Raw genomic sequence first — 57,671 nt, 5'->3', positions numbered from 1 at the left:
GAGAGGCTTAAGATGAATAACCTTTTTTCTTAACAGCTACTCGGGCTGGATCAAGTTAAAGTGCTGATAGGCCCTGGCCGTCGCAATACGCCCTCTTGGGGTGCGCTGAATAAAGCCTTGCTGGATTAGGAAGGGTTCGAGCACGTCTTCGATGGTTTCGCGCTCCTCGCCGATGGCGGCTGCCAGGTTATCCAGGCCCACGGGGCCCCCCATAAACTTATCTATGATAGCGAGTAGCAACTTGCGGTCCATATAGTCGAAGCCTTCGACATCCACATCCAGCATATCCAAGGCACTCTCGGCAACCGTCTTATTGACTTCGCCGTCATGTTTCACCTCGGCGTAGTCCCTCACCCGTCTGAGCAGGCGGTTGGCGATACGCGGGGTGCCACGAGAACGCCTGGCCACTTCCACAGCCCCCTCTTGATCTATGGGCAACTCCAGCACCTTAGCCGAACGAGCCACGATACTGCTGAGATCTTTAACATTATAAAACTCGAGACGCAGCGGTATACCAAATCGGGCACGAAGTGGCGAGGTTAGCGCCCCTGCGCGGGTCGTTGCGCCGATCAGGGTAAAAGGCGGTAACTCTAACTTGATAGAGCGGGCCGCCGGCCCCTCACCTATCATGATATCCAGCTGATAGTCTTCCATCGCCGGATAGAGGATCTCCTCCACCACAGGGCTTAATCTGTGGATCTCATCGATAAAGAGTACATCGCCAGCCTCGAGGTTGGTCAGCAGCGCTGCCAGATCCCCGGCCTTTTCCAGCACAGGCCCTGAGGTGGACTTGATGTTAACCCCCATCTCGTTGGCCACGATCATGGCCAGCGTCGTCTTACCCAGACCCGGCGGCCCGTAGATCAACATGTGATCTAAGGCTTCGCCTCGCTTCTGCGCCGCCTCGATAAACACCTTAAGCTGAGCCCTGGTATCGTCCTGGCCCGTGTATTCATCCAGCAGCTTAGGCCGCATGGCCCTATCTATCTGCTCATCCCGTTCCTCGGTGCCCTGAGGCTGGGCGTGAACTAACCTATCGGCTTCAATCATCTATTTCTCACTCTGGGCGCTAGAGCATCGATTTCAGCGATGCCTTGATCAAGGTTTCTGAATCCATGCCCTCTTCGAAGACACTGGAGACCGCCTTACTGGCCTGTGCAGGCTTATATCCTAACGCCAAAAGCGCCGAGATGGCATCTTCTTCGGCGGTGTTGACCACAGGTGCTGGGGTATAGTTTGACTGCAGCACAAACTCACGCTCGTTGCCGTGGGACGCTTCCATCAGGCTCTTGAGCTTATCACGCATCTCAACCAGCAAGCGCTCGGCGGTCTTCTTGCCAACGCCCGGCAGCTTCACCAGAGTGGCGATGTCGTCGTGTTCGACGCACTTAACAAACTCGGCCGCCGTCATGCCTGAGAGTATGGTGAGCGCCAGCTTGGGGCCCACGCCATTGGTCTTGATTAGCAGCCTAAAGAGCGCCCTTTCCTGCTTGCTCATGAAACCATAAAGCAGCTGAGCATCTTCTCTCACCACAAAATGGGTGTAGATCACCGCTTCTTGGTTTAGCTCGGGCAGCTCGTAAAAACTGGTCAGCGGCATCTGTACCTCATAACCGACGCCAGCGGTTTCGATCAGCACCTCGGGCGCCTGTTTCTCGACCAGTAATCCCCTTAAACGACCTATCATCTATATCTTCCGTAAGTTCTCGCGCTCGCCTTACCGCCCATGGCGATCAGGCTCTGATATGTGTGGAAATGGCACAGGGCAACCCCCAAGGCATCGGCCGCATCGGCCTGTGGGGCAGCGGGCAGTTTCAGGATCTGTTGCACCATGTGCTGCACCTGGCTTTTCTGCGCCCGTCCCGTGCCGACCACGGCATTCTTGATCTGGGTCGCCGAATACTCGGCCACCGGCAGATCGGCATTGGTGGCGGCCACTATGGCGGCGCCGCGTGCCTGACCAAGTTTTAAGGCCGAATCGGCGTTCTTGGCCAGAAACACTCTCTCGATGGCAAATTCGTCCGGCTGGTATTGGCGGATGATCTCGCTGATCCCGTCGAATATCACCTTAAGACGGGAGGGCAGATCATCCGATTGGGTACGAATACAGCCGCTGCCCAGGTAGATCTGCTGCCGCCCCTGGCACTGGATCACACCATAACCTGTGATTCGCGAGCCGGGATCCACCCCCAAGATTATTGGCATCGCTTGCCTATTCGAGGCTGGCTAAGATCTCGTCAGAGATCTCGGCGTTATGATAGACCTCTTGCACATCGTCGTGATCTTCAAGGTTATCGATAAGGCGCAAGAATTTAGGCGCGGTGGCCGCGTCCAACTCTGCCTTGGTAGACGGCACCATGGTCACCTCGGCGTTGACCGCCTCTAGCCCTGCCGCGTCCAACGCATCTTTCACGGCACCAAAGGCTTCTGGCGTGGTGTAGACATCGATAGAGGTATCATCATTGGTCACGACATCTTCGGCGCCGGCGTCGAGCGCCGCATCCATGATGGTGTCTTCATCGCTGCCTTCGGCGTAAGAGATCACGCCACGCTTCTCAAACAGATAAGCCACAGAGCCATCTGTACCCAGGTTGCCACCCGACTTACTAAAGGCGTTACGCACACCTGAAACGGTGCGGTTACGGTTATCAGTCATGGTTTCGACCATCACTGCGGTGCCACCCGGACCATAGCCTTCATACATGATGGTTTCCAGCACCTGGCCGTCGAGTTCGCCGGCACCGCGCTTGATGGCACGTTCGACCGTATCACGGGTCATGTTATTTGACAGCGCCTTATCGATTGCCGCCCTGAGTCTCGGGTTCGAATCGGGATCCGAGCCGCCTTCTCTGGCCGCTACCGTAAGCTCGCGAATGAATTTGGTGAAGAGTTTACCGCGTTTAGCGTCTTGTGCCGCCTTGCGGTGCTTGATGTTGGCCCATTTACTGTGACCGGCCATAGGGACTCCTTATTCGAGTTTGCCTCGAAAAAGCCGAGCAAGATGCTCGGCTTATTGGTTCAATCTTGATTTATTCCTGCTCTTTCTTCGCTTCGACTACGCTCACCCCAAGCTCTTCGAGCTGTACTGGGTTAGCGAAACCTGGTGCGTTGGTGAGCGGACAGGCTGCCGTGGTGGTCTTAGGGAATGCCATCACGTCACGAATCGAACTCGCACCTGTCATCAGCATCACCATACGGTCAAGACCGAACGCTAGGCCTGCGTGTGGAGGTGTGCCGTACTTGAGGGCTTCAAGCAGGAAGCCAAACTTCTCTTGCGCTTCCTCGTCATCGATCCCCAGGATTCTAAATACGGCAGACTGCATCTCACCGTCGTAGATACGTACCGAGCCACCGCCCAGTTCACAACCGTTTAGCACCATGTCATAGGCGTCAGAGATGGCCGCCGTAGGGTTGGCTTCCAGCTCGGCCGGTGTGATACCACTTGGCGCGGTAAACGGATGGTGCATGGCATGCAGGCCGCCGTCAGATGTGCGCTCAAACATTGGGAAGTCAACCACCCATAGTGGCTTCCAGTCACCTTGGAGCAGGTCGAAGTCTTCGCCCACCTTCAGACGCAGCGCGCCCATGGCTTCTGCCACGATATTCGCCTTGTCGGCGCCAAACAGGATAAGGTCGCCGTTGGCAGCATTGGTACGATCCAGGATGCCCTTAACCACCTCTTCGCTGAGGAACTTAAGTACTGGCGACTGAATGCCTTCCAGCCCTTTCTCCAGCTCGTTTACCTTCATCCATGCCAACCCTTTGGCGCCATAGATGTTGACGTACTTGCCATACTCGTCAAGCTGTTTGCGCGACAGCGAGGCGCCGCCCGGTACACACAGCACGGCAACACGGCCTTCGCTGTCGTTTGCAGGCTCCTGGAATACCTTGAAGTCGACATCTTTAACTAGGTCTGCCACATCCACCAGTTCTAGCGGGTTACGCAGGTCCGGCTTATCTGAGCCGTAACGACGCATCGCCTCGGCGAAGGTCATCTTAGGAAACTCGCCTAAGTCGACATTCAGCAGCTCTTTAAATAGGCCACGTACCATCTCTTCGGTCTTATCCATCACCTCGGCAGAGGTCATGAATGAGGTTTCGATATCGATCTGGGTAAATTCTGGCTGACGGTCGGCGCGTAAGTCTTCGTCGCGGAAACACTTGACGATCTGATAGTAACGGTCGAAACCTGACATCATCAGCAGCTGCTTAAACAGCTGTGGCGACTGCGGCAGCGCGAAGAACTGGCCCTTATAAGTACGGCTAGGCACTAAATAGTCACGTGCACCTTCTGGCGTCGCCTTGGTCAGGATAGGCGTCTCGATATCGAGGAAACCGTTACCGTCGAGGAAACGACGCACGGCGCTGGTCACCTTAGAGCGGAAGATGATGCGCTCGGCCATCTCTGGGCGACGCAGATCCAGGTAGCGATACTTAAGACGCTGCTCTTCGGTGTTGTGTTGATTTTTGTCCATGTTGATCGGCAGTGCCGGTGCACTATTGAGAATGGTCAGCGCCTTACCCAGCACCTCAATCTCACCTGTGCGCATCTGATCGTTGATCTGGCTGTCAGGACGTGCGCGTACCAAGCCTTTCACCTGAACACAGAACTCACTGCGCAGTGTGCTGGCGACATCGAATACCTCTGGCAGATCAGGATCGTATACTACCTGAATCACGCCTTCACGGTCGCGCAAATCCAGAAAAACCACGCCACCGAGATCGCGACTGCGGTTTACCCAACCTACGAGAGTAACTTCTTCCCCAACATGAGACCGATTAACGTCTCCACAATAATGACTGCGCATCTAACACTTTCCTTTCATCCGTCAAGGCCGTGCTTGAGGATATTCAATACATGACAAAAGCGGCATTATAGTGAAATATTGCCGATTTCAAAACAACTTCATCCGCTTAAAATGAAGTAAACCTTTGGGTTGGATAAATATCCATCAAATCCTGAACTGGGGTCACAGATCAGGCACTTTGGTAACAACGCCCACCCTGTTTCACTGCCCGCGACATCAACTTGTCGGCGGTCTTGAGTAACTCGACGACAGTGTCGCCATCATTCGGGAACATGGCCACCCCTATGCTGACCGATAGTGCCACATCCAGGCCGTTGATGGCAAAGGGCGCACTAAAGCCGCCCACTATGCCATCGGCCACCTGACACACGGTATCGAGATCTTTACTGCGATTGAGCACCATCACAAATTCGTTGCCACCAAAGCGTGCCAGAGTATCTGACTTACGCACCGCCGACTTGAGTCGCTGAGCGCCCTCGGCCAGCACCTTGTCGCCCACCTGATGACCAAAGGTCTGATTGATTTGGCGCATATTATCGAAGCTGATAAAGAGCACGGCAAAGGGCTGCATCTCACGCCTGTGCAGCAGCACCGACTGCTGCAGCCTGTCATCGAGCAGGCTACGATTGGGCAGGCCGGTAAGCGTATCGAACTGCCCGGCCCGGGTCAGCTCATGGGCCAGCTCTTTGGCGGCCGCAAAGCGGCTACGCTGGGCACGCCAGATAAGATAAACGAACAGCACAAAACTCACCAGCGCCAGGAGATAGAAGGCGCTCCGATAGTTCAGCATCGCCTTCCAGCTGCTGACTTCCTCCTTGACCCAGTGCTGGTATATGGCCTCTTGACGCTCGGGAGTCAGCTGAGCGATGGCCTGATCCCACAGAGGCACCAATTCCTTGTACTTGGGATTTAGCGCAAAATGGCTCTGCTGCTGGGAAAAGTCCGCCAACACAGACATCTTGAGCGCCTTATAATCTGACTCCTTAAGCACCATGGCCATGTTGATCACCTTCTCGATGAAGGCGTCGGCCTTGCCCTGGGCCACTGCATCCACACCCGCGCGGCTATTGGGCACGATCACCAGCTCGATCCCCAGCGCCTTATTCATCAGGTTGGCAATCAGATGGTAGCCCTCGACAATAGCCAGGCGCTTGCCACTCATCTGACTCAGGTTAAACACAGTCACCTGACTTAGGTTGGTCACTAAGCCCCAAGGCGATGGCCAGTAGGGACTGGTAAAGACCATTTCCCGTTCACGCTCCGGAGTATGGGCGACACTGCCAACGATATCTATCTCGCCCTGTTTAAGCGCATCGAGCAGGCTGCTCCAGCGCTCGAACGGCACGCCCTCAAGCGTCAGGCCAAGTTGATCGGCGACCCAGTGGCTGATCTCGCTGTTGATCCCCATAAACTCGCCGGATGGCCCCTGAAACTCCATGGGCGCCCAGGCGGCAAGGTAGCCCACCTTAAGTGTGCGCAGGCCGTCTAAATAGCGCCGCTGGGTTTCTGTAATGGAGAGCGGATTAAGCAGCGACTGCACGCTCCTGTCGTCTCTGTCCAATATCCATTTATTCTCTATGCTGGCCAGCTCTGCGTTGCTGATCAGACGAAAGCCTGCTGCAATGCGCTGAGCCAGTCCCTTATCCTCGTTGCGAGTCAGGGCATAGATATCTGTCGTAAAGGCGAGATCACGGAACTGGTGAAAGTCGGACCAGGACTCGGCTCTCAGCAAATAGTGTTGGGTCCAGGCAGATGATGCCACGAAGGCGGCGATATGGCCTTGCTGTGCGGCCTGAATCATCTGCGTCACATCGGTATAGAGCTTAAGCTCCGAGTTCGGCAGCGCCTGCTTGAGCTTATCCAGATAAGGCGCAGTGGGCACGGCGCCGACGCGTTTTCCCTTTAGCTCATCTAAGCTGTTGATGGCTTTGCCATAACTGAAGAGACGGCTCTTCACCTGATAGGTGCGCCAGGCTCGGGTCAGGTTGGACTTCATGGTGTCGCTCTCGGGATAACCCACATGGATATCGGCGCGGTGAAACTTGAGCTCATCTAAACCATCTTCCATGGACGCCGGGCGGAACTCCACCTCTATCCCCGTCTTCTTAGACCACAGCTTCCAGATATCGATATAGAGACCGTGTGGCTCACCATCGCCCCCAGTATCGACAAAGGGTTGAATACCTGTGGTGGTCGCTATCACTAGGGTGTTGGCATCACGGCTAAAGCCGAGCCAGCGCTTGTCGATTTCGGCGCGGCTGGTTTGACTCAGGCTATCGAAGCCGCGGTTGATCTCTGTGATAAGATCCAGCCGCCCCTTGCTGACCGCAGGCACCAGTGCCGTCTTCTTGATCAGCAGACGATTATCCAATGGAAACTCTTCCAAAACGGCGCGGCTAACGGCGTTATCCTTTAGATAGCCTTCCATGCCGGCAAAGACATCTACCTCTCCGGCCACCACGGCGCGAAGCAGTTCGGCGCGGCTATTATAGTAACGGTAGCTCAGCCCATTAACCTGATGATTGAGTATCGATTCGTGTGATGAGCCCGCCACGACGCCGATGCGATAGGGCTGGAGATCGGTAAAATTTTTCTTGCCTTTAAGTGTGTTACGCACATAAAGATAGGTGCTGACATAGGCGATGGGCGCGGCAAAATCGAAATCCCGATCCCGCTCCTTGGTGATCCCAAGGCCGATATGGATGTCGGCATCTCCCAGGGCGAGCTGTTTAAGCGAGTCCTGCCAGTGACGGGCGACGAAGACCACAGGCACCTGAGTCTGCGACGACCATTCACGCCAAAGGTCCACCAATACGCCTTTAGCGTCACCGTTTTCATCGACAAACTGATAAGGATAACTGTCCTCCCCCATCACCAGCACCAGTGGAGCCTGACGCTCGTCGGCGGCCAGATGCCAACTGGAAAGTAGCGTGAGCACTATGGCTAAGGGGACGAAGGCCATGCGCGCCAGAGCGCCGCGAACCTTAGCTAAAAAAGCCGATGCCAAAAGATGTAGTGGTGTCAAAGATCTATCCCGGTCTCTATTATCATTTTATTAGCGCTAACCTAACACGCCTCGATGTTTTAACCATTACTATTGGGCTGTCTAAACCTAAAAACGATTCAAAACATTCACCTATAACCTGGCCTGCATATTGGCCATATTAAAAAGGCGTTTTAAAGGCAGCTTCATATTACAAGCCGGCTACAAAAATAACCTTGGCGCCTTCGCTTAAATCACAAAGTCACCGCGCTGTAAAATATATGTTGTTATTAGGATATTAGACAGAATTTTATGCCTAATTACCAGTACTAGACTTGCTGCGAACTGTTATCATTAGCTAGAATGGAATATTGAATTTACTCAAAAAACTCTGATGAACTCGAATCAAGATACAATTTACGCCCAAGCCTGTGAACATATCAGTGACTTTCAATTCGACGATAGAGTCGCAGGTGTCTTTAGCGATATGATACGTCGCTCTGTCCCCGGATATGGACAGATCATCAACACCCTTGGCGATTTCGCCGATAAATGTGTCACCCCTAATAGCAAGATATACGATTTAGGCTGTTCGCTGGGCGCCGCCACGTTGAGCGTGCGTCGCCGTATCGAAGGCAGGGGCTGCGAGATCATCGCCGTCGATAATAGCGAGTCGATGATTGAGCGCTGCAAACAGAACCTCAGTGCCTATGTGAGCGAGACCCCCGTCGATCTGATCTGTGCCGATATTCGCGACATAGATATCCAGGACGCTTCCATGGTCATCCTCAACTTCACCATGCAGTTTCTGGCGCCTGAAGACAGACAAACCCTGATCGCCAAGATCTATCAGGGACTCAAACCCGGCGGCATTCTCGTCCTGTCAGAGAAACTCGTCTTCGAAGATGAGCCGGTACAGCATCTGCTGGACGAGTTACATCTCGACTTTAAACGTGCCAACGGCTACAGCGAGCTTGAGATCAGCCAGAAGCGCAGCTCGCTGGAACATGTCATGAAGCCAGACACCCTGCCCCAGCATCAGCAACGCCTTGAGGCTCAAGGTTTTAGTCATTTTAGTGTCTGGTTCCAATGTTTTAATTTCGCATCAATGGTGGCCATCAAGTGATCAGCTTCAGCTCCTTTTATCAACAAATCGCCGACTCCAATCTTCAACATTGGTTAGAAGAACTCCCGGCGATCCTCGGCCAATGGCAACGTGAACATAAGCATGGCAATCTGCCCAAATGGGAAAAGGTACTCAATAAACTCCATTACCCTGCTCCAGACAGAATCGATTTCACCACTAAGGTAGAGGTGGGCAGCGGTGAGCAGCTCACCAAGGGCCAACAGGAAAAACTCAAGAACCTGCTGAAACTCTTCTGCCCCTGGCGCAAGGGTCCCTTCGATCTTCATGGCATTCATATCGACACCGAATGGCGTTCAGACTGGAAATGGGAGCGGGTTCAGCCCCACATCTCACCACTGAAGAATCGTACCGTGCTCGATGTCGGTTGCGGCAGCGGTTATCACATGTGGCGTATGCTGGGTGACGGCGCAAAACGTGTCGTCGGTATCGACCCTTCACCGCTATTTCTGTGTCAATTTGAGGCGGTAAAGCGCCTGGCGGGTAACGAACACCCTGTACATCTATTACCCCTAGGCATAGAGCAACTGCCGCCGCTGGATGCCTTCGACACAGTATTCTCCATGGGTGTGCTCTATCACAGACGCTCGCCTATCGATCACCTGCTGCAACTGAGGGACCAACTCAGGACCGGCGGCGAACTGGTTCTCGAGACATTGGTCGTCGATGGCGATGAAAACACAGTGCTGGTGCCAGGAGAGCGTTACGGTAAGATGAACAATGTCTGGTTCCTGCCGTCGGCCAAGGCCCTAGAAGCCTGGCTCAAGAAGGCAGATTTTGTCGATGTCCGCTGCGTCGATATTGATGTCACCTCATTGGCAGAACAGCGCAGCACAGATTGGATGCCTAATGAATCGTTAGTCGATTATCTGGATCCTAACGATGTCAGTCTGACGGTTGAGGGCTATCCGGCACCCAAACGCGCCACTTTTATTGCCGTGAAAAATCAACCCAACAAAGATTTGGTTTAAACGAAAATAGTAAACGGGAAGCACTATGTTAAAACAGATGACCACTCTCGCCCTGGTAACCAGCCTTGCAGGCTGCGCCGCAACTCAAGCGCCTGAGCAGCCCGCCCCGGTCGACATCGACACCTTTAATGCAAGCCTGAGTGAGCAAAAGAGCGAACTAGTCACCTTAATCAGCGCCAACCAAAGCGAGCAGCAGGCCGCGCTGACTTCCCTTTCGACCCAGCTGGAGCAGCTGTCCAAGCAGGTGGCCGACGTTAAGACCCAGCCCGAGAAGCAGGTGGTACAGGTCCCGGTGCAGTGCGACCCATCGCCCATCGGCGACAAGTTTATTCTGGGCGCGGTAGAACATGTCTATGTCGATGAGATCAAGGCAGGCTTCGAAACACGTATCGATACCGGTGCAGAGTCCTCATCGCTTGATGCTCACAACATCATATTGTTCGAGCGCAATGGTAAGCAGTGGGTACGCTTCGACGTCTTCACCCAAGGTGCCGACAAGCCATCGCAGACCTTCGAATCTAAGGTGGAGCGCTTCGTTCGCATCAAGCAGGATGCCGATGAGAAGAATGACAGACGCCCGGTGATCCATGCCCATCTGCAGATTGGCAATTACAAGGCGGAAACCGACCTTAACCTAGTGGATCGTAGCCATCTCGATTATCAGCTGCTGCTGGGACGTAAGTTTATGCAAGACATAGCAGTTGTCGATGTGGGTCAGAGTTTTGTGCACGGTAAGAAAAATCCGTCAAAAACAGCAAAATAATAGGATGTAGACTCGATGCACTCTAAAAAACCTTTTTATATCTTAGTCGCCCTGCTGTTTATCGCAGGCATAGCCGCCAGTGTCTATCGCGGCATCGAACATAATGTGCCCTTCCTTCCGGGCGAACAGGTACAGAGCTGGGCGGTAGATGCCAAGGTCAGTTTTCAGGGCACCGGCGAACCCGCCGAGGTCACCTTCTCGCTGCCTAACGATCCAGCCTTCGAGATCCTAGCGGAAAACGCCACCTCGCCGGGCTACGGCATGTCGGTTACTCAAACCGACAGCGGCCGCCAGGTCACCTGGTCGACCCGAGAGGCGATAGGTCAGCAAGATCTCTACTACAAGGTCACCTTAGTGCCGACCGGCAAGAATGAGATCCCAGCCGAACAAGCGCCCGAGACACCACAGGCCTATAACTGGTCTGCCACAGAGAAGGCCGCCGCCGAACAGGTGATGAGCGAGATCTGGTCACGCAGCGCGACCAACCTCTCGTTTGCCCAGCAGCTCAACAAGAGCTTCAACGCCACCGAGCGCAGCCAGAATCTGGAACTGCTTCTCACCAGCAATTCTCGTCCCGATCTCTTCATCCGCATGCTTAACAGCAAGGGGATCCCGGCCAAGAAGGTCAGCGGGCTATTTTTAGAAGATCAGCGTCGCCGTCAGCAACTATCCAACTATGTGGAGGTCTACCACCAGGGGCAGTGGATCATCTTTAACCCCAACGATGGTACTCAGGGACGTCCTGATAACCTGCTTATCTGGGACAGAACCGCAAAATCGACGTTGGATGTCGTTGGCGGCGTCAACTCCCAGGTGAACTTCTCCATGTTACAAGACACCCGCTCGGCGCTGGCGACCTCTATCGACATGCTGAAGAACAAGGATGCTCTGGACTTCTCCCTCTACCAATTGCCGTTGGAAGAGCAGAGCCTGTTTAAAGGCATCTTGCTGATCCCTATCGGCGTGCTGATGGTGGTGTTCCTCAGGGTCATCATAGGCATCAAGACCTCAGGTACCTTCATGCCGGTGCTGATCGCCCTGGCCTTTATTCAGACCACCCTGCTTACCGGCCTTATCGGCTTCCTGCTGATCGTCGCCTTCGGTTTGATGATCCGCTCCTATTTGTCGGATCTTAACCTGCTGCTTATTTCGCGGATCTCGGCGGTGATCATTGTGGTGATAGGCATCATAGGCCTGTTCACCCTACTCTCTTACAAGTTTGGCCTGAGCGAAGGGCTCACCATCACCTTCTTCCCAATGATCATCCTGGCATGGACCATCGAGCGTATGTCCATCCTCTGGGAGGAGGAAGGCGCCAAAGAAGTGATGGTACAGGGCGGTGGTAGCCTGTTTGTCGCCACCTTAGCCTACCTGGCCATGAGCGCAACCTGGGTACAACACTGGGTATTTAACTTCCTGGGGATCCATCTGGTGATTCTGGCAACCGTGCTGTTGATGGGCCAATACACAGGTTATAAGTTATTGGAACTTAGACGCTTTAGACCTTTAGCGGGAGAGTAACCATGCTATTTGCAAATCCGCTAAGACTAAGGGATAACGGCGTGCTTGGCATGAACAAGCGTAATATCGACTACATAGGTCGGTATAACCAACGCAAGTTCTACAAGCGCGTGGACGATAAGTTAACCACCAAGCAGTTGGCACTGGCGAACGACATCGCCGTGCCTGCGCTTATCGGTACCGTCTGCCAGCAACATGAGATCATGCATATCCCTGAGATGGTTAACAACCGCGACGGCTTCGTGATCAAACCCTCACAGGGCTCCGGCGGTAAAGGGATCTTGGTGATCACTAAGGTAGAGAATGGCCATTATTTTAAGCCTAATGGCCACGAGGTCACGCCCAGCGAAATCGACCGCCACATCTCTAACATACTCAGTGGCCTCTTCTCTCTCGGCGGTAAGCCTGATGTGGCCATCGTCGAGGGGCTCATCGAGTTCGATCCCGTTTTCGACGGCTACTCCTTCGAGGGTGTACCCGATATTCGCCTGATCGTCTTTAAGGGCTTTCCCGTCATGGGGATGCTGAGACTATCGACGGCCGCATCCGATGGTAAGGCCAACCTGCACCAGGGTGCAGTGGGCGTCGGCCTGGATATCGCCACCGGCAGAGGCCTGCATGCGGTACAGTTTGACCGCCCCCTAGACCTGCACCCGGATACCGACAAGAAACTCACCGAGATCCAGGTGCCTCACTGGGATACCCTTTTGCATACGGCCTCCAAGGCGTATGAGATGAGTGAACTGGGGTATCTGGGCACAGACATGGTACTGGACCAAAAGCTGGGGCCCTTGCTGCTTGAGCTGAATGCGCGCCCGGGTCTTGCAATTCAAATAGCCAATGCCCAGGGCTTGCTGCCGCGACTTAAGCATGTCGAGCAGATGAAAAACCAATCTATGTCAGTGGAAGAGCGCGTCGCCTATGCTAAAACGCATTTTAGCAGTCTCCCTGGCGCTTAACTACAGCGTGGCGGCCCAGGCCGCCTCTCCTATCACACTGCTGAGCAAGCAGTGCATCGACTACCAGGTATCACTGTCCCAGGCTCAGGCCAGCGAGACTCCTCAAGGCGCCAGCGTGAGGCTCGAGCGAGAGTTGCTAGGCCTGTTTAATCTCAAAGACAGCGTGCGCTTCTATCGTCACTATCCATTGAATGCCCAGGATAAAGAGGTCTTATTGCAGTGTCAGCTGCATCTCGCCGATGAGTTTGAGCGCCTAGCCAAAGACCCTTGGCTCAAAACACAGAGCCGACAATGGGCGCGCAGCCAAGTGTCAGATCTCCGCCAACTCGGCCGACGGCTTACGCAGCAGATAGCCGAGCAGATTGACCAGGTACAGAAGGCAAAGATCCATACCGCTCAGGCAAATATCGCCCACGGACTAAGACAGAAAGATCTGTCACTCATCATAGGTGAGAGTCGGTGTCGCCTCGACGATGAAGCCAAATCCGACGAAGCTAAATCCAAAGAGGCTAAATCCAAAGAGGCTCAGGCGCAGGCCTTCGATAACTCAATCGCCAGCTATCTGATCCATCAGCCAGATGAAACCTGTAAGCGCCAGGTATGGCAGGCCTACCAAACCCGGGCCAAGCAGAAAAACCTGGCCGCCATGTCCCTCATCCTCGAGACCAAACAGGCGATAGCAGAGGAACATGATGCTCTCGACTATGCCAGCTGGGCACTCAGCCATCAGCAACTTGCGAGCCCGGTGCAGGTCAAACAATATCTAGATAGTCAAACCCAGATAGCGCCGGCTCCCTGGCGCTTGGGCGCTGTGCTTGCAGACCATGCCAAAGTCGAGGTTAGGCCCCTATCGGTTCGACAGCTGCTGAGTGATATTCAGCAAGAGCTTGAGCCATTTGGCTTGCAGTTTGAGACCATCAACACCGACATGCTGCGTCTGTGGCACCAGGGGCGTTTACTGGGGGATATCTTTCTCAGCCAGGCGGCGACTCATCGAGGGGCAAAAACCCAGTTGAGTCCGCTAAGGCAAAGCGTAGTGGGCCAACAGTTTGGCCAGGTCACCCTCACGCTGCCGGATGAGCTCGATGACTATCGCGGTCAAGAGCAGCTGATCATCGCCGCCGCCGATATGGTCTCTCGCCTGCTCGCAGGCGGGCGTTACTATCTCAACAACACCTTAGGCGATGGCCAGGCGATCGCCAGCCTCTGGCTGAGTCAATACCTGTCGAAGCGGCTGCTTCCCCAGTTGCCCAGAGATAGCCGCGAGGCCCGGCTTAAGGAGTTTGCATCCCAGCTCAAGGTGTTTCGCAGCAAGCTAGCCTTGTGGGCATATCAGGCACCCGAACATCGCCTCTATCGCGACCTAAATCAGGAATTTGCCCTGAGTTTCGGCGAGCCTTGGCCTGAAGCCGATGATGCCCTGTTTAGCTTTACCGGCGCCGTCACTCAGGGCCCCCTCTACTATCTCACTCTGTGGCATCAGAGCCTTGCAGAGCAGATCCTGAGCGACACACACCAGGAAGATAAGGCCGTGTTCGAACTCCTCCTCATCAACGAGCAACAACTGTCTCTCGATGAGCAACTCAATTTGATTTTTGGCAGTGCACAGTCAGTCGCCACCATCCTAGAAAGGAGCCAACATGTTCAACTTAAGCCCGTACACTAGACTCATCGGGGCTCTCGCGCTCACATCAAGCCTGCTGCTACCCAGCCTAGGAGCGTCGGCAGAGACCGCCACTTCGCAGGATGCACAAGGGGTCAAGCAGGCGATTCAACAAAACCTTGAAGATCATCTCTATCAACTCCCTCCTAGAGTGCAGGGGCACTATGGTATCCGCCTCTATCGCATGACGGGAGATGATAAGTATGCCAATGCCGCTTTAGTCGACCTATACGCCGTCACCGAGTCTCAGGCGTTTTATGCCTGTCGGCTGGACCAGCCTGGTTTTATAGAGAATGAGGCTCAGGCGGCCATCGATGTATTGGGTAAGGGCCCCAGAGCCAAGGCGCGTAAGAAGGCGCTCGCCCCCTTCCCTGAGTTTCTCTTCTACACCGACGTGCTACTGAGGTTCTCCAGCCGCATCGACGAGTTTGGCCTGCAAGGGCCCTGTCACGACAAGTTGGTCAAGGCCCTAAAGGCGACCGACCTTAAACGCGGACTCACCGACAAGGCGATGATCGAAGCCTGGGCCGCGCAGCTCGTCAACTATGTTTACTGGGCCAAACAGCTCGGTGTGGGCGACTATGTGCAGGAGTACAAGGCGGGTTTCAATCGCGTCTATCCCCAGAGCCGCGACCCTAAGCTCGACAAGAAGCAGTTCCGCAATAAGATCTACGGCATGACCCACTTTATCTTTGCCGCCAGCGAGTATTATCAGCATCCGGTCGATAGCAAGGAATTTGCCTGGATCTTGGATTATTTCGAGGCCAACATAGACAGGATCCTGCGTGATGCCACCGACGATATCATCGCCGAAGTCGGCATAAGCTTCCATCTGGCAGGCATGTCGGACAACCCCGTAGTGAAGAAGACCCAGGCTCACATCATGACAGCCTTCGATCCTAAGGTGCAGACCATCCCTTCACCCCGAGGTAATCCCGATCTTGCCCTGGGCGAGCATCGCAACGTATTAGCCATGATGCTGCTGGACTGGCCCAAGACACTGCATCAGGGCCCCTATTTCCATCGACTCAAGGCGACCAAGAAGTATCTGCCTAAGTTGGTGAGCATCAAAACCGATGGCGATGGCGTAAAATCCGAGAAAACGAAGTCTCAGGGCGTTAAACAGTAGGAGTCCAGGATCAGCATGAGTCAGGCTAAATCGACCTTCGAACAATGGCGTATTCTACAGGCCGTCGTCGACTATGGTGGCTACGCCCAGGCGGCAGAAAAGCTCAATAAGAGCCAGTCATCTCTCAACCATGCGGTGGCCAAGCTTCAAACCCAGTTAGGAGTTGCCCTACTGGAAGTGAGAGGCCGAAAGGCTTATCTCACCGAGAGCGGCGAGGTACTGCTTAGACGTTCGCGTCACATCACCCGCTCGGTGAGCGAGCTAGAGCAGTTGGCCAGCAACCTGGAAAAAGGCTGGGAACCGAGTCTGTTGATCTCCAGGGAAATAATCTATCCCATGGAACACCTCATCGACGCCCTGGCCGAGTTCGAACCTCTGGGACGTGGCACCCGCATCACCGTCTTAGACTCGGTGATCAGCGGCAGCGCCGAACTGGTGGAGTCGGAAACCGTGGATCTCGCCATCATAGGCGGCACGCCGCCGAAAGGCCACCTGGCCCAGCCATTGTGCAACGTGGATTTTCAACTGGTCTGCCACCCTTCTCATCCTCTGGCAAGCATGGCGATGCCCCTGGACGATCAAACCCTGGCGGAGCAGTTGCAGATAGTGATCAAAGATACGGGTCAGATCGCCCGCGGTGAACTGGGTTGGCTCAAGGCCGAACGGCGCTGGACGGTAGCCAATTTTCATGAGGCCTTAGTCGTGTTGGCCAAGGGCCTGGGATTTTGCTGGATCCCCAGCCATCTGGTTTGCGACGCCATCAAGGAAGGTCGCCTGGCCCGCTTGACCCTGAGGGGATCGACTCATCGCCAGGTGCCCCTGAGCTTGGTTATTCCCAATCGCGACAAGCAAGGGCCCGCCTCACAACTGCTGGAACAGTTGATCCTTAAAAATCATTCGGTTTTAGAGGGTGAAAGTGAATGATGAAGATTGAGATTCGCCCGATTGATAACGCATCGACAGGGCTTCAGAGGTAAAAACAAGGCCATCGGATGCAAGGATATGACGGCTTATCCTCTCTATTGATTGCGAAGGTGAAATGTCATCATCGAGCGGCGACGGTGAGTCGACTCTCGCGCCTGAGATCTTGCCCTCATTATCCACACTACCACTCACCCTTGGGGTTACAGGTTCGGGCAACTGGCGCTGCTGCTCGCTCTTACCAGCATCGATAAGTGGCTGCGTCTGCTGTGGGGAAATGGTACTTTCCTGGCGCGCCTTTGCCAGCTCCGCCTTCGCCGTATTCATCTTACGCAGGGCTTCGCTCGCCACCCGAATATCGGCCATCGAAGGTGTCACTGGCGCCATCGCCGCCGCATAGACCTGTTTCATCTTATTCAGGGTCGCTAACGGATCGCCGGGAATGGAGGAGATATCGATCGACACCTCACCATCTACCGCATAACGCCTGCCATCGCTGCCCTGTTCATACTTAAAGCTTGGGCTGCGGGCAAAGGTGCCGCCGACGCTGGCATGGGCCTGCTCGTGGGCTCTGACCTCGGCGTCGCGTCGCGAAAGTTCTTTCAGCTCAGCCTCCTGACGGGCAAGCTCGGCATCTGGCCCTGGGCTAGACTCTTGCCTTAGGCCATTCTCTCGCCCCGCGGTATCTTGCTGCTCATCGGTAAAGGGATTGTACGCCTCACCAGATGTTTCATCCGCTCGGCCAAAAATATCGACTCGGGGCTTTTCCCCATCAACTGCGCTGGCCCCATTAGTGTCACGCCCTTCTCTACCTGGGCCTCTAGCGGGATCAGCGCTTGGCAAGCCATTACCCATACGTGAATCTTTAGCTTGCGTTCCTATGCCACTTGCTCCCGAAAATACGCTTTGATGGGAGCCTGCACCACCATCACCGAGTCCCGGGCTGGAGACTTGATTAAGCAATCCATCAATCCCAAGTGGGCCACGGGAGAGACTATACCCCCCTTGGCCGGATGAACTGCCTGAATTGGAAATGCTGGAAGTCACGCTGGAAGTGATAGCCGAAGATGCAGGCAAAGAACCTGCCGTGTTCGCCTTGAGGCTTGCGCTTGCCGCGCGATTAGCCGCAACTGACGCCGAATTGACCGTACCGGACCTTGAGCCTGATATTGCCCCTGAAATTGAGCCTGAAATTGAACCAGACTTTGAACCAGAAATAGAACCAGAGTTTAAGGCTGAAGAGGATGCTAAAACGGAAGTTGGAGCAGAAGAAGACGGCAACGCGCTCAGGCGCATTGCCGTTAAGGATGGCGTAGTCATGGCGCCGGCCACGGACTTACACCTCGATATCTATCACTGTACCTAGGGTCTCGTTTGCGGCCTCTAACACTTCTACCGCAGCTTCCCCTTGGTTTTTAGATTCGATAGCCGAGACCAGGGCCTGGGTTTTATCTGTGGCGTTAACTGGATTAGCCGTCTCTGTACCACCGGCTTCGCTCGCCTGCTGCGGGCTGGGTTTAGCAACATCCACAGTGGCCTGCGTCAAGCCAGACTGGGCACTTTGCAAACCGGCAAGACCGGATGAAAAACTTGATGGGATTTCCATAATCTAGGGCCCTTTCTCATGAATCACACTTACGGCTAATTATTAATCAAAACCCGGTCAAAGTACAGCCCGGCGGTGGGCCCGGCTATCTCCTTGAATTGGTTAGCTTGCGCCTATCCAACCAGCCTCCCAGTCCTTCCACACAGGGGTAAATCCTCGCCCGCGTAAAACGCTGGCAACCTCAGATGCGCTGCGCTCATCGCTGATCTCAAACTGATCCAGCTGAGCCGCCGGATTAACATAGCCACCGGGTTCGGTGCGACTACCTGCACTCATCTGGGTGATGCCAAGTCCGAGGAGGTTATCTCTCAGACTCGGGCTTTCCCGAGTGGACAGGCTGATCTCAAGCTGCTCATTGAACAGGCGAAAGGCGCAGATGAGCTGCACCAGGCCTCTGTCGGTTAACTGCACCTTAGGCGCGATCCCCCCGACACAGGGCCTGAGCCTGGGTAGCGAGATGCTGTAACGCGATCGCCAGAAGCGCCTCTCGAGATAATCTAGGTGATAGCCCATCAAGAGTGCGTCCATGCGCCAATCGTCTAGCCCTAATAGCACCCCAAGCCCTATCTTATCGACACCCGCCTCGGCTATCCGCTCCGGCGAGGCAAGCCGATAGCCATAATCCTGCTTGTTGCCCCTCAGGTGATGCTTACGATAGGTCGCCGGATCATAGGTTTCCTGATACAGCATCACGGCGTCCAGCCCCTTATCGACCAAGATACGGTAGTGCTCGCCGCTCAATGGCTGTACCTCTATGGCCACATGGCTAAACTCCGCCTTCACCAGGGGTAAGACCTCGGAGAAATAGTCGATGCCGACCTTAGTCTCGTGCTCGCCTGATACCAGCAAGATGGAGTCAAACCCCTGGGGCTTGATCACCGCCATCTCCGCCGCCAACTCATCGAGACTGAGCACCTTACGTTTAAGCTTGTTACTCATGGTAAAACCACAGTAGTCACACTCGTTGGCGCACAGATTAGAGAGATAGAGCGGCAGATACAGGCCGATGTTATGACCAAAGCGGCGCCGGGTTAAGGCGGCGGCTCGCTGCGCCATGGGTTCGAGGTAGGCCTCGGCTGCCGGCGACAGCAGCGCCAGAAGATGCCTTAAGTTGCCCTGCTCGCCCTCGATAGCCGCTTCAACCTCGGCAGCGGTGGTCGAATACAGCGCCATGCGCAGCTCTTCACGGGAAAGTCCGCTCAACGTTTGCAAGAAACTCATAGATCTACTCCGTCAAGAAGCCAGTAAGCGCCTGCTGGGGGCTGGTGGCCATCGCCCTTTGATGTACCTGAGCCAGGCCAGCCTCATAGGCCTTGCGACCCGTGGCGACGGCATCGGCAAAACAGAGCGCCATCTTGACCGGATCGCGACTGGCGGCAATGGCCGTATTAACCAGCACGGCACTTGCCCCCATCTCCATGGCCGCCATCGCCTGAGAAGGAGAGCCGATGCCGGCATCCACCACAACCGGCACACTGGCCTGCTCTATAATGATCTTTAAAAAGGTCGCCGTCTCCAGGCCACGGTTTGAGCCTATAGGGCTACCGAGTGGCATCACCGCCGCGCAGCCCACAGACTCCAAGTTGCGACACAGCACAGGATCGGCATGCACATAGGGCAAAACAGTAAAGCCGCGTTCACACAGCACCTTGGCGGCGTTAAAGGTCTCTATGGGATCCGGCATCAAATATTTGGGATCTGGATGGATCTCAAGCTTTATCCAGGAAGTACCCAGCACCTCTCTGGCAAGCTCTGCTGCAAAGATCGCCTCCTTGGCATTACGCGCCCCCGAGGTATTGGGCAGCAGCTTGACGCCACTCTGGCGTATGGGCGCCAAGATGTCGTCAAAGCCCGCCTTAAGATCGACTCGCTTCATGGCCAGGGTCACCAACTGGGAGCCACTAGCTGCCAGGGCTGCCAGCATCTGATCGGCACTGGCAAACTTTCCCGTGCCGGTAAACAAGCGGGAAGAGAACTGACTATCACCTATCGTTAACATATTAACCTCCTGCCACTACGCCAAATATTTCAATGACATCATCAGCCTGACACTCAACCTCAGACCAGGTCGACTTGGGAACCACCTCGCCACCGCGTACCAAGGCGACGCTGTCCAGTGCGACCGCCTGAGCTTCTAGCATGGCTTCTAGACTTGTACTGACGGGCACCTGAATTAGCTGTCCATTTAAACTTATGCTTATCTCATTCATCTTTTTCTCCTGACGCCGTCTCTTTCGCCGAACAGACGGCGCAATCTGGATCGCGGCGAAGCTTAAGCCGCTTCATCTCACCGGTTAACCCATCGAACCTGTTCAGCAGGCCTAAGCCAGGTAATCCCAGCAATAGCTTGATTGCCAGGAGTGACTGCATCGATGCCATGCTGCCCACCATAGGGCCTAGCACACCTATGGTGCTGCAACTTTCGCTCACCTTGAGATCTTGTGGAAACAGGCAGTGATAACAGCCATGTTGCGGCGCCTCATTGAGATCAAATGCCATCAACTGACCGGAAAAGTGCGCGGCCGAGGCCACCACATGGCGCTTCTTTAACGCCACGCAGGCGCGATTCACGCTATGACGGGTGGCGAAGTTGTCGCTACAATCGAGCACCAGATCGGCATTAAACAGCAGCGCCTGAGCATTGCTATCATCGAGCCGCACCCGTTTATCACGCACCTGGCAATCGCCCTTTTTAAGCCTGCCTGCCGCCACACTCGCCTTGTACTGACCACAATCAGCCTGGCCAAAGAGCATCTGGCGAGGCAGGTTACTGAGCTCGACTCTGTCATCATCGATGAGGATGAGTCTGCCGACACCGGCTGCGCTCAAGTACTGGGCGCAGAGCTGACCCAGGCCGCCGATACCGACGATGGCCACGCTCGCCTGCATCAACTTTTGCTGACCCTGTTCGCCGACCTCGGGCAACATGATCTGCCGCGAATATTGGATAAAGGCTTTATCATCGAGCGTCATGAGCCATCTCCCACATGCTGGCGAGCTGACGATAGGCCTCGCCCGGTGATTCAGCCTGAGTCACGGCCCGCACCACGGCAACAGCCTCTACGCCAGTCTGCTTAACTTGCCCCAGACGTGAAGCATCTATGCCGCCGATCGCCACTCGTGGGCAATTGGGCGCCCACAGCGCAACCATGTGCGCGAGATGTTTAAGCCCCTGGGGATTGGAAGGCATTGATTTGGTCGGCGTGGGAAAGATATGACCTAACGCCAGATAGGAAGGGTTAAGCTGACTTGCCAATGCCAGCTCGAATACCCCATGACTAGAGATCCCCAGCGCTATGCCCGCCTTGGCGATCGCCTCGAGATCTGCGCTACAGAGATCTTCCTGACCCAGATGGATACCGAACGCGCCATGCTTGAGCGCAAGCTGCCAGTGATCGTTGATAAACACCTGAGCATCATATGCTCGGCCCAGTGCGATAGCCTCTTTTATTACAGCCTCTAACGCCGATTCATCGGGGGCGCCAACAGGCTTGATATCAGCTAGCCCGTCATCGGCAAGTTTTATCCTCAGCTGAGCCGTACTGGCACCTGCTGCCAGTAGCTGCTCTAGGGTCTCTAGCCTATCGACCACTGGGTAGACGCCGATGGGGCGTTGTAGCTTGGGAAAGTTAAGCGACTGACGGGAAGTGGCCGGCATCTGTGCATCGACAATCAGAGGCAAGGATGTTAATCCGGCAGGCCAACCACAGCGTGCCAAGGGGCCGGCTCCTGCGCCAACGGCACTCGCGAACCTGATGCCTTGGCTCACATAGGCCTTAGCAATCAAGATGGCATCGTGGAGCACCAGCCCCTGGGCGAGAAAACTGGCGATCGCCGATGACAGGGTGCAGCCACTGCCATGATGATTTGGGTTGTCCAGTCGCTCGCTACTCAGGCAAAATCCTCTATGCTGATGTATCGCCGAGGTGTGCGCCACCTCGTTGCAGACGAAGAGATCTTCAGCCCATTCGCTTTGCCAGAGTGCGCCCTTATCGCCGCCGGTGATCAGCAGATGACAGGCTAACTGGTTTGACAGCCTCTTAGCCTGGGTGAGAATCTCATCCCTCGATGTCGTCTCTTCTCCCAGCAATCTGCCAAATTCGCTAAGGTTCGGGGTGATGAGGCTTAGCACTCCCCTGAAGGGTGTGAAATCCAGGCCGCCTTGCTTTGGCTGCGTTGAGGATTCTCCCTCTTCCCCTTGCGCTTTGCCTTGCATTTTCACTTGGGCCGCAAGCGCATCACCGCATGAGGCCACCATCACAGGATCGAGGATCACAGGGATAGGCTGACCCTCTTTCGTCCTGAGCGGCCTAATATGGGTCAACAGCCAGTCGGCCACCAGATGGATCTGCCGCTGATTGGCGAGCAGCCCTATCTTTATCGCCCTTGGTGGTAAGTCGGCCAGCAGGGTATCGAGCTGAGCGAGCAAGATGGCCTCACTCACCGGCTCGACACCATTCACCGCCACAGAGTTTTGCGCGGTCACGCTGGCTATCACGCTACAGGCGTGGCAACCAAGATCCGTCATGGTCGCCAGATCCGCCTGAATGCCTGCACCGCCGCCGCTGTCTGAACCGGCAATGGTCCAGACAATAGGTTTATCAGCTGACATGGCTATACCTCTTCAACGTCAGCCAATGCCGCACTGTGATAGAGCTCACCACCACTTTGCTTAAACTGGGCCGACATCTGCGCCATCCCCTGCTGGATATCCGCCTTGGGGTTATCACCATCGACATCCGAGGCTTCAATCTCTCTTACCTCGATGGCTTGAGCCGCCGCGTACTCGCGTACCTCTTGAGTGATCTTCATCGAGCAGAACTTGGGACCGCACATGGAGCAAAAATGAGCCACCTTGGCTGACTCCTGCGGCAGTGACTCGTCGTGAAACGCCCTGGCGGTGTCGGGATCCAGCCCCAGGTTGTATTGATCTTCCCAGCGAAACTCGAATCTGGCCTTAGACAAGGCATTGTCGCGGATCTGCGCGCCGGGATGGCCCTTGGCCACATCACCAGCATGGGCGGCGATCTTGTAGGCGATCAGCCCCTGTTTCACATCTTCCTTGTTGGGCAGGCCGAGATGTTCCTTAGGCGTCACGTAACAGAGCATGGCGCAGCCATACCAAGCGATCATCGCCGCGCCTATGCCAGAGGTAAAGTGATCATAGCCTGGGGCGATGTCTGTGGTTTGCGGCCCCAGAGTGTAAAACGGCGCCTCATCGCACAGCTCGAGCTGCTTATCGATGTTCTCCTTGATCAGCTGCATCGGGATATGGCCCGGCCCCTCGATAATGGTCTGCACATCATACTGCCAGGCCTTCTTCACCAGCTCGCCGAGGGTTTCCAACTCGGCAAACTGTGCCTCGTCGTTGGCATCGGCAATGGAGCCTGGGCGCATGCCATCACCCAGAGACAAAGAAACATCGTAGGCGGCGCAGAGTCTGCAGATCTCATCGAAATGTTCATAAAGGAAATTTTCCTTATGATGAGAGAGGCACCACTTGGCCATGATAGAACCGCCACGGGAGACGATACCCGTGAGGCGCTTGGCCGTCATAGGCACATAGCGCAGGAGCACGCCCGCATGTATGGTAAAGTAATCCACCCCCTGTTCGGCCTGCTCTATCAGGGTATCTCTGAAGATCTCCCAGGTAAGGTCTTCAGCGACGCCATTGACCTTCTCCAGCGCCTGATAGATGGGCACAGTGCCTATGGGCACGGGTGAGTTACGAATGATCCACTCGCGGGTCTCGTGAATGTAGCGGCCGGTGGAGAGATCCATCACTGTATCTGCCCCCCAGCGGGTGGCCCACACCAGCTTCTCCACCTCCTCTTCGATGGACGAAGTGACCGCCGAATTGCCTATGTTGGCATTGACCTTAACCAGAAAATTACGGCCGATGATCATAGGTTCGGCCTCGGGGTGGTTGATGTTCAGCGGCAAGATAGCCCGGCCAGCCGCCAGCTCCTGACGCACAAACTCGGGGGTAATGGGCTCGCCCACCTTGGCACCGAAACTCTCACCCGGTGCGCGCTGGTTAAGCACCTCTTGGGTCACACTCTCGCGGGCCATGTTTTCACGCAGGGCCACATACTCCATCTCGGGGGTGATGATGCCGCGCCTCGCATAGTGCATCTGAGTCACCACCTTGCCATCAAGGGCGCGTCTGGGCTTAGGCAGATGCTCGAATCTGAGATGATCTAAGCCTTCATCGGCCAGGCGCTGCTGGGTAAAACCTGAGCTGACCTGCTCGAGTTCCTGGGTATCGCCGCGCTCGGCGATCCACTGAGAACGCAGCTTTGCCAAGCCGTGACGCACATCGATATCGGCGTTAGGATCTGAATAGGGCCCGGCGCAATCATAGACGTTAATGGGCGGATTCTGCTCATAAACAGGCGCCTCGGCGGTGCCGCCGATCAGGGTATCGGACTGAAAAATCTGCCGATAGCGACCTTAAGATCTGGCCTGCTACCGCTTAAGTAAAACTTCTGAGAATTTGGGTGTTGTAGCGGCTTGAGGTTATCGATAAAGGCCTGGGCCTCTGCTCGCATTTCACGACGTGTTGACATAAGCAATCTCACTATAGGGTTAGATGAAGTTGCTTGTCTGGAGAAGTTGGCGTTGAGGGCATTGAGTCAGGCCAAATGGCCTAATTCAAAAATATGCTGGGTGTCGCTCGAATTAAGCTCGCTGTTCATTAGTGCGGGCTTTCGACAGGCCGATAAAAACGGCGGCGACACTAAGGTCATATAATGCTTGTTTCCTTCGCAGGGACTAACCTGATCAGGTTCAACGGATCCCGAATTAACGGTCTCAGCCTAATGGCACTCCGACAAGAGGGCCTCAGTATAGACCTAAGAGATTGAGGGTGACAACCCCCAAAACAACACAGTTAAAAACAAAATTATCGATAACAAAATAGAGTATAAAACAAACACTTAAAACACCGTAATAAGAAGAGTTATGTTTTAAGTGAAAATATATCACGCTAATTTTTCCCTTTTTGACTCACTCCCATCATGCTCAGATGCTTATCCAGCCCCTCTTTTATCGCCTGTTTCACCTCATCGATGCCACACTTGAAGGGAAAGCCCAGATTTTCCGCATGAGGGTTAATCGGCGTCGCCACACTCACCACCCGATAACAGGTATCCCCTATCTTGACGATACGATTGGGATCCAGCTTACTGTCTAAGGTGATTGCCGTCTCATACTCATTTTCCTTAGGCAGGGCCAACACCCTCATATCACCATCCATCTCACTCATGGACTTCTTCTGGGTGGCATTTGTGGCAGCACTCTGGACTAAGTTGTCCAGCTGTGCCTGCCTGTCTCTGGCCATGTAGTCACCCGTCATAGTGCTTACCGCCCCCGAATAGGCTGATGTCTGCTCACCTGCAGGGTCAAGAGCAGAGCTAAGATCTGAGTTAAGGTTAAGGCGCGGCGCATCTTCGAAAGAAAATGCCTTCTCCTCCCTATGATCATCATCAGAAGTCTCGGCTTTAGGCACAGCCTGAGATGCCGTTTTATCTGTGGTGTTGGGATTCGTGGATTGAGTAGTAATTGGCTCAATATCGGTTGCTCGACTAGCAGCAACCTCCTCTGCAGATAACGGCTTAATCAGCGCGGCATTGGCCTTAACGGCACCCTGCGGCGCCGGTTTCTCCTCAGTCGATAGGGCCTGGCTATTTGCACTGTCATCTAATTCGCTTTGTGTTGGGCTAGGAGGCGTTTGTGTAGAAGCATTGGCAGGCAGAGAACGAGGCTTAGACTTAGGTTGAGATTGAGCATGAGACTGAGGTTGAGCATGAGACCTAGCCCTCATGGCATCCAATTCTGCCTGAGTCAGCATATAGGCGCTTATGGCTTTCTTGTCCTTCGGCATACTGCGGTGCAAATATGGCCCTTCGAACTGCCAACTCAACAAGGTTAGCAGTGCAAGATGCGTGATAAGGACAGCCAAGAAGATAGCCAGATCCATCCGGCCGATTCTCGCAAGCAGGCCTTTAGCAAGGGGAGCTTCTGTCAGCTTAGCTTGCTGACTGTCGGCAGGCTCATTGACGAAATGACTGAAGGCTGACGGCGCAACATCGATATCAAGATCAACATCAAGATTAAAATTGAGGCACGGCCAGGGAGGCTGACTATCCTTAGGGAGCACTCGCAATACCAACTTATCCTTTCCTTAGGTCACTTAGCGCTTTAGAGGTGATGAGATGCGATAAGTTCCTCCAAGGATACATGGTGGACAGAGTGAGATTTAAAAGCCAATATATTCAAACACTAAAACATAGCTACACAATTTAAGCGTACATATGTACGCTAAACCATTTATTTTGTGAAAGCTTGCTGTTAGACTCGCACTAATGAGGTCTAACCAGTTTTAGAGAGTGTAATGCCACCACAAACCATGCGGACACAAACAATGCCCCCCCAAGAGATCACCTTGGATACCCATCCCAGCTTAAGGACAAACGTCGCCCCCTATAGTCGGGCCGAAGAGCTAGCCAATGCCCTCAGTCATGGCCTGGGGGTTATTGCAGGGATCCTGGCATTGGTGTTTTCGCTACTCAAGGGATGGGACAGGCTAACCGATTTACAGCTTGGTGGATTGGCGCTCTACTGTTGGAGCATCATACTCCTGTTTCTCTGCTCTACCCTCTATCACAGCGTCTCCGCGCCCAAATTAAAACATCGACTCAAGATAGCCGATCACTGCGCCATCTATCTGCTGATCGCTGGCACCTACACTCCCCTGATGCAGATCCTGCTCGATAGTATCGAAGCCGATGCCATTCTAGTCGCCATCTGGGCGCTGGCTCTTGGTGGTATCCTGTTCAAGACGCTGTTTATTCATCGCTTCAAGGCCTTTAGCCTGGTGCTCTATCTGGTGATGGGCTGGTTGTGTGTCATAGTGATGAAACAACTGCTGGCGGCCATGAGCCCACTGGGTTTTCAGCTACTCTTGGCGGGCGGGATCTTCTACAGTGTCGGGGTGATCTTCTACGTGGGTAAACGCATCCCTTATAATCACGCCATCTGGCATCTGTTTGTCCTAGCCGGCGCCCTCAGTCACTTTTTATGCGTCTATCTAACGGTGATTTAATTCAGATAAGCTAACTCAAATAATCTAACTCAGCTGCGCTAACTCAGGTGCGTTAACCTAGGCGCTCTAATCCTAGTGCTCCAACCCTAGTGCTCCGACATAAAGGCGTCAAAGGCCTCATCGAGCTGCTGCGCCGCTTGGCTCATTCCAAAGCGATTCATCAGGCTAATGATGCACTCTATGGTGCACAGCCCCTCGGACAACTGATTACGCCTCAGACGATAACGGGAGGGCTTGCACTCTGCTAGGGTCAACCGTCTTGCCGCTTGCAGATAGGGCGTTTGGCGCACCATCTTTCTCGCTTCCTGCCAGGTGGCATCGAGAATGATCACCTGTCCTACGCCCTGCATCCCACACTGGTTAGCCTGGTTCTGCTCATTCAGAAATGACTCTGCCAGAAGTTGCACGGACGAGTCAGCCTCATCCACACTCTCCCCATTATCTGCCTGATCAAGGTTAGGTTCCTTGGGAAACAGCAACAGGGCATCACCCGACTCGCAGGCTTGTTTCAGCGCCTCATCGGGCGCAATCCGAGACCAGCGCACGCGGCGACAAAGTTCGGGAAAAGCGGCTAACGCCAGCTGGCCAGTGTTACTGGGGCGATCGTATTCCCGCTCGTGTGTTAGTAAGACAAACTTCACCCTTTCTCCTTCACTCTGTTACTTTTCACCCAGTTTTCCCTTCACTCTGTTTCTCTTTTCCCGTCTTCCTTTCACCCAAGCTCTTCCCTGGCGTTTTTATCCATGGAGCATTCTCAGCTATCATTCGGTGAAAAGCCTTGATGAAAGACGCTCTACCCTTAGGTGAAAGCCCCCTACCTAAAAAATAAGATGACAGAATAATGAAAGTAAAATGCAAGCGGTGAGTATACCTCAAAGTACTATGACAAATGCCATAACAAGAACCATAACAAGTACCATGACAAGCACCATAACTGAGTAACGCCAAGGCGCTCGGTGGAAAGGCACTCAGTAGAGAGGAAAACAGTGGAGAGGCAAACTGAGCACAGCTCCAAAGGCACTCGGCACTAACGAAAATCTCGCGAGCTTGACTCAAAATCATTCACCATGCCAGATAGGTCATCCAGTCTACCGGCAATAACATGTGATACACCAGATTGCGTCTCAAGTACGCCGGTTACCTTTAAAATTTTTGATGTTAGAAATGGCTGACGCTGCGCCCTGGCCGTGGCGCTCCAGACGATCACATTGATGTTGCCCGTCTCATCTTCCAGCGTCACGAAGGTGACGCCCGAGGCGGTTCCCGGACGCTGACGTCCCACTACCACTCCGGCCACGCGAACCAGCTGCCCGTGACGACAACCTGATAGCTCCGCGGCGCGCAGACAGCCTTTAAATGGCATCTGCTTCCTGAGCTGTGCCATCACATGGCGCCCCAGGCTGAGTCCCAGGTGGCGATAATCACTCTGCATGGCCGCCATCTCGCTGGGAGGCGCCAACACCACCTGGCTAGAAGCTGGCGGCAGTTCATCAAACAGCGGCAGGCTCGGCTGATAGGCACTGAGTTGCCAGCGTGCCTGATACCTGTGTCCAGCCAGGCTCAACAGGGCATCGGCGCTGGCCAGTAGGGTCAGACAGCCCTGAGACAGACCTATCTCATAGAGCTGCTCGACTCGCTTAAAGCCCCCCTCTGGGCGCGCCTGGATAAGCACCTTGATATCCTCATGCCTCAGGCCTTTGACCTGACGAAATCCTAGGCGGATCGCCGGTTCCTCGCCTTCTTGCAGGCTCACCAGACTATTCTCCCAGTCGCTGTGATTGACGCATACCGGCAACACCATGACATGGTGACGTAACACATCCTGGATCAGCTGTGACGGGCTGTAAAACCCCATGGGTTGACTGTTGAGTAAGGCGCAGCAGAAGGCCGCCGGATAATGATGCTTAAGATAGGCCGACACATAGGCCAGCAGGGCGAAGCTGGCCGAATGGGACTCGGGAAAACCGTACTCGCCGAAGCCCTTGATCTGCCGGTAAATCTGCTCGGCAAATGTTTGGCTGTAGCCGCGCGCCGCCATCCCCTTGAGTAACTTAGCCTCAAACTTATCCAGCTCACCGGTGCGTTTCCAGCTTGCCATCGCTCGGCGCAGCTGATCCGCCTCACCGCCGCTAAAACCGGCAGCCACCATGGCCAGCTGGATCACCTGCTCCTGAAAGATAGGCACGCCCATGGTGCGAGATAACACGGACTCGACCGCCGGGCTAGGATACTCCACCGCTTCCAGGCCGTCCCTTCGTCTCAGGTAGGGATGCACCATATCCCCCTGGATTGGTCCTGGCCTGACGATGGCGATCTGCACCACGAGGTCGTAATAGCAGGCAGGCTTAAGCCTTGGCAGCATGGCACTCTGGGCCCGGGACTCGACCTGAAACACGCCTATGCTGTCGCCCTTCTGCAGCATACGATAGACCTCGGCCTCCTCCCAGACCACATCGGCCATGGAAAAGCCTTTCCCGGGCCGGCTCAGCAAGGCAAAGGTCTTGCGAATCGCCGTCAACATACCCAGCGCCAGGATATCCACCTTGAGCAGCCCCAGGGTCTCTAGATCATCTTTATCCCACTGGATCACGGTGCGCTCCGCCATGGCCGCATTTTCAATGGGCACCAGCTCAGACAAGGGGCCCGCCGAGATGATAAAACCGCCTACGTGCTGTGACAGGTGACGGGGAAAACCGATCAGCGTCTGCACCAGGGGCAGCAACATGCGTCCGCGCCCCGAGTCTGGCAGCATGGCGGCCAGCTGAGTCGTCCAGTGATGCTTGGGATCCCGGCGATCTATACGCTTAATCATCAGGGCGATCTGCTCGGCATCTATCCCCAACGCCTTGCCCACATCGCCCATGGCACTCTTGAAACGGTAGCAGATCACCGCCGCGGCAAGCGCGGTACGCTCACGGCCATATTTGCGGTAGATATACTGGATCACCTCCTCGCGCCGCTCATGCTCGAAGTCCACGTCGATATCCGGCGGCTCGTTACGCTCCTTAGAGATAAAGCGTTCGAACAACATGTTGATCTTAGTGGGATCCACCTCGGTGATCCCCAGGCAGTAACAGACCACAGAGTTCGCCGCCGAGCCTCGCCCCTGATAGAGGATCTGCTGGGATTTGGCGAAACAGACGATGTCATAGATGGTGAGAAAGAAATACTCATAGGCCATCGCCGCAATCAATTGCAGCTCCTTCTCATATTGCATCTTCACCTTAGCGGGCACCCCGGCCGGAAAACGCCGTTTGGCCCCTTCCCGCACCGCCTGCGCCAGATACTCACTGGCCTGCATGCCCGCTGGTACCACCTCCACCGGGTACTCATATTTGAGTTCATCCAGGGAAAAATGACAGCGACGGGCCAGCGCCAGGGCGTTATCGATCCACGCCTGAGGGTAGCGTTTACGCTGCGCCGCTATTGGCTTGAGGCTGGCTTCGGCGTTGATGGAGCATAGGGCCGCACCGCTGTCGAGATCCCGCCCATGGGCGATACAGGTCAAGATATCGAGCAGCGGCTGACGCTCCGCCTCATGCATGCGCACGCCTCCGGCCGCCACACAGGGGATCGCCTGGGCCTGACTCAGCCATTGCCATTGCTGTAGGTTAAGTGCCTCTCCCGGCAGCAAGAGTCGCTCCATCAAGAGATGCAGGCGTCCCGAAAAGGCCGAAACCAGCCGTGAGGCTATGCCTCCTATGTGCTCACGATAGCGAGATAACATATCGGGCTCTGCGCTCGCCCCCCCACTGCCTTGCCTAAACTGCGCCAGTGTCGGTGGCCGCCACAGCAGTAGGCTCTGTTGCTGTGCTAGGATAGCCTCTAGGCTCACCCTATACTCGCCCTTACCCTGACTCCGTCTGGCCTGGGTGATCAGGGCGCTGATCTCGCCATAGGCCAGACGACTGGGCGCCAGCAGCACAAACAGCCCCTCATCGAGATGAAACTCGGCGCCCAAGATCAACTTTAGATCGCAGCGCTTAGCCGCCTCATGGGCCTTGACCACTCCGGCGAAAGAACATTCGTCGGTCAACGCCAGCGCCTGATAGCCCAGGCGCTTGGCCTGCTCCACCAGCTCATGGGGGTGAGAGGCCCCCCGCAAAAAGCTGTAGTTGGAGAGAGCGTGTAATTCGGCGTACTGTGATTGGGTGCGCATTAACCAAACCATCCCTGCAGGAATAAGCCCTCAGGCGTGCGAAACACCCAGCAGAGTCCGCCATGATGTCGACGGGCAAGATAATAATCCCGCGGCGGACTCGCCGACCAGGGGCTATGCAGCCGCTCCGGCCCCTTGAGCAGGCTCACCGACTCCTGCGCAATTGGCTCAGGCTGACGCAGTAACCAATTGGGCCGAATGCGGCCGTCACACAGGCCATGAAACAGATCCGTAAACAAGGTCGCCTCCTCGCTCAGCGCACGGGTCTTCCCCTGATAGCTGGCCCTTGGCTCGGCGCACAGGTTGCTCCCTGAGACCATAGCATCCTGACTCGCCCCCTTGCGCCCTTGGGCATCCAGACGGTTTTGAGAAAGGCTGCGGCTCTGCCAGCTCTGCTCCGGCAGGTGATGACTGTGATTCTCAAGTCCCTTAACCTTGTCTGCCCCTAAACGCGCCTCAAGCAGGGATAACAGACGCATACTGGCATCGCTCTTCCCCTCACCCTGCCACCAATGGGGTGTCTGCACCGACAGTGCCACCAGCGTATCGGCCTGAATCGCCAGGCTAGTCACCGGCGACTCCAGGGTAAGACGCTCCAGTTGCACGCGGCAAAGCTTCAGCAGGGCGTCGGCCCTATGTTCGGCGAAGGGGTAACGGATCTCACAGCGCAGCGGGGCTAGATTCAGATCGCGAAACACTAAGGTTAATGACAGCGCCAGCACCGCCTGTTGACGCTGTACAAGATAGGCCGATAGCGTCCCTAGCATACGCCCAAGGGGAAAGGCCAAGCCTTCGAGGTGACTCACCTCATAGAGCAAGGCCAGCTTGTGGCGATAAGACTCAGGCACCTGATAAAACTCATGCACCTGGGGTAGCTGACCTTTGAGGCAAGCCAGTAGGGTCAGCACGGTCTCGCCAAAACGCTCACCAAGCTCCTTGAGCGGCAAGGTAAGCAGCGCCTTAACCTGGGTCAGCCCCATATTCTCAAGGGCCTGCAACACATGTTGCGGCAATGGCAAGACTGAAACCGGCAATGACGCGATTTGGGCGAGAGTGATCTGAACAAGCTCCTCTTGTGATAGCTCCTCCTGTGATAGCCCCTCCTGACCATAGGCCTGGTGTGCTAACACCTCGGGGGCTACTTCTTCAATCTCTGCGCCTTGGGGATAGGCAGACGCGACTGACATGCCCTGCGGCTCATTGTCTTGCAGTAATCGCGTATTCTCTTGTGACAACGGCTCATTCTCTTGTGACAGCGGCTTATAGTCATCTGATGGCTCACCGGCCTGCCAGAACATAGGCCGGTATCTGGCCCCCAGCTGAGCCAGCAGTGCATTCTCCCCCAGAGCAAACTGGCACTCGAGCCCATAACCCTGGGCTGTCTTATGATACTGGCTGATGAGTCTCTCCAGGCCGCCGAAAACCTTCGCCATCGAGCCGACCTCCAGCAGCAAGATGTCTGTCAGGCCCGGCGACTCATTCGGTTTCTTCTGCCTGACCTGCTGGAACGGGCAGACGGGCGGCACGACCCTGGCGCTGTAACCATAGCTCCACTGGCACAGCCAATGGCTGGCCTCCTGACTCAAAGAGGGCTCATAGGCTAATAACTGCAGCGATGGACTCAGCGCCTGGGCGGTCGCCAGACTCTGACCCGTTTCAACCCCCAGCTTAGCCGCGACGCTTGAGGCGATAAGGATCTGACTGGACTGACGCTCGAAGAGGGCCAGCTCGCTGTCGCGTGGCAAACCTTGATGGTAGCCTTGATACTGAAGTAACCAGTGAGGGAAATAGACCGCAAGCCACAGCATCTAAGCACTCCAGGGACCTTGCAAGACTTGGGCGCTCTCCTGAGGCTTATCCAGCTTCCTATCCAGCTCATCCTCCCATTTCTTCTGTCCCCTCTCTGTAGCCACATCGAGCATCAGGCTCTGAGCCAATAGCTCGGGCAGAAGCGATAAGGAAAAACGCGGCGCCGGCCAACCACCACGGCGCTTTAAAATATCTACCTGGGTCTCGAGCGGCCTATCTGTTCCTGCCTCGGTGTTAGCCTGCAAGGCGATACGCAGCGGCACGGGATGGGCCTGCTCCTTCATCTTATCTGGCAGATAACAGAGACACAGACTCTCGCCCTTCTCGCAGGCAAGCTGCAAGCGCCTGGCCTGACTGACACTGAGCTCCTTAAGCCAACATAAGACCAGAGGCGAGACGCCGCTAGTTAAGATCTGCTCGAGCGCCCATAGCTGCTCCTTCACCGTCTGGGTGTCGATCCACAAGAGGCGGCTGATATCTATCCCCTGCATCGCTAACGCTTGGGGATAAGGCACGTGAGGCGGCGCCACCAGGCTCACCAGCCCGGCAGCACTGCCTTCGGGCGATATGTTAGGGATCAGGCGGCGCATCAGCGGCAGTACAAGGCTCAGCTCGCCAATCCCCTCGCTGGCAGAGAAGATCTCGCATAGCCCCTGATTAGGCCAGCCTCCCTGCCCTAGATGGCGATTAAGCTCGGGATAACCGCTATCCTGCCCCTCTTGCTGGGGATGATAGGCGTCGCCACGCCAAAGATCGGCGCGTTGGAGTAAACGTTCAAGTTGAAGATCTGCCAAGGCCATGATGCACCCGCTCTCATTCGATTCGCTTAAGGGATGGCTGAGTTGTGAGCCCTGAGTTGTTAACACTAAGATGCCAAGAGCTAATCGTGACTCAATCATGATCTAGTCACGACTGAACCGCGACTTAAGCGCAACTTTACCGCGTCTGAGTGACAGAGCCACGACATAAATCTGGCATCTTTCCCAGGCAGCCCTAACCCTGCTTACCTTAAACATGGAAATCGAAATAATACTGTATATAAATACAGTATATTTATAAATGGGCAGATCGCAAGCCCGAAAACGGGTGCTCGTTCGAGATCCTTCCACTGCTTGACGGCGCCAGCCGCACTCTCTGCCCTAGCCTCTGTCTCTTCCTCAACCTTAAGCAAGAGGGTAAGCTAGGCACTGATTTTTATCGGTGGATAAAGATAGCTGTTTAACGACAATCCGTTGCAGTAGCTCATTGAAGCCAAGGAGCGGGACTCACACCGTGCAGGCACAAAAAAACCACCCTAAGGTGGCTTTATCGGTTATCGGCGTCGATCAACGGTATTTCTTGACCTTCTTGAGCGCGATCTGCTGCTTCAGCGGCGACAGATGCTCGATAAAGACCTTACCGTCGAGATGATCCATCTCGTGTTGCAGCACGATGGCCAGGAAATCATCGCTCTCTATTTCAAAGGCCTCACCCTGACGGTTGAGCGCCTTGACCTTTACCTTCTCGAAACGGGTCACCTTGGCACGGTAACCTGGAATAGAGAGACAGCCCTCTTCGCCGACAATCTCACCCGAACGCTCGACGAACTCTGGATTGATCACCACCATGGGCTGATCGCGATCCTCAGACAGATCGATCACTAAGATAGCGTGTTCACTGCCCACCTGGGTGGCGGCTAGCCCTATGCCGTCGTCTGTGTGGTACATGGTTTCGATCAGATCATCGATAAAACCTTGCACGGCGGCAATGTCTTCTACGGGCTTGGCCTTACGTTTCAGGCGCTCATCAGGAATGGTCAATATATCGAGTACAGGCATAGTCTCAGGTTCTGGTTAATCAAATTTGGCATATAAAGTGGCGCCATTATGACCTAAATCACATTAAAGGCAACCGCAATCGATGCTTCCTCGCCACCTCAACAACCCGCCGACTTGTATTTCATTACCCAAGCCGATAGCATGAAAAGACAAATGTATACAATATACGAGAATAATAATGTCGAACCCTACACGTACCCCCTTGCCCAGCACCTTCTATGTGGCCAATACCATGGAGATCTTCGAGCGACTCGCCTGGTATGGCTTCTTTACCCTCTCCTCCCTCTACATGACCTCTCCCGCCCACCAAGGCGGACTGGGCTTTAGCGAGCAGGAGCGTGGCCTGTTGCAGGGAATGATCCCCTTCTTTCTCTATCTGTTTCCTGTGCTGACCGGCGCTCTCGCCGACCGTTACGGTTACCGCAAGATGTTTCTCATCGCCTACGCCATCATGTGCCCCAGTTATTTTCTGCTGGGTCAGGTAAGTAGCTTTAGCGGCTTCTTCATTGCCTTCATGGGGGTCGCCATCGGCGCAGCCTGCTTTAAACCTGTGGTGACAGGCACTGTGGCGCGTACCACAGATCATACCAACCGCGGCCTGGGTTTTGGCATCTTCTATATGATGGTGAACGTGGGTGGTTTCCTCGGCCCTTTCATCGCCGGCTATGTACGCGCCATCAGCTGGGACTGGGTCTTCATCATGTCGGCAATCTGGATCGGCATAAATTTCATTCCGGCGCTCTTCTTCTATCACGAGCCGACCGATCCTCACCAGCAGCGGGGCAAGTCACTGTCTCAGGTATTCAGGGACATTCAAGAGGTGCTGGGCAACGCTCGTTTCGCCCTGCTGTTTTTCGGCACCTTAGTGATCTTGCTCTCCTACGGCGCCAAGTGGATCAGCGGCGAGCAGTGCCTGACCATCTACCTGGTGTGGTTTAGCCTGCATATGATCTGGAATGCCCTCGCCAAATCTGACAAGCAACAGCCCTGGTATAGACAGAAGATCGCCCTTGGCAACAAGCCCTTCGTGATCTACCTGCTTATCCTCTCCGGCTTCTGGATGGTCTACCAACAGATCTTCATCACCCTGCCCATCTATATTCGCGATTTTGTCGATACCTCGGACCTAGTCGCCATGCTCGCCCCCTGGCCCGGACTGCTCGACTTCTTCGCCCCCGTGGATATCACTCTGCTCGGTGACGAACTGCTTGGCGCGGCAAAGGCCTATGGCGCCGGTAGCCTGAGCCTATCAGACGCCTATTTCGATCTGGTGCATGCCAAGGTGATGATCCCAAGAGAAGAACTCGGGGCAGCCTTAGGGACTATCGCGCAAGCGCCAGAGCTCGTCAGTCAATATGCCCAGCAGTTTGCCCTGCAGTATCGCCAGATAAACCCCGAGTACCTTATCGGGCTCAATTTTCTCTCTATCGTGCTGATGCAGGTGATGGTGAGCCGCATCGCCGAACGATTCAGTCCGCTGCCGGTTTTGGTGGCTGGCACCCTGATTCTAGGGCTAGGCACGGCGCTGGGGGGCCTCGCCCACGGCATACTCATGGGCGGCGCCATGGTACTCACCTCCATCTTGGTATTCTCCATCGGCGAGATGGTGGCCTCACCTAAGAGCCAGGAATATGTAGCCAGCTTTGCCCCGCAGGATAAGAAGGCGATGTTTATGGGTTACTACTTTGTCTCATCGGCCATCGGCTTCTTGCTGGCCGGCCCGCTATCTGGCTACCTCTACGCCGAGGTCGCCAAGGGCGCAAACCAGCCCCCCTTAATGTGGTACATCATAGGCGGATTCGGTCTGCTGGCCGCCATAGGGCTGGTGCTGTTTCATCGTATCGGTGCCAAACAGGCGTTATCGCCGGCGCAGCCTAATGCCTTAGGCGCACACAGCTAGTCGACAGATGCCAGTTAAAAAAGCTAGTCGAAAACGCTTATCAAAAAAGGTGAGATTTATCTCGGTATTAGCACACAGGCAATAAACCGATGATCAAGCAACAGACAGGTCAAAGCCCCATCGACCTGTCTGTCATCCCACTCCATCCATGCTCAAGCTAATACCTGCGACGGTTATACCTTCAAGCCTTCACTTCACTCACCCCGTTACCCTTAGAAATTATCTAGAAACTGGTTTACTATCAGAACATAGCCATTGCATCTGCAAACACCTGGCAAGACACATTCAACTCAGGCTAATACCAATCACAGTAAGTATTTGATCAGAAATGGCGCAGGAAAAGCGCTTGAGAACAAAGCAAGATTTTTAGATAAGTAGTTATTCTACAATTAAAAATATTAATGCAGTTATCGAGCGTTTTAACAAGCTAGAATGATCCATTATTTATTACGATTGGTATAACTAGCATTACCGTGACGATAAGATGCCTTAGGGCCAGAACGGAGGCAGCGTGAATCAGACACAGTTATCGCCCATGGCCAAGATATGGCACGTGGTTGCCCTGATCCCCGAGGGGCAAGTCAGCTCCTATGGCAAGATAGCCGATCTCGCCGGCCTCCCCGGGCGAGCACGCTATGTCTCTCGCGCCCTCAAGATGGCGCCCGATACGCTAGCGCTCCCCTGGCATAGAGTGATCAACAGCCAGGGCAAGATCGCCTTTCCCGAGACCAGCCCCCATTTTATCGAGCAGATGCAGAGATTAAGAAGTGAAGCGATAGAAGTGAACCGAGGTCGGGTAAAGCTGTCCAAGTATGAGTGGCAGCCGGATCTGGCGACCCTAGTGTTTGCATTACCCTTTTAACTTATCGTGACCGGGAGAAGGCCTTGTCGATATTCAAATCCGCACTCATGATTTCATCTTTCTGTGCCATTGCCTTAAGCGCGCAGGCCGATGAATCCCCCTTGACCCCGCACACGGCGGAGTATCAGGTGAACTATGGCAGCATAGAACTGGGCAAGGCACGCTATCAACTGCCCCCCCCCCAGGATAACTTGTACCAATACCGCTTCGACAGCGATGTCAGCCTGCTGATGCTATGGGATAAGCGCACCGTCATCAGCACCTTCAGCGAGGAGGGAGGACAGCTGGTGCCCATGCGTTATATCCATAACCGCAGCGGTACCGGCTCAGACTATCAGGAGCAGTCGGCCTATGTGCTCGATCAGCAACTGGTGCACAGTCGCTACAAGGATGAAAGGGCTAAGTTTCCCTATGCGCAGGATCTCTTCGATCCCCTGATGGTACAACTGCAGTTTAGGCTCGATATCATGAAAGGCAGCGACAAGCTGCACTACAAGATGCTCAAGAGCGGCGAGATCGATGAATATGACTTCAAGGTGGTCAGTAAGGAGCGCATGGTGCTCCCGAGCGGCACCTATGAGACAGTCAAGATAGAAGTGGTGCGTGACAACGATAAGCGCCAAACCTTTTTCTGGATGTCCCCCAAACTCGGCTACCTGCCCGTCAGACTCACCCACTTCGAGAAAGGCAGCAAACAGCTGGATATCCAGCTGCTAAATTATCACTACAGCGAGCCGATCATGGCGCAAACCGATAAACAAACCACGGAGCAGCCAAAAGTCGCGGCCGATACGCCGCCCCAGACTCCGCCAAAGTCATAACTAGGGTCATAACCAAAGTCATAGCAAGAGTCATAGCAAGAGTCAATTGCGGCAAAGCTTACGCGAGCAGCATTAAAAAAGGGGCCTTAGGCCCCTTCTTTTATTAAACGCTTAGCCGACTAGTCGTCGGTCTCTTGGCTTAAGACAATCTCGCCCCGGGCAAACAGCTTCCACTCTCCCGGCTTTAAAATGTACCAATCTTCATTATCGGTCAGCGGCCTAGTGGCGATAACGGTTACGATATCGTTAGGCGTGGTCTCCTTATCGAAATCGATCACCACATCGGTATCGATAAGCTTGGCCTTGCCAAAGGGGGCTCGGCGGGTAATGTGGCACAGATTGTTACTGCAATAACTCATCAGATGCTCACCATCGCTTAAGATCATGTTAAACACCCCGAGGGCACGGATCTCATCGGCCAAGGTGGCGATAAACCGATACACGGGCAGCAGATCCGCTGGCGCCTCATCACCAAAGCGCTCGACCACCTTCTCTAAAATCCAGCAAAACGCCTGCTCGCTATCGGTATCGCCGACTGGCTGATAGCGTTTCACGGCAAATTTTTGCTGATAATCGCTCAGCTGACCATTATGGGCATAGGTCCAATAACGTCCCCACAATTCGCGGGTAAAGGGATGGGTATTTTCCAGCGACACACAACCGCGGTTCGCCTGACGAATATGACTCACCACCACTTCACTTTTAATGGGGTAGGACTTGATCAACTGCGCCACATGAGACTGACTGCTGGGGGTAGCATCCTTAAAGGTGCGACTGCCCTTACCCTCATAGAAGGTGATCCCCCAACCATCGACGTGTGGCCCGGTGACGCCACCACGCTCTGCCAGCCCGGTAAAACTAAATACGATATCAGTGGGCACATTGGCACTCATGGCCAGCAACTCACACATAAAAAGACACCTTCACTCTAAAATTGCTTATCTTGATTAATTCTAACGACTTGACCCAATTTGTGGAATCCTCGCCTCAACAAAAAAGTTAAACAATTGTTTGAAAAATGCTTGTATAAAACCCGCCATAGGGTTAGATTTTATGCGACACAGGTCTGACCAGCATCTATAATTGTGATAATGGTCATATAAAAAATGCTGACATCGAGCAGCTTTCGGTCGCTATTTAAGGAGAATTACCGTGACTAGCTTACTTTGGATTTTTGTGATGCTCTTTGCATTAGGCGCCTTAGCCTACCTTAGAGTATCCCTGCTGACCTCGACCATCATCGCGGCTATCGTGATGGCGCTGGGTACAGCAACCGCAAGCATTTCCCCTCTTGCCTGGCTGGTCTTTTTGGCCATCGCCCTTCCCATCAATATAGGTGCCTTCAGAAAAAGCGTGATCACCCGTCCGCTACTGAAACTCTATAAAGGGATCATGCCGGAGATGTCTTCCACCGAGAAAGAAGCGATCGAAGCCGGTACCACATGGTGGGAAGCGGATCTCTTTGCCGGTAAACCCAACTGGAAGAAGCTTCACAACTACCCTGTCGCCCGCCTAACTGCCGAAGAGCAGGCGTTTATAGAAGGCCCGGTAGAGGAAGTGTGTAAGATGCTCAACCAGCATCAGGTTTCTCACCAACTCGGCGATCTGCCAGAGTCTATCTGGCAATACCTCAAAGACAACGGCTTCTTCGCCATGATCATCAAGAAGAAATATGGTGGTCTGGAATTCTCTGCCTATGCCCAGTCTCGCGTACTACAAAAGCTGGCGGGCGTTAGCAGCGAGCTGGCATCTACCGTGGGCGTACCCAACTCACTAGGCCCTGGCGAGCTGCTACAACACTACGGTACCCCGGCGCAGCAAGATCATTATCTGCCTCGTCTGGCTAAAGGCCTGGAAGTCCCCTGTTTTGCCCTTACCAGCCCGGAAGCGGGCTCGGATGCAGGCGCAATTCCCGACTTCGGTATCGTCTGTAAAGGCCAATGGCAAGGCGAAGAAGTGCTGGGCATGAAGCTTACCTGGAACAAGCGTTATATCACCCTGGCGCCGATCGCTACCGTGCTGGGTCTGGCCTTTAAGCTGCAAGATCCCGACAAGCTACTGGGCGACAAGGAAGAGCTCGGCATCACCTGCGCCCTGATCCCAACGGATGTGCCAGGTGTCGAAACCGGTCGTCGTCACTTCCCGCTGAACTGTATGTTCCAAAATGGTCCGACGCGCGGTAACGAAGTATTTGTGCCACTGGATTTCATCATAGGTGGTCCAGAGATGGCCGGTCAGGGCTGGCGCATGCTGGTCGAGTGCCTCTCGGTTGGTCGCGGCATCACCCTGCCCTCTAACTCTGCAGGCGGTATCAAGACCGCAGCCGTGGCCACTGGTGCCTACGCCCGTATTCGTCGTCAATTCAAGCTGCCTATCGGTAAGCTGGAGGGGATCGAAGAGCCGATGGCTCGTATCGGCGGTAACGCCTACCTGATGGACGCGGTCACCACGCTGACGACCACAGGTATCGATCTCGGCGAGAAGCCTTCGGTGATCTCAGCCATCGTCAAATATCACCTGACTGACAGAATGCAGAAATGCGTCATCGACGCCATGGACATTCACGGCGGTAAGGGTGTGTGTCTGGGTGAAAACAACTACCTGGGACGCGGCTATCAGGCGGCACCTATCGCCATTACCGTTGAAGGCGCGAACATCCTGACCCGCTCGATGATCATCTATGGTCAAGGGGCCATTCGTTGCCATCCTTATGTCTTAGCCGAGATGGAAGCGGCGTTTGATCCGGACCTTAATAAGTCGCTGAACGATTTTGACTCTGCCCTCTTTGGTCATATCGGCTTCACCACCAGCAACCTGGTGCGCAGCTTCTGGCTAGGCCTGACCTCGAGCTACTTCTCAAATAGCCCATACAAGGACAAGACCAAGCGTTACTATCAGCACATGAACCGTTTCAGCGCCAACCTGGCACTGCTATCGGATCTGGCCATGGCGACCCTTGGCGGTGGACTCAAGCGTAAAGAGCGTGTCTCGGCGCGTCTGGGTGATCTGCTAAGTCAGCTCTATCTGGCTTCTGCCACCCTGAAGCGTTATCAGGACGAAGGCCGCCAGAGTGAAGATCTCGCGCTGGTTCAGTGGGCGGTTGAAGATGCCCTCTACAAGCTGCAAGACTCGCTAGACGATCTGCTTAACAACTTCCCTATGGGACTGGGCCGTGTACTGAGAGTCATACTCTTCCCATTTGGCCGTCCAATTAAGCGTCCAAGCGACGTGCTGGACCATAAGGTGGCTAAGATCATGCAAACCCCTTGTGCCAGCCGTGATCGCCTGGGTAAGGGCCAATTCTGGACCCCATCGCCTTTCAATGCTGTGGGTATTCAGGAGCAGACCTTTAAAGATATTCTCGCCTGTGAGCCATTGCACGATAAGATCTGCAAGGCGACCGGTAAGCGTCACCCCTTCATGTGGCTGGATAAACTCGCTGCCGAAGGTAAGGCGCTGGGGATCTTAAGCGATGAGGAAGTGGTACTGCTCGAGCGCGCCGAAATAGGCCGCATGAAGTCAATCAACGTCGATGACTTCGCCCCAGAAGAACTTAGAGCCCAGACCCTGAGCGATGAGACGCAAAATCAGGCGGCCTGAACTAAAGCCGATTAGATAGGCATCATCAAACCACAAAAAAGGAGGCTAATGCCTCCTTTTTTATTTTCCGCTCGTGAGCTTTAAAACATTATACCAATCACAGTAAATATGTGATCAGGAGTAGCGCAGGAAAAACCCTTGAAAAAAAGCAGAATTTTTAGATAAGTCGTTATTCTACAATTAAAAACACTAATACTGTTATCGAGCGTTTTAACAAGCTAGCATGATCAATTATTTATTACGACTGGTATTAGCCAGTCGCTTTCTCATTGGCCGTCTGCGATGCCTTTTGGCTTTCCTCACTCATGCCGGCCTCCCTTGCCTTCGCCTTACCGGCAATAGCATCGCTGTTCGGTTCGCCCTCACTACTGCCTCGTTCATCGCCACTTTGTTCACTGGAGCGTTGTTCACTGCAGCTTTGATCGATTATCGCCTTCTTCTCGTCGGCCAGCTGCGCCTCATTCAAGGCCTCTTCCGATAACAGGCTGATCAGCTCGATCCCCCCAGGCAAGTCATTAACCGCCTCTGTGATTAATTTTACCTTACCCTCTTGCAGATAAATCAGTGGCAAGGCGCCTTCACCATAACGCAGCTTAAAATCGGCGAAGGTGAAGTTCTCCGTCAGGCTGGTGCTCTTGATCTTACCGCCCTTTGCCATGGTGCTGGCGAGCCTAGCGTAGGTAACATTGTCGCCAAACAGGCACAAACGTTTAAGGTAGGCCTCTGACAGCTGATGGCGGGCGCTGTTGCCCTCACCACTCCCCAGGCCAAACACCTTATTCTTGCCGAGAATATCCTGAAAATGAAAGGTCACCAAGGGGTTAAGTTGACGATAGGGAGACAACACAAGTAGTCGGCCAACTCCCGTCATATCGAGCGCGTTATCGGCATGTTCAGAGGCGGGGTTACCAAAATAGACGGGGATATTGTCCATGCGCGACAAACGTATGTTGTCCCAGTTATTATCCGCCAGTACTACCTGCACATTCTTCTGCAGCAGCACCTTAGCCAGCTCTCTGGCAAACTGGGAGGCGCCGAAAATAAGCAGCCCCTGGGCAGACCCGGCCTTTACCCCGAGAAACCTCGCCCAGGCTCCTGCCGTGAGACTCTGGGTAACGACCGTCCCTATGATGATCAGAAACACCAGGGGGACAATTTTATCGGCACCGGCCACCCCGAGACGTTCAAGCTTGATGGCAAACAGAGACGATACCGCCGCGGCGACGATCCCCCTCGGCGCCACCCAGCTTAAAAACCATTTATCGGCTCTGGGCAGCGAGGTACCAAAGGCGCAGCACCAGACGCTCAGGGGCCTGGCAATAAACATCACCACCAGCAAAAGCGCCAAACCCTGCCAGCCCAACTGCATCAGGGCGGCAGAATCTAACCTGGCTGCCAACAAGATGAAGAGGCCCGAGATGAAGAGTACCGTCAGCGTCTCTTTAAACTCCACTATCTCACCAATATCTACGCCGCGCATGTTCGCCAGCCAGATCCCCATCACGGTAACGGTCAGCAGGCCCGACTCCTCCTGTAGCAGGTTTGAAGCCACAAAGGCGCCCAACATGATGGTGAGTACCGCCGTATTCTTAAGATAATGAGGCACCCAGGCACGACGCAGCATCACGCCTATACCGTAGCCAAACAGCGCCCCGAGCCCCAGGCCAACCCCAAGCATGAAAAACAGCGATAACAGCACATGACTCGCAGGCTCGGCCGCGACCGTAAGGTACTCAAACACCAAGACCGCGAGCAAGGCACCGATGGGATCGATCACTATCCCCTCCCAGCGCAATATGCTCGCCAGTTGCGACTTGGGCTTGATGCTGCGCAGCATAGGCACTATCACCGTCGGCCCAGTCACCACCACCAAGGCACCAAACAACATGGCCAGCTGCCAGGAGAAATCCATGATGAAATGGGTCGCAACACCGATACACAACCAGGTGACTATGGTGCCGAGCGACACTAGGTGGGTCACCATGCGACCATGTTCGCGGATCTCGGAGAAGTTAAGTGTCAGCGCTCCCTCAAACAGGATCACCGCCACCCCGAGTGAGATGACAGGAAACAGCAGATCGCCGAATATGGCATCGGGATCCAGAAAATTAAATACAGGCCCCACTAGCAGACCACATAACAACAGTGGGAGTATCGCCGGTAATCGCAGTCGCCAACCAAGCCACTGACACACAATTGACAAGATCCCCACTAGCCCTAACATGGCCGTGATCTGTTCTACCATTCTCGTTATCCCTTACATGTCTATGATAAAGAAGCGCCTGCAATTAGCATGAGTATAATCAATTCACTCTATGACACCCCATGATTTGCAAGATAACACTGTCAGCTCAAATGTATAGCGCAAGCGTTATGTGAGAATAGCGACAAGAAGACAGTACTGATGAGTTAGCGCGCGATTTGAGAAACAAAAGCCCCATCATTGCTGACGAGGCTTAGATGGTGTTGGCACAGCGGACGGGACTCGCCCCCCCCCGGCGCAACAGGCCGCCATTCTCTCAAAAGAGGTAACCAACTTAACTTAGATACAAGCGGCACAAGCCACACGAACCCTGCGACAGGCACAACTCGTCCTAAATATGGTTCGTACTATAAAAAACATACAAAAAAGCCCCGTCATTGCTGACGAGGCTTCAATGTAGTTGGCGGAGCGGACGGGACTCGAACCCGCGACCCCCGGCGTGACAGGCCGGTATTCTAACCAACTGAACTACCGCTCCTAAACTCGGATAAAACGCCTTGGCATTTCATCAAAATTAGGTACTTGATTGGCGGAGCGGACGGGACTCGAACCCGCGACCCCCGGCGTGACAGGCCGGTATTCTAACCAACTGAACTACCGCTCCACATCAAGTTGCGATGGATAATACTTAGGCCACCTAGTCCCGTCAATAACTTTTTTCCTGAAACAAACTAATCAGTTAAAAATTCACCAACCAAACGAGCAGATTCAACGAGAACGGCTAGCTTTTATCCGCTTCGGTGGCTTTTTGCTCGCCCTCTTCCGGCATAGTCAGATCGATCTCATCCAGAGTCGGTCCCATCTCCTTGGCCCGCTCCTCTTCTAGACGCGCGGCGGTTACCGCCAGTGCCTGCTTAAGGTTCTGCCGCTTTCGCCATACTAGGAGTGCCAGGGTCCCTAAGATCAGCAGTGTTAGATTGACTGTGATTATCCAGAACATGGCATCATCTTTCGCCTTGGCCTCGGCGATGGCCGCCTTCTTGGCCGCAATGGCCGCCAGCTCTTCCGCCGTCGGTGGCGGCTCGGGCGGCGGCACCAGGTTAAAGAACTTTTCAGGCAGGGTCAGCAATACTTCGCGCCCAGAGACTGAGGTCGCCGCGGCAATGCCTTTAATGCGATAACTGCCAAACTCAGACACCTGTGGCAGGGTCAGCTGCATTTTTTTATCTGTAACCTTCTGCACCGGCAGCGTCAACTGCAGACCGGCAGGGCCGACTAACTCAAACTCGAAATGGGTGTTGGCCAGCTGTAGCTGCTCATCATCGACATTGACCTCCACCTGCCAGCGACCTTTTAATGGATCTTCGGGGGCGATGACAGATAGGGAAACCGGCATGGGCAGTAGTACGATATCGCCGCCAGCCTCGCGACTGAAGGTACTGTTTTTTGCGCTGACCAAGAAACGATAATGACCCCAGGGTTGGTTGAGGTTGATATCGGCAGTAAAGATGCCATCGTCCGGCGCGCCGTCTAAGCCCTCACCATTGTCCTTATAGCTGCCGACAATCAGGGTACCGGCGGCAAAGTTCTCGTCTCCGGGTCTGTGCTCACTGATAAATTTCGCCGTCCAGTCCACCAGGTAATCCAACCCCGGCATACGCATGCGCTGCTCGTCACCCAACAACTTAGCGGTGATCCTGATACGCTCGCCCTGATAGAGAGGCTGTGGCATGGGATCGACCTCTATGCCCAGTTTGGACACCTTATCGATTTTAGAGCCCTTGGCGACTTTACCCAGCAGTTGCCAAGGCCCCGGCATGGGGGATTTGATGGTAATGATGTCGCCGCTAAGGCCGTCGACCCACTGCACCGACTCGGGATGACGGGAGACATACCACTTGCTACCGTCGGGCTGCACTATGATCACTGGCGCGCTGCCATACTCCCGTTGCACAAACAGGGTCAGTTCATCGACCATATGATCGATTCTGAAACGATTTTTAAGCTCGCTCGCCTGGGAAGAAGGCACCACCTGGGCGGTGGCGTTCAAACAGAGCAGCATTAATCCTGAGGTAAGAATCGCGCGCAGCAGCCAATTTTTCATAAAATGACGTTTATCCTCGCCAAATACATTGTCCTGATTTTTCGACCAAATCTAATCTTTGCTCATGCATATTCAGTTCATCGGCCGTTGCGCCGATCACTTTAAGGTTTGCGCGATTTTGAGCCAGACGTATGATGCCGCCACTCTCCTGCCCCGGCTTTTCATTTGAAAGTTCAAACTTGGTTTGTCCCCCGGTCATGATGAGGTAAACATCGGCCAGGATCTCGGCATCCAACAAAGCCCCGTGGAGTTCACGGCGCGAGTTATCTATGCCGTAACGCTTACACAGGGCGTCGAGGTTGTTCTTCTGACCGGGGTGGAGAAACTTGGCGATCTCCAGGGAATCCAGCACCTGACAGATATCTGTCGTCTTGGGTCCCTTAGGCGTAAGCAGCGAAAACTCATGATCCATAAAGCTCACGTCGAAGTTCGCGTTGTGTGCCACAATCTCGGCGCCGTCGATAAATTCGAGGAAGGCTGGGGCGACCTGAGCAAAGGTCGGCTTATCGGCCACAAACTCGTTGGTGATGCCGTGGACGGTGATCGCCTCTTCGTCGATCGCCTGCATCGGATTGATATATTCGTGAAAATGGCGGCCGGTCAGCTTACGGTTAATCACTTCGACACAGCCTATCTCGATAATACGATGGCCAAAATAGACGGCACCGGCCCCCTGGTTCATACCCGTGGTTTCGGTATCGAGAATCACTTGGCGCTTAGCATTGGAGATAATATTCATATAATTACACGCTTTTACAAAAAAATATTGGGTATACTGCAGTCCGAATTCGCTATGGTAGCAACTTGATGCACGGACTGAAACAACTGTTAATCTTTACCGATGGTTCTTGCCTGGGCAACCCAGGCCCCGGCGGCTATGGGGTCGTGATGAAATATAGGGCCCATGTGAAAGAACTCAGTGGTGGCTTTGCCCTGACCACCAATAATCGCATGGAGCTTCTGGCTCCCATCATGGCCCTTGAGGCCCTTAAGGAGCCCTGTGAGATCATTCTCACCAGCGACAGCCAATATATGCGGCAGGGGATCACTCAATGGATCCATGGCTGGAAGAAGCGCGGCTGGCTCACCGCCGCCAAGGAGCCGGTAAAAAACGTCGACCTCTGGCAGCGCCTCGATGCCGCCACTAACCAACACAAGATAGACTGGCGCTGGGTGAAGGGTCACGCGGGCCATATCGAAAATGAGCGCTGCGATACCCTGGCGCGAGAGGCCGCCGAGGCCAGTCCGAGCGCAGTCGATACCGGCTATCAACCCAAGGACTAACAGTTAACGGCTAATGACTTAAGCCTGATTGCTTAAACCTGATTACTTAGACCTAACTACTTAGACCTAAACTGCTTGACCCGCCCCGCCGTCGGCGCGGTCGACCACTTAGGCTGACGCACCTTCTGCCTATCCATGATAGGCGTCAAGGGCGAATCGAGTTTACGGGCCACCAAGATATAGACGCTGCCACTACCAGGCAGCCAGGCCTGCAGCGCATGCTGCCAGATTGAGTCGCCGCGGATCTCGCTCAGCAGATGATGGTAAACCAGACGCTCATCGCCCACCACCTGATAACCCAACAGCCCCAGCCAGTCCTTCACCCTTGCAGGGGTGAAAAAACGGCCACTCCAGGGTAATTTTTCCTGACGACTGGGCAACATCTTGCCTAAGAAAGCAGGACTCAACGGATTAAAGCCTATGATAAACAGGTAGCCCCCCGAGATAAGCACTCGGTCACTTTCCCGTAGCACGCTATAGGGATTGGCCTCGAAATCGAGCAACATGGAGCAGACCACGGCGTCGATCACCCCATTTTGAATCGGCAGACGGGAATACTCCCCCTGCAGGCAGCACAGGGCAGACTCACACAGGGAAAACTCCCGGCCGATAGGCAGGTTCGGCTTCTCTAAGGCATGGCTTAGGGGCCCCATGCAGAGCATATGATAGCCAAACACCTTGGGCCACCAGGGCATCAGCTTATCCTCTATGGCCTCTTGCAGCCACAAGCCGTTGGGCAACTCCTGCCAAGTCTGGGGTTTTATCACATTAAAGGACACTGGCCACTCCGCAACTCACTTTTCCGGTTTCCCTAATGATTTGACTATTTTAGTATTAAATCCCTAAAGCGCTATACACGCAATAGCTTTGCTCAGTAAACTAAATCCGTGTCACCCAATCCCAGTAAGAGACGAGTATGCATACTGTTACCCCTATCCCCGCCTTCAACGATAACTATATCTGGCTCATTCATGCAAAAGAGAGCCGAGGCTATTATGTGGTCGATCCCGGTGATGCCAGTGCTGTATTAGACTATCTCCAGCAGCATCAAATTGTGCTCGATGGCATCTTAATTACCCACCACCACAGCGATCACACAGGTGGCATCGCTGAGCTTCAGGCGCAGCACGACCATAAGCTCACCGTGTACGGGCCAGATAACGAAAATATCAAGGGGATCAACCATCCTATCTCGGGTCAGACACGTGTGGTTAAACCCGAAAAACTCGACAGTGAGGCCAAGATTTTTCACCTTCCCGGCCACACCCTGGGGCATATCGCCTACCTGATTGACGATCATCTCTTCTGCGGCGACACCCTGTTTAGCGCAGGCTGTGGTCGCCTGTTTGAGGGGACACCCGCCCAGATGCGACAATCGCTGCTGACCTTGGCTCAGCTCGATGATGACACCCTAGTCTATCCCGCTCACGAATATACCCAAGCCAACCTGGCCTTTGCCTTGACGGTCGAGGATGACAATGAAGCGCTCATAGCCCACACCAACAAGGTTAAACAGCTTCGAGAACGAAACGAGCCGAGTCTCCCTACCAGCATAGGTGTAGAGAAACAGATCAACCCCTTCCTTCGCCCCGAGCAACCAAGCATCAAGCAGAACCTCAGTCGTCATTTCGCTCAAGATGTGACAGATAACGACACCAGTTTCACGCTTCTACGTCAATGGAAGGACAACTTCTGATAATTCCTATACAATGGCGCGCTAATTAAGTCCCCGCAGAGCGAGCCTGAGGGTTTTCGCATTCCGAGAGGGACCCAAAAGTAAGGAATTATTGTCGATGCGCTTACCCATTGTCCTGGTTGCAGGGGGACTCTCCCTGCTTGCAGGCTGTCAAAGCTTTACCCAGCCGGAACCGGCCACGCCGACGCCCGCCACAGCGCCCGTGGTCGTCGAGCCTCAAGTCACAGCCCCTGTCGAGCCTGAACCGATTCAGATCACCGACGTATGGCAACGCATCCGCCTTGGCCTCAGCTTGCCAGTGCCGGATCAAAAACTGGTTAATCAGTACCGTAACTGGTATCTGAAGCATCCTCAGCACCTAGCCAGGGTATCGGAGCGCGCCGAGCCCTTCATGTATCTTATTGTCGAAGAGATTGAGAAGCGTAAACTGCCCATAGAACTGGCGCTGCTGCCGATTGTCGAAAGCGCCTTCGATCCTTTCGCCTACTCCCATGGCGCGGCCTCTGGCCTGTGGCAGTTTACCGCCCCCATGGCCAAGCACTTCGGTCTGGAGATGAACTGGTGGTACGACGGTCGCCGCGATGTACCCGCCGCCACCGTTGCCGCACTGGACATGATGGAGTATCTCTATCAGAAGACCCACAACAACTGGCTGTACGCCATCGCCGCCTATAACACGGGCGAAGGGCGGGTGCTCAATGCGGTCAAACGCAATCAGGCCAAGGGGCTGGCAACCGACTTCTGGGCACTGGATCTGCCACGAGAGACAGAGCGCTACGTGCCTCAGCTACTGGCGCTTGCCGATGTCATAGCCAACGCCGATGACTATGGGATCTCCCTCTACCCCATCCCGAACCAGCCACAGCTCAAGGTTGTCGATGTGGGCAGCCAGATCGATCTGGCCCTGGCCGCCGACATGGCCGGAATGAAGCTCAATGAACTGCATTCGCTCAACCCAGGTTTTAATCAGTGGGCCACGGCGCCGGAAGGCCCACATCGTCTGGTGGTGCCGCTGGAGCACGCGGAACTGTTTGAAACCAAGTTGGCCGCCAGCGATAAGGACCAACGCCTCAAGTGGCAGCGTTACAAGATTAAGTCCGGCGATAGCCTCGGGCTGATCGCTAAGCGCTTCAATACCACGCCATCGGCCCTTCGCGCGGTGAACGATATCAAGAACAACCGCATCATCGCCGGTAAGCACCTGTTGATCCCTGTATCATCCAAGGATCCGGCTAAATATCTGCTATCGGCCGAGCAGCGCCTGCAGAAGCGTCAGTCAGGCGGTAGCGGCTATAAGCTGACTTACAAGGTAAAATCTGGCGATTCACTCTGGCTGATAGCCAAGCAGCACAAGGTGAGCGTCGCTAAGCTGGCCAAGTGGAATGGCATGGCGCCAAAGGATCCCCTCTCTATCGGACAGAAACTGGTGATCTGGCAAAAAGGTAACGGCAAGGCAGTTACCCGCACGGTGAACTATACGGTACGCTCGGGCGACTCCCTGGCAAAGATCGCCAGTAAGTTTAATGTCAGCGTAAACCAATTGGTGAAATGGAACAGCCTATCGACCAAGAAATACCTGCAACCGGGGCAGAAGCTGACCCTGTATGTGGATGTGACCAAGTCTCGGGTTTAATACCAATCGTAATAAATAATTGATCATTCTAGCTTGTTAAAACGCTCGATAACTGTATTAGTATTTTTAATTGTAGAATAACTACTTATCTAAAAATCCTGCTTTGTTCTCAAGCGTTTTTCCTGCGCTATTTCTGATCACATGTTTACTGTGATTGGTATAATAATCCGGTTTTAATCTTACCGATTGATAGATGATCGCCTTTAGGGGCGATGAATGAAAACAAAAAAGCGATGCCTAGGCATCGCTTTTTTATTGTTAGGCCCATCCTATCGTTAAGCCAATCTTTTTGTTGAGCCAATCAATGCTGGCTTTCTACTGGCCTTTAGGCTCAGCCAATCACAGCCGTTACAAGCCACCTAGCTTCTTAAACAGCTTGTCTTTTAGCTCGTCGGTCGCCTTCTCGGTTTCCTTCTTGAGCTTGGCATCAAACAGGGCTGCCGTATCCAGTGAGAACTTAGGCTCGCCTATGGTACCGCCTATGGCAAATGGAATGTCGACGCCATAGAGCACATCTTTCTCCGCACCGCCCTGGCCCTCTAGCGAACCGACAACCGAGGTCTTAAGGGCATAATCGATCGCCTCAGAGAGTAGATTTACATTGCCCTTACCCTGCAGGCGGATCAATGGCGATGCCATGTTGAGATCCGGGTTGGTCACTATCCCCTTAGCCATGGTAAAGCTGCCGGTCAGGCTGGTGAAGTCGGTTTTCTTTTCACCGCTTGAGGCGGCATTTAAGTTACCGCCGAGTTTCGCCTTGGCATCGCGCAGCATCTGAGGGATGTTCACCCCGTACAGCGCGCCATCGGCGACCTCGAACTGCCCCTTGGCGTTAAGATTGCGTTTGATGTTGTCGGGGATCAGACTGAAGCCTGTTCCTGCCACCTCGAAGTTAGTGGTACCGGCCAACATGTCGACCTCGGCGGCATCGGTTAACAGTGGACGCACCTTGATGCCGGAGATCTTCTTGTTAAAGCGATAGCTGGCAACAGGTTTACGGCCATCTAACTGAGCGCTGGCAAGCAACTTACCCTGATAGAGATCTGCGCTGAGCTGACTAACGTCCAATACCCCGTTCTTAAGGGTAAGCTTCATCAGCCAGTTTTCTGTCTTGATCTTATCGGCAATCACCGACTTGGCGTCGAGATCCAGCTTGAGGTTGACCGCCTTCATGCCGGTAAGATCTGGCTCCTTAGCTGGCCCACTGGCCTTACCTTCAGCCGTCTTGTCCTCACCTTTTGCGGCCTCATCTTTTGCCATAAAGGGGGTCACGTCGATATCACCAAAGCTCATGGCAGCCACCACATCGGGCACCTTGCCGCCGTAATTAACCGACAATTTGCCCTGAGCCTTAATCTGCTCGATATTCAGGCTAGAAATCACCAGCGCCATGGTCTTGGCATTATTATCCAGCTCTAGGCCTGTGGTGAGATTAATGTTCATGCGCTTATTGGGAATGGCATCCCCTTCGAGGGTATTTTCAATCTCAAAATCCTTGATGGCAATTTTGGCCAGGCTGGTATCGACCTTAATCTGACCTTTACCTTGGCTACTCACCTTCATATCGGGCTGCGTCATGGAGAACTTGTAACCCAGATCGGCAAATTGCCCCAGAGTGAACTCGCCTAAGGTTAACGACTCTAGGCTCAGCGCCTGAACCTGGCCTGTCGCCTCGTCATAGAGATTAACCTGAGTGTTAGTGATCGCGATGCCGCCGATATTCAGGCTGCTAAGTTGCACACTCCCCTGGGCAGCGCCTGATGTATCAGCCTTGCCCTCTGCTTTATCGCTGCCTTTCTCGCTACCTGAGGTCAGGCCGTCCATGCTGCTGCGGCCATTCTTGTAGCTGTCGAAGTTTAGTGTCAGGCCATCTAAGTTAAGCTGAGCGATCTCCACTTCTTTACTCAAAAGCGGTAACAGTGCTACCTCGGCCACTATGCCATCGACCTTGAGCATGGTGTCATGTTTAAAGCCTTTGGGGTTCGAGAGGCTGATGTCACCAAGGGTGATGCCTATGCTGGGGAAAAAGGTCCAGCTGAGATCTTGATTGATGAGCAGATCGCGTCCCGTCTGCTTCTTTACCGCCTCGACAATTTGCGGCTTAAAGTCATTAGGGTCGAAGATGAGTGTGAGATAGGCGATCAGTAATATAAAAAGCGAGGCAAAAACGATCACTAGCCATTTTACAAATTTCATAACAGGTTCCGTCTGGTAAGGGTGAGCAATGACCCATTAGGCCAATTGCGAAAGATCCAACTGCTCTGACGATAGGGCAACGCCATTATCGTCGGCATATAGCATCATACCTGGCTTAATTATAACGCGATCTATCTCTAGCGTAACGTTGACATCGCCAATATCCCGCTTATCCGTCTTGATGGGGTTCGCGCCAAGTGCCTGAATTCCAATGGGCATCTGTGCTAACGCGCCCACGTCACGCACATAGCCATTGATCACTATGCCACTCCAACCATTGTCCACTGCACTCTGCGCTATCATGTCGCCAAGCAGCGCACGACGGTTAGAGCCACCGCCATCCACCACCAGCACCCTGCCTTCACCAGGCTGTGCCAGCAGTTGCTTGACCTTAGAGTTGTCTTCGAAACACTTCACCGTAACCACCTCGCCCCAGAAGATACGCTTCTGGCCAAACTGTCGATAATGGGGCGCCAACAGCGACAATTGTGTCTCATATTGGTCAAAGAGATCGGGCAGTAAATCTTGCATTGCAGCCTCCCTGCAGGACAAAGAAAAGTTAAGTTACTATAACAAGGCACATATAAAATGAAAATTAGATGAATTTAAATTCAATCGGTTTTAGAATGTGCCTTCGCTAATATAGATTGGCGATTTAATCATCAAGATAATACAACAATATCCTGACTAACAGACCCGTCGATATTAGCCAATATCGACCAAGCAATAGTGGAAAATAATGACAGATCATATCGATTTACATGATGCAATGGCTGCGCTCGACAAATATGGTTACGAGCAAAAAAATAGCAGCGAACTGAGTCAGGCGCGAACCCATGCGCAGATGGATAAATATCTTAGAACATTAGACTTTAACCTACGCAGACTGCTGATCTTGCAAGAAGTCGTGGGCAATTTGGTTGACGAAGAGCAGGCCAACCTCGCCCGTCAGGAAAACATTCAAACCTATAAGACTAAGGTCATTAATCTGTCCCGCGAATATGGCATCTCCTACGACCGCGTACTGGAGATCATGCAACAAACGTCGACGCAAACTAAATAACCTGCCGCCGGGCAGGTTATTTTTTCACTACAGCTTAAAAGTCGAGATAAGCGACTCGAGATCCGCCGAACCCGATTTTATCTGCTCACTGGTACTGCCAATCTCTTCACTCTTCTGCTGATTCTCCAGCGATATATCGTTAATACGGGTCACATTCATATTCAGTTCGGCGATCACCGCGCTCTGTTCTTCCGTCGCGGTGGCGATCTGAATATTCATGTCTGAGATCTGTCTGATAGAAGACTTGATGGTTTGCAGCGCCTCAACCACCTGACTGGTTTCACCTACCGTCTGCTCCGACTGTGACTTGGCTCTGGCCACCGAGGCGTTGACACTGTCTACCGAGGCGCGAATCGCCTCAATAATGGCATTGATCTCCTGAGTCGACTCCTGGGTTCGGCTCGCCAGAGTACGCACCTCATCGGCCACCACGGCAAAGCCGCGTCCCGCCTCGCCGGCTCTTGCCGCCTCGATAGCGGCATTTAACGCCAACAGATTAGTTTGTTCGGCGATACCGACAATCACATCCAGGATCTGTCCTATCTTGCCTGAGCTTATCTGCAGCGCCTGCGCCTCATCGGCGGTTACCTCTAGCTCATTCGACAGGCCCTTAATCTTAGCCACGGCGCCATCGACCACGGCCACGGTATTGTCGGCCTCACCATCGGCGCTGCCAGCACTGTCGGCGGCGAGCTGGGCATTCGAGGCTACCTCTGAGGAGGCCATGGACATCTCGTTGATGGCCGTGGCGACGCTTTGGGTCTCCGCCTGCATATTGGCCGTCACCGCACTGGCTTGGGCTGAAATATCGGCTAAACCTTCGGCCAGCTCTCGGCTGTGGCTCACGGAGGCACTCACCGAATTTACCAGGGCCTGAATTTTGGCGACAAACTCGTTAAAGCTCGCCGCCACCTGTTTGAGTTCGTCGCGGCCAGATTCTTCCAGTCTCAGGGTAAGATCCCCCTCCCCGCGAGCGATATTTTCAAAGGCGGCTATGGTATCGGCCATGGGCGCTGAGATACTACGGGAGATAGCCCCTAAGATCAGAATCACAGGCAGCCAGACCGCGACGCAGATCAGGAGATACTTGCCGATAAAGGCCTGCATCTCCTCATCAATATCATCGACATAGATGCCCGTCCCCACGATCCAGCCCCAGGGCGGGAAACGCTTGACCACACTCATCTTAGGACTCGGCGCGGAGGCGTTGGGGCGATTCCACATATATTCGATCAACGCATAATCGCTATTGGCCGTGCCTGTCACCATCTTCTCAAATAGCCTGACACCATTGGGGTCTTTCATCCCCAAAACATTGGTGCCTACCAGCTTCTTGGCAAAGGCATGCTGCACCATGACCCCTTGTCTGTCTATGGTCCAGAAATATTCGTTTCCCTCATACCTCAGGGCATCCAAGGCTGCGATAGCACTGCGCTGAGCCTCTTCCGTACTCATGGTGCCAGCTTGTGCCGCCTCATAGAACTGGCTGATCACCTTCTCACCTACATCGGATAGCGCCGATAACTTGGCCTGTTTCTCCTTAACTAGGACCTCTTCAATGTTGGCCAGCGCAAACACAAACATGATGCCGGTGGCGACGATGGCCAACAGCAACATGAATAGCAAACGGTGGGCAATTTTAAACTTGCGAAGCAGGGCAAATATGGCGTTCATGGCGATCACCTTAGGGCAAGTGACAGAAAAATATGACAACTCCTTAAATCTCGCCCATTCAAAACCTTTTGTCAAAGCCGCTAACTACCTAGAAATGCATACTTTAGTGGAATAAACAGGGGGTAAAAGCAAGATATAATACCTATTGGTGAAATATTCGCCGCTGTCGGTCAATAACAACTAAACTAAAGTGTCAGTACTTTTTGTAGGGATAATCTTTTACGATGAAAGCTAAGGGAATTGTGCTTCTGGTATTGGTCTTGACGGGCCTCTTATCGGTCAGTTGGTGGGGAGGCAAGGCGCCCGCCGTGGAGCCCCCGATTAAGCTAAAGATTGCCACCTCTACCACTCCCTTAAGTGCCCCACTGATCATCGCCAGAGAGCTGGAACTCTTTAAGCCCTACAACCTGGATATCGAGCTTATCCCCCTGCGGGGCGGCCATCTCTGCTTTCAGGCGATGATACAGGGCGTCGCCGATATCGCCACCAGCTCTGAATCAGTGATCATGTTTAACGGCTTCGATCGCAGCGATTTTCGCTTGTTAGCCAGTTTCGTCGAATCGGACAACGACCTGAAACTCCTCACCCTCAACGACGAGCAGCCTAAAAGCATGACTCAGTTAAGTGGAAAAAAAATCGGCATGGTCAAGGCCAGCTCCAGCGAGTTTTTTGCCGATGCATTTATGATCATCAGCGGTCACCAGCAACAGGATTTTCACAAGGTCTTTATGTCCCCCCAGGCGTTAGGGCCAGCACTGCTGGCCGGTGACGTAGATGCCATCTCAGTTTGGGAACCTTTCGGCTACAAGTTAATTGAGGAGCATGGCGATGCTATCTATCAATATCCGGGCAAAGGGATCTATAACCTCTCCTTCAACCTGGTGACCTCGGCCGTCAACGCCAAACTACACCAGCAGCAACACGCCGATATTCTGCGGGCGTTAAAGAGCGCACAAAACTTTATTAATCAACATCCTGAAAACGCCAAACAGATCATTAGTGACTACCTGAATATTTCACAGCCAGAGCTGGAGTGGGCGTGGAATGATTATGTATTTCGGCTATCTTTAAATAACTCGCTACTCTCAAATTTACATGCTCAGGCGCGCTGGGCGATCGCCAGCGGCACGGTTGATGCGCAACTGCCTCCGGATTTTAGGCTGCTCCTGGATGATTCAGCACTCAAGCAGGCGCTCGATTACTAGGGTCTGTTGACCTTTCCTGTTTGTTTCTGCAGCATTTTGTAGGTTATTTATACAAGGCAGAGTCCGTATAG

The 57,671-nt window shown here is 54.0% G+C and carries 47 protein-coding genes, 2 tRNA genes, 1 pseudogene and 1 riboswitch; of the genes and pseudogenes, 20 read left to right on the top strand and 30 right to left on the bottom strand.

Annotated elements, in window-relative coordinates; all coding sequences use genetic code 11:
* Positions 1-36: 36 nt before the first annotated feature.
* The 6 genes from ruvB to DB48_RS15660 form a co-directional block, all read right to left on the bottom strand.
* Positions 37-1,050: a Holliday junction branch migration DNA helicase RuvB gene (ruvB, locus tag DB48_RS15685; RefSeq protein ID WP_041511166.1), complete on the bottom strand. Its 1,014-nt coding sequence runs from the start codon at positions 1,048-1,050 to the stop codon at positions 37-39.
* Between the two features lie 19 nt (positions 1,051-1,069).
* Complete coding sequence (gene ruvA, locus DB48_RS15680) at positions 1,070-1,687, bottom strand: Holliday junction branch migration protein RuvA (RefSeq protein ID WP_041511165.1); 618 nt, start codon at positions 1,685-1,687, stop codon at positions 1,070-1,072.
* Positions 1,684-2,205 carry a crossover junction endodeoxyribonuclease RuvC gene (gene ruvC, locus DB48_RS15675; RefSeq protein WP_041511164.1) on the bottom strand — a complete coding sequence of 174 codons (522 nt, stop codon included), beginning with the start codon at positions 2,203-2,205 and terminating at the stop codon, positions 1,684-1,686. Before ruvC ends, ruvA begins: the two co-directional genes overlap by 4 nt.
* Before the next feature lie 7 nt (positions 2,206-2,212).
* Positions 2,213-2,959 carry a YebC/PmpR family DNA-binding transcriptional regulator gene (locus tag DB48_RS15670; RefSeq protein WP_041511163.1) on the bottom strand — a complete coding sequence of 249 codons (747 nt, stop codon included), beginning with the start codon at positions 2,957-2,959 and terminating at the stop codon, positions 2,213-2,215.
* Between the two features lie 70 nt (positions 2,960-3,029).
* Positions 3,030-4,808, bottom strand: coding sequence for an aspartate--tRNA ligase (aspS, locus tag DB48_RS15665; RefSeq protein WP_041511162.1), 1,779 nt, complete (start codon positions 4,806-4,808; stop codon positions 3,030-3,032).
* Between the two features lie 169 nt (positions 4,809-4,977).
* Positions 4,978-7,833: a transporter substrate-binding domain-containing protein gene (locus DB48_RS15660; RefSeq protein ID WP_235375421.1), complete on the bottom strand. Its 2,856-nt coding sequence runs from the start codon at positions 7,831-7,833 to the stop codon at positions 4,978-4,980.
* A gap of 352 nt (positions 7,834-8,185) precedes the next feature.
* Between DB48_RS15660 and cmoA the strand changes: the two genes are divergently transcribed.
* From cmoA to DB48_RS15620, 8 genes are read left to right on the top strand one after another with little or no spacing between them, the layout of a single operon-like run.
* A complete protein-coding gene (cmoA, locus tag DB48_RS15655) occupies positions 8,186-8,917 on the top strand; it encodes a carboxy-S-adenosyl-L-methionine synthase CmoA (protein WP_041511161.1) in 732 nt (243 codons plus the stop codon).
* Positions 8,914-9,906: a tRNA 5-methoxyuridine(34)/uridine 5-oxyacetic acid(34) synthase CmoB gene (cmoB, locus tag DB48_RS15650; RefSeq protein ID WP_041511160.1), complete on the top strand. Its 993-nt coding sequence runs from the start codon at positions 8,914-8,916 to the stop codon at positions 9,904-9,906. The genes cmoA and cmoB overlap by 4 nt, the downstream gene beginning before the upstream one ends.
* A gap of 25 nt (positions 9,907-9,931) precedes the next feature.
* The gene (locus tag DB48_RS15645) at positions 9,932-10,669 is read left to right on the top strand and encodes an ATP-dependent zinc protease family protein (protein WP_041511159.1); all 738 of its coding nucleotides are present in this window, start codon (positions 9,932-9,934) and stop codon (positions 10,667-10,669) included.
* Between the two features lie 15 nt (positions 10,670-10,684).
* Positions 10,685-12,190, top strand: coding sequence for a UUP1 family membrane protein (locus DB48_RS15640; protein ID WP_041511158.1), 1,506 nt, complete (start codon positions 10,685-10,687; stop codon positions 12,188-12,190).
* Between the two features lie 2 nt (positions 12,191-12,192).
* Complete coding sequence (locus tag DB48_RS15635) at positions 12,193-13,149, top strand: alpha-L-glutamate ligase-like protein (protein WP_041511157.1); 957 nt, start codon at positions 12,193-12,195, stop codon at positions 13,147-13,149.
* Positions 13,112-14,815: a hypothetical protein gene (locus DB48_RS15630; RefSeq protein WP_041511156.1), complete on the top strand. Its 1,704-nt coding sequence runs from the start codon at positions 13,112-13,114 to the stop codon at positions 14,813-14,815. Before DB48_RS15635 ends, DB48_RS15630 begins: the two co-directional genes overlap by 38 nt.
* Positions 14,790-15,941, top strand: coding sequence for a DUF3541 domain-containing protein (locus DB48_RS15625; RefSeq protein WP_041511155.1), 1,152 nt, complete (start codon positions 14,790-14,792; stop codon positions 15,939-15,941). Before DB48_RS15630 ends, DB48_RS15625 begins: the two co-directional genes overlap by 26 nt.
* Before the next feature lie 15 nt (positions 15,942-15,956).
* Complete coding sequence (locus DB48_RS15620; protein WP_041511154.1) at positions 15,957-16,865, top strand: LysR family transcriptional regulator; 909 nt, start codon at positions 15,957-15,959, stop codon at positions 16,863-16,865.
* Here the strand turns inward: DB48_RS15620 and DB48_RS15615 are convergent.
* Positions 16,845-17,825 carry a putative metalloprotease CJM1_0395 family protein gene (locus DB48_RS15615; RefSeq protein WP_152619179.1) on the bottom strand — a complete coding sequence of 327 codons (981 nt, stop codon included), beginning with the start codon at positions 17,823-17,825 and terminating at the stop codon, positions 16,845-16,847. The genes DB48_RS15620 and DB48_RS15615 overlap by 21 nt on opposite strands.
* 64 nt (positions 17,826-17,889) lie before the next feature.
* Here DB48_RS15615 and DB48_RS20150 point away from each other — a divergent pair, with 64 nt between their 5' ends.
* Complete coding sequence (locus DB48_RS20150) at positions 17,890-18,228, top strand: hypothetical protein (protein ID WP_160290156.1); 339 nt, start codon at positions 17,890-17,892, stop codon at positions 18,226-18,228.
* Here DB48_RS20150 and DB48_RS15605 read toward each other — a convergent pair.
* From DB48_RS15605 to DB48_RS15570, 8 genes and pseudogenes are all read right to left on the bottom strand, one after another.
* On the bottom strand, positions 18,199-18,468 hold the full coding sequence (locus DB48_RS15605; RefSeq protein ID WP_041511152.1) for a hypothetical protein: 270 nt from the start codon (positions 18,466-18,468) through the stop codon (positions 18,199-18,201). The genes DB48_RS20150 and DB48_RS15605 overlap by 30 nt on opposite strands.
* A gap of 102 nt (positions 18,469-18,570) precedes the next feature.
* On the bottom strand, positions 18,571-19,689 hold the full coding sequence (gene thiH / locus DB48_RS15600) for a 2-iminoacetate synthase ThiH (protein ID WP_041511151.1): 1,119 nt from the start codon (positions 19,687-19,689) through the stop codon (positions 18,571-18,573).
* Between the two features lie 4 nt (positions 19,690-19,693).
* The gene (locus tag DB48_RS15595; RefSeq protein ID WP_041511150.1) at positions 19,694-20,467 is read right to left on the bottom strand and encodes a thiazole synthase; all 774 of its coding nucleotides are present in this window, start codon (positions 20,465-20,467) and stop codon (positions 19,694-19,696) included.
* 1 nt (position 20,468) lies between these two features.
* Complete coding sequence (thiS, locus tag DB48_RS15590; protein WP_052813823.1) at positions 20,469-20,678, bottom strand: sulfur carrier protein ThiS; 210 nt, start codon at positions 20,676-20,678, stop codon at positions 20,469-20,471.
* Positions 20,671-21,441 carry a HesA/MoeB/ThiF family protein gene (locus DB48_RS15585; protein WP_052813822.1) on the bottom strand — a complete coding sequence of 257 codons (771 nt, stop codon included), beginning with the start codon at positions 21,439-21,441 and terminating at the stop codon, positions 20,671-20,673. Before DB48_RS15585 ends, thiS begins: the two co-directional genes overlap by 8 nt.
* Complete coding sequence (gene thiE, locus DB48_RS15580) at positions 21,428-23,080, bottom strand: thiamine phosphate synthase (protein WP_041511148.1); 1,653 nt, start codon at positions 23,078-23,080, stop codon at positions 21,428-21,430. The genes DB48_RS15585 and thiE overlap by 14 nt, the downstream gene beginning before the upstream one ends.
* A 2-nt stretch (positions 23,081-23,082) precedes the next feature.
* Positions 23,083-25,037, bottom strand: a pseudogene (thiC, locus tag DB48_RS15575) (phosphomethylpyrimidine synthase ThiC).
* A 174-nt stretch (positions 25,038-25,211) separates the two neighbouring features.
* Positions 25,212-25,310: riboswitch (TPP riboswitch) on the bottom strand.
* Positions 25,311-25,456: 146 nt separating this feature from the next.
* On the bottom strand, positions 25,457-26,353 hold the full coding sequence (locus DB48_RS15570; RefSeq protein WP_152619178.1) for a hypothetical protein: 897 nt from the start codon (positions 26,351-26,353) through the stop codon (positions 25,457-25,459).
* A 57-nt stretch (positions 26,354-26,410) separates the two neighbouring features.
* On the opposite strand from DB48_RS15570, the gene DB48_RS20245 reads away from it, so the two are divergent.
* Both DB48_RS20245 and trhA read left to right on the top strand, forming a co-directional pair.
* Positions 26,411-26,548 carry a hypothetical protein gene (locus tag DB48_RS20245; protein ID WP_160290155.1) on the top strand — a complete coding sequence of 46 codons (138 nt, stop codon included), beginning with the start codon at positions 26,411-26,413 and terminating at the stop codon, positions 26,546-26,548.
* Between the two features lie 345 nt (positions 26,549-26,893).
* On the top strand, positions 26,894-27,574 hold the full coding sequence (gene trhA, locus DB48_RS15565) for a PAQR family membrane homeostasis protein TrhA (RefSeq protein ID WP_041511146.1): 681 nt from the start codon (positions 26,894-26,896) through the stop codon (positions 27,572-27,574).
* Positions 27,575-27,660: 86 nt separating this feature from the next.
* Here trhA and DB48_RS15560 read toward each other — a convergent pair whose 3' ends face one another.
* The 5 genes from DB48_RS15560 to def form a co-directional block, all read right to left on the bottom strand.
* Positions 27,661-28,215, bottom strand: a complete 555-nt coding sequence (locus DB48_RS15560; RefSeq protein ID WP_041511145.1) for a DTW domain-containing protein — start codon at positions 28,213-28,215, stop codon at positions 27,661-27,663.
* Between the two features lie 386 nt (positions 28,216-28,601).
* Entirely contained in the window at positions 28,602-31,733 is a 3,132-nt protein-coding gene (locus DB48_RS15555) for an error-prone DNA polymerase (RefSeq protein WP_041511144.1), read from the bottom strand.
* Positions 31,733-33,541, bottom strand: a complete 1,809-nt coding sequence (locus tag DB48_RS15550; RefSeq protein WP_041511143.1) for a Y-family DNA polymerase — start codon at positions 33,539-33,541, stop codon at positions 31,733-31,735. Before DB48_RS15550 ends, DB48_RS15555 begins: the two co-directional genes overlap by 1 nt.
* Positions 33,542-34,342 (bottom strand): translesion DNA synthesis-associated protein ImuA, encoded by an 801-nt coding sequence (imuA, locus tag DB48_RS19730; RefSeq protein ID WP_052813821.1) that lies wholly within the window; start codon positions 34,340-34,342, stop codon positions 33,542-33,544.
* Between the two features lie 525 nt (positions 34,343-34,867).
* Entirely contained in the window at positions 34,868-35,359 is a 492-nt protein-coding gene (gene def, locus DB48_RS15540; RefSeq protein WP_041511142.1) for a peptide deformylase, read from the bottom strand.
* Between the two features lie 178 nt (positions 35,360-35,537).
* On the opposite strand from def, the gene DB48_RS15535 reads away from it, so the two are divergent.
* The 3 genes from DB48_RS15535 to DB48_RS15525 all read left to right on the top strand — a co-directional run bounded on the left by DB48_RS15535 (position 35,538) and on the right by DB48_RS15525 (position 38,942).
* A complete protein-coding gene (locus DB48_RS15535) occupies positions 35,538-37,259 on the top strand; it encodes an MFS transporter (RefSeq protein ID WP_041511141.1) in 1,722 nt (573 codons plus the stop codon).
* A gap of 535 nt (positions 37,260-37,794) precedes the next feature.
* Positions 37,795-38,121: an MGMT family protein gene (locus DB48_RS15530; RefSeq protein ID WP_041511203.1), complete on the top strand. Its 327-nt coding sequence runs from the start codon at positions 37,795-37,797 to the stop codon at positions 38,119-38,121.
* A gap of 47 nt (positions 38,122-38,168) precedes the next feature.
* Complete coding sequence (locus DB48_RS15525; RefSeq protein WP_052813820.1) at positions 38,169-38,942, top strand: DUF3108 domain-containing protein; 774 nt, start codon at positions 38,169-38,171, stop codon at positions 38,940-38,942.
* Positions 38,943-39,061: 119 nt separating this feature from the next.
* Here the strand turns inward: DB48_RS15525 and DB48_RS15520 are convergent, their stop codons facing one another.
* Entirely contained in the window at positions 39,062-39,853 is a 792-nt protein-coding gene (locus DB48_RS15520) for a class II glutamine amidotransferase (RefSeq protein ID WP_041511139.1), read from the bottom strand.
* A gap of 241 nt (positions 39,854-40,094) precedes the next feature.
* Here DB48_RS15520 and fadE point away from each other — a divergent pair, with 241 nt between their 5' ends.
* Positions 40,095-42,542, top strand: coding sequence for an acyl-CoA dehydrogenase FadE (gene fadE, locus DB48_RS15515; RefSeq protein WP_041511138.1), 2,448 nt, complete (start codon positions 40,095-40,097; stop codon positions 42,540-42,542).
* A gap of 250 nt (positions 42,543-42,792) precedes the next feature.
* Here the strand turns inward: fadE and DB48_RS15510 are convergent, their stop codons facing one another.
* The 5 genes from DB48_RS15510 to dnaQ all read right to left on the bottom strand — a co-directional run bounded on the left by DB48_RS15510 (position 42,793) and on the right by dnaQ (position 47,588).
* Entirely contained in the window at positions 42,793-44,787 is a 1,995-nt protein-coding gene (locus DB48_RS15510) for a cation:proton antiporter (RefSeq protein WP_235375419.1), read from the bottom strand.
* A gap of 419 nt (positions 44,788-45,206) precedes the next feature.
* Positions 45,207-45,283: transfer RNA gene (locus DB48_RS15505), tRNA-Asp, on the bottom strand.
* A gap of 49 nt (positions 45,284-45,332) precedes the next feature.
* Positions 45,333-45,409 (bottom strand) — tRNA-Asp (locus DB48_RS15500).
* A gap of 117 nt (positions 45,410-45,526) precedes the next feature.
* Positions 45,527-46,807: a TIGR03503 family protein gene (locus DB48_RS15495; RefSeq protein ID WP_235375423.1), complete on the bottom strand. Its 1,281-nt coding sequence runs from the start codon at positions 46,805-46,807 to the stop codon at positions 45,527-45,529.
* 52 nt (positions 46,808-46,859) lie between these two features.
* Positions 46,860-47,588 (bottom strand): DNA polymerase III subunit epsilon, encoded by a 729-nt coding sequence (gene dnaQ / locus DB48_RS15490; protein ID WP_041511136.1) that lies wholly within the window; start codon positions 47,586-47,588, stop codon positions 46,860-46,862.
* Between the two features lie 68 nt (positions 47,589-47,656).
* Here dnaQ and rnhA point away from each other — a divergent pair, with 68 nt between their 5' ends.
* A complete protein-coding gene (gene rnhA, locus DB48_RS15485; protein ID WP_041511135.1) occupies positions 47,657-48,133 on the top strand; it encodes a ribonuclease HI in 477 nt (158 codons plus the stop codon).
* A 56-nt stretch (positions 48,134-48,189) separates the two neighbouring features.
* Here the strand turns inward: rnhA and DB48_RS15480 are convergent, their stop codons facing one another.
* The gene (locus tag DB48_RS15480) at positions 48,190-48,912 is read right to left on the bottom strand and encodes a methyltransferase domain-containing protein (protein WP_041511134.1); all 723 of its coding nucleotides are present in this window, start codon (positions 48,910-48,912) and stop codon (positions 48,190-48,192) included.
* Positions 48,913-49,049: 137 nt separating this feature from the next.
* Here DB48_RS15480 and gloB point away from each other — a divergent pair, with 137 nt between their 5' ends.
* Positions 49,050-49,829, top strand: coding sequence for a hydroxyacylglutathione hydrolase (gene gloB / locus DB48_RS15475; protein WP_041511133.1), 780 nt, complete (start codon positions 49,050-49,052; stop codon positions 49,827-49,829).
* A 97-nt stretch (positions 49,830-49,926) separates the two neighbouring features.
* Entirely contained in the window at positions 49,927-51,462 is a 1,536-nt protein-coding gene (locus DB48_RS15470) for a LysM peptidoglycan-binding domain-containing protein (RefSeq protein WP_041511132.1), read from the top strand.
* Positions 51,463-51,810: 348 nt separating this feature from the next.
* Here the strand turns inward: DB48_RS15470 and DB48_RS15465 are convergent, their stop codons facing one another.
* Both DB48_RS15465 and DB48_RS15460 read right to left on the bottom strand, forming a co-directional pair.
* Entirely contained in the window at positions 51,811-53,658 is a 1,848-nt protein-coding gene (locus tag DB48_RS15465; RefSeq protein WP_041511131.1) for an AsmA family protein, read from the bottom strand.
* Positions 53,659-53,694: 36 nt separating this feature from the next.
* Positions 53,695-54,189, bottom strand: a complete 495-nt coding sequence (locus DB48_RS15460; protein WP_041511130.1) for a putative 4-hydroxy-4-methyl-2-oxoglutarate aldolase — start codon at positions 54,187-54,189, stop codon at positions 53,695-53,697.
* 208 nt (positions 54,190-54,397) lie between these two features.
* On the opposite strand from DB48_RS15460, the gene DB48_RS15455 reads away from it, so the two are divergent.
* A complete protein-coding gene (locus DB48_RS15455) occupies positions 54,398-54,721 on the top strand; it encodes a hypothetical protein (RefSeq protein ID WP_041511129.1) in 324 nt (107 codons plus the stop codon).
* 27 nt (positions 54,722-54,748) lie between these two features.
* Here DB48_RS15455 and DB48_RS15450 read toward each other — a convergent pair whose 3' ends face one another.
* The gene (locus tag DB48_RS15450) at positions 54,749-56,395 is read right to left on the bottom strand and encodes a methyl-accepting chemotaxis protein (RefSeq protein ID WP_041511201.1); all 1,647 of its coding nucleotides are present in this window, start codon (positions 56,393-56,395) and stop codon (positions 54,749-54,751) included.
* A gap of 224 nt (positions 56,396-56,619) precedes the next feature.
* Between DB48_RS15450 and DB48_RS15445 the strand changes: the two genes are divergently transcribed.
* The gene (locus DB48_RS15445) at positions 56,620-57,600 is read left to right on the top strand and encodes an ABC transporter substrate-binding protein (RefSeq protein WP_041511128.1); all 981 of its coding nucleotides are present in this window, start codon (positions 56,620-56,622) and stop codon (positions 57,598-57,600) included.
* Positions 57,601-57,671: the final 71 nt, after the last annotated feature.

The organism is Shewanella sp. cp20, from assembly GCF_000832025.1.
Classification (GTDB): domain Bacteria; phylum Pseudomonadota; class Gammaproteobacteria; order Enterobacterales; family Shewanellaceae; genus Shewanella.
This window is presented reverse-complemented; position numbering and strand designations above follow the sequence as displayed.

What these genes read in the sequence shown, in the direction of transcription:
- trhA (WP_041511146.1), top strand. Translation starts at nt 26,894, where the DNA reads ATGCCCCCCCAAGAGATCACCTTGGATACCCATCCCAGCTTAAGGACA.
- def (WP_041511142.1), bottom strand. Translation starts at nt 35,359, where the DNA reads ATGCCTGTACTCGATATATTGACCATTCCTGATGAGCGCCTGAAACGT.
- DB48_RS15520 (WP_041511139.1), bottom strand. Translation starts at nt 39,853, where the DNA reads ATGTGTGAGTTGCTGGCCATGAGTGCCAATGTGCCCACTGATATCGTA.
- DB48_RS15535 (WP_041511141.1), top strand. Translation starts at nt 35,538, where the DNA reads ATGTCGAACCCTACACGTACCCCCTTGCCCAGCACCTTCTATGTGGCC.
- dnaQ (WP_041511136.1), bottom strand. Translation starts at nt 47,588, where the DNA reads ATGAATATTATCTCCAATGCTAAGCGCCAAGTGATTCTCGATACCGAA.
- DB48_RS15570 (WP_152619178.1), bottom strand. Translation starts at nt 26,353, where the DNA reads ATGCCGAAGGACAAGAAAGCCATAAGCGCCTATATGCTGACTCAGGCA.
- DB48_RS15555 (WP_041511144.1), bottom strand. Translation starts at nt 31,733, where the DNA reads ATGCGCACCCAATCACAGTACGCCGAATTACACGCTCTCTCCAACTAC.
- rnhA (WP_041511135.1), top strand. Translation starts at nt 47,657, where the DNA reads ATGCACGGACTGAAACAACTGTTAATCTTTACCGATGGTTCTTGCCTG.
- DB48_RS15625 (WP_041511155.1), top strand. Translation starts at nt 14,790, where the DNA reads ATGTTCAACTTAAGCCCGTACACTAGACTCATCGGGGCTCTCGCGCTC.
- DB48_RS15635 (WP_041511157.1), top strand. Translation starts at nt 12,193, where the DNA reads ATGCTATTTGCAAATCCGCTAAGACTAAGGGATAACGGCGTGCTTGGC.
- DB48_RS15670 (WP_041511163.1), bottom strand. Translation starts at nt 2,959, where the DNA reads ATGGCCGGTCACAGTAAATGGGCCAACATCAAGCACCGCAAGGCGGCA.
- gloB (WP_041511133.1), top strand. Translation starts at nt 49,050, where the DNA reads ATGCATACTGTTACCCCTATCCCCGCCTTCAACGATAACTATATCTGG.
- cmoA (WP_041511161.1), top strand. Translation starts at nt 8,186, where the DNA reads ATGAACTCGAATCAAGATACAATTTACGCCCAAGCCTGTGAACATATC.
- DB48_RS15455 (WP_041511129.1), top strand. Translation starts at nt 54,398, where the DNA reads ATGACAGATCATATCGATTTACATGATGCAATGGCTGCGCTCGACAAA.
- DB48_RS20245 (WP_160290155.1), top strand. Translation starts at nt 26,411, where the DNA reads ATGCGTGATAAGGACAGCCAAGAAGATAGCCAGATCCATCCGGCCGAT.
- DB48_RS15605 (WP_041511152.1), bottom strand. Translation starts at nt 18,468, where the DNA reads ATGGAAATCCCATCAAGTTTTTCATCCGGTCTTGCCGGTTTGCAAAGT.
- DB48_RS15525 (WP_052813820.1), top strand. Translation starts at nt 38,169, where the DNA reads ATGATTTCATCTTTCTGTGCCATTGCCTTAAGCGCGCAGGCCGATGAA.
- ruvC (WP_041511164.1), bottom strand. Translation starts at nt 2,205, where the DNA reads ATGCCAATAATCTTGGGGGTGGATCCCGGCTCGCGAATCACAGGTTAT.
- DB48_RS15620 (WP_041511154.1), top strand. Translation starts at nt 15,957, where the DNA reads ATGAGTCAGGCTAAATCGACCTTCGAACAATGGCGTATTCTACAGGCC.
- DB48_RS15465 (WP_041511131.1), bottom strand. Translation starts at nt 53,658, where the DNA reads ATGAAATTTGTAAAATGGCTAGTGATCGTTTTTGCCTCGCTTTTTATA.
- DB48_RS15530 (WP_041511203.1), top strand. Translation starts at nt 37,795, where the DNA reads ATGGCCAAGATATGGCACGTGGTTGCCCTGATCCCCGAGGGGCAAGTC.
- thiE (WP_041511148.1), bottom strand. Translation starts at nt 23,080, where the DNA reads ATGTCAGCTGATAAACCTATTGTCTGGACCATTGCCGGTTCAGACAGC.
- DB48_RS15550 (WP_041511143.1), bottom strand. Translation starts at nt 33,541, where the DNA reads ATGCTGTGGCTTGCGGTCTATTTCCCTCACTGGTTACTTCAGTATCAA.
- imuA (WP_052813821.1), bottom strand. Translation starts at nt 34,342, where the DNA reads ATGGCCTTGGCAGATCTTCAACTTGAACGTTTACTCCAACGCGCCGAT.
- DB48_RS15460 (WP_041511130.1), bottom strand. Translation starts at nt 54,189, where the DNA reads ATGCAAGATTTACTGCCCGATCTCTTTGACCAATATGAGACACAATTG.
- DB48_RS15495 (WP_235375423.1), bottom strand. Translation starts at nt 46,807, where the DNA reads ATGCTGCTCTGTTTGAACGCCACCGCCCAGGTGGTGCCTTCTTCCCAG.
- DB48_RS15630 (WP_041511156.1), top strand. Translation starts at nt 13,112, where the DNA reads ATGCTAAAACGCATTTTAGCAGTCTCCCTGGCGCTTAACTACAGCGTG.
- ruvA (WP_041511165.1), bottom strand. Translation starts at nt 1,687, where the DNA reads ATGATAGGTCGTTTAAGGGGATTACTGGTCGAGAAACAGGCGCCCGAG.
- DB48_RS15450 (WP_041511201.1), bottom strand. Translation starts at nt 56,395, where the DNA reads ATGAACGCCATATTTGCCCTGCTTCGCAAGTTTAAAATTGCCCACCGT.
- thiS (WP_052813823.1), bottom strand. Translation starts at nt 20,678, where the DNA reads ATGAATGAGATAAGCATAAGTTTAAATGGACAGCTAATTCAGGTGCCC.
- thiH (WP_041511151.1), bottom strand. Translation starts at nt 19,689, where the DNA reads ATGAGTTTCTTGCAAACGTTGAGCGGACTTTCCCGTGAAGAGCTGCGC.
- ruvB (WP_041511166.1), bottom strand. Translation starts at nt 1,050, where the DNA reads ATGATTGAAGCCGATAGGTTAGTTCACGCCCAGCCTCAGGGCACCGAG.
- aspS (WP_041511162.1), bottom strand. Translation starts at nt 4,808, where the DNA reads ATGCGCAGTCATTATTGTGGAGACGTTAATCGGTCTCATGTTGGGGAA.
- DB48_RS15645 (WP_041511159.1), top strand. Translation starts at nt 9,932, where the DNA reads ATGTTAAAACAGATGACCACTCTCGCCCTGGTAACCAGCCTTGCAGGC.
- DB48_RS15470 (WP_041511132.1), top strand. Translation starts at nt 49,927, where the DNA reads ATGCGCTTACCCATTGTCCTGGTTGCAGGGGGACTCTCCCTGCTTGCA.
- DB48_RS15595 (WP_041511150.1), bottom strand. Translation starts at nt 20,467, where the DNA reads ATGTTAACGATAGGTGATAGTCAGTTCTCTTCCCGCTTGTTTACCGGC.
- DB48_RS15445 (WP_041511128.1), top strand. Translation starts at nt 56,620, where the DNA reads ATGAAAGCTAAGGGAATTGTGCTTCTGGTATTGGTCTTGACGGGCCTC.
- DB48_RS15510 (WP_235375419.1), bottom strand. Translation starts at nt 44,787, where the DNA reads ATGGTAGAACAGATCACGGCCATGTTAGGGCTAGTGGGGATCTTGTCA.
- DB48_RS15585 (WP_052813822.1), bottom strand. Translation starts at nt 21,441, where the DNA reads ATGACGCTCGATGATAAAGCCTTTATCCAATATTCGCGGCAGATCATG.
- DB48_RS15640 (WP_041511158.1), top strand. Translation starts at nt 10,685, where the DNA reads ATGCACTCTAAAAAACCTTTTTATATCTTAGTCGCCCTGCTGTTTATC.